The organism is Pedobacter terrae (assembly GCF_036946585.1).
In the GTDB taxonomy this organism is placed as follows: Bacteria; Bacteroidota; Bacteroidia; order Sphingobacteriales; family Sphingobacteriaceae; genus Pedobacter; species Pedobacter terrae_C.
This window is the reverse complement of sequence record NZ_JAQIIV010000003.1, coordinates 403,700-461,370: the sequence shown is the minus strand read 5'-3', so window position 1 is coordinate 461,370 and position 57,671 is coordinate 403,700. Positions and strand designations below refer to the sequence as shown.

The window sequence follows — 57,671 nt, the reverse complement described above, 5'->3', positions numbered from 1 at the left end:
TGATCATTTATCAGCCTTACTTCAAGATTCATCTTTTTCGTACCTAATAACTTTGCTGATAAAGAAAAATCGTACGTTTCGCCTTTTTTTAGTGCTATTCCATCAAAACCGCTATTCAGGATGGATGCCCCGGCAACAGGAATGTCCAAAACTGCATAGTGCGGATTATTGGGATGAATTGGCGAAACCGAATCTATTTTCATGCTTGCACGATCGCCCTTCAATGTCCAGGCATAACTGTTGTTCCAGCTTTTATCGTTATATTCCTTATCACGCGGGTGATATTCAAAATCCCGGTTTTGAATCAACTCTGCGTACAATCCTCCATCAGCTGCATAATTTAAATCTTCAAAAAATACACCTGTTAGCATATTGCTGATCGCTTTTGCTTTACGGGGTTGGAAAGTTATTTTAGCCTCCACATTTTTGAGGCCTGCAAAACGTTGTGCATCATCTTTAGTCGTTTCTCTATCCTGTTTATATTTATAATCTTTTAGTTCATATGCTTTCTTCAAACCCAAAATAACTTTCCATGGTAAACGGTGTACCTGGCCATTACCCGCATTAGGTAGGTTAACTGATGTACTCCCATTCAGATAAGCTGAAGCAGTGACTTCTTTTACAGGGCTATAATGGCTTAAATCATTGGTTTTGGTTTGGAAATATTTTCCATTAGCATCTGCATAGGTTACGGTATATTCATCAAGTTTAGGGTTATAGGCAATAATTGGGCGTAAAACATTTTTACCTTGATTTACATAAGGATAGTTCTGCGGATTCCAGTTGACCAGATCTACCGAACTTGAGGTGGCAAACTGTAATGTGCGGTTGTTCAGGCTCCAGATGCATACCCAAAGGCCGTTTTTGCCCTGGATAAGAAAAGGCGTTATCATTTTTTTTTCGCTTCCCCATCGGCCATAGTCACTTTTTAAAAAGGTATAATCATTTCCTATTGGCGTCCAGTTCTGTTTATCTAAACTCCAGGCAAACCGGAGTCCGTTTGCATTGTAAGCAAATAAATAGGCAGAATCGGGTTCGTTGGCAATTTTTTTATTTGTCGCCCATACATTGGCGGCTAATAAGATCAGTACAGCAAGAAGCCAAAATTTTCTTTTCATTTTCTGTTAAAATTTAATTTTTAAATTCCATTTATCGGCTAACTTCTGTGCCTCTCTTTTAGTGAGGTGTACTACTGCGCCATGTTTTGGCGAAGAAAAGTTTGTTGATTTCATTATACCTTCGTTAAAGCGGCCCAGGTTTTTAAAATTCACAAAATCAGTAGTTTCACTAAAACCGAAATTGTGGGGATAAATACCATAGATATCATAAATCAATATCCACTTATCTTCTCCGATACGCTTGTAAACGGTAGGGGCTTCACATTCCTTCGATTCTGGATCGTACCATTGATCATCGTACTGATAATCTTTATTAATGGTTGATGAAATAGCTTGTTTAATGCCCGCGGTGCCATCATGTGGAACATAGAACATATGGAAACTTTTGCCCACTTTCGTAATATCCGCATCGATATAGGAAACGTCTTTTGGATATTGAAAAAGTAATTGTGGTGTGTTTTCCAGCTTGGTAAAGGACTTATCCATATAAGCATAATAGAGTTTGTTTTTTCCATTTGCAAATCGCATGGTAAAGTAAATCATCAGTTTCTTTTCCTTTTCATCATAAATTAATTCTGGTGCCCAGGCGCAGCCAATATCTGCTAATTCTGGAAAAGATTGGTCGATGCGTAATACCTGATGCGACCAGTTGATCAGATCGCGCGATTTCATCAATACCAGGCCACGGTTATTCCCCCATCCATAGCCTTTGCCATCGCGTTCCCATTCACTTGTTCGGTAACCGGCCTTTTGTCCATAAATGTGCAGATCGGTAAGTGCCATATAAAATAAACCGTCAGGTCCACGGCAAATATATGGATCACGAATGCCCTTTTGTTCTGCAATGCTATCACCAGCAATTACTGGCTTCGCATTATTTACATCGGTAAAGCTATAACCGTCTTTACTAATTGCCATGTAAAGCCCATGTGTGTCATCCTTGAAATACACCATAAGATAAGCCGCCATATCTTTTTCGCGAGGTAATTTCCTTTCATACTGTGCATCTGCGCTTAAGGAAAAAAGTGTCAGCAGCAAAACTATTCCAGTTTTATAAAGGGTAGTCATATTTATTATAATTTTTTCTAATTTAAATAATAATCGTCTTTATAACGATTATTATTTAAACAACTTATGCAGAAATAATTGCGTGAACGGCTATTCATCCTGAAACAAAAAGAAAAACATAGGCTTATGACCAGCTCATTTTGTCTACATTACCATTATGATATGCAAGTAAATTACAAAAGAAAGAAACGGTAAGGCCGTCTAAGATTGTGCGTAACATAACGCCTGCTACCAATATGAAAAAAACCTTTCCAAAATGGAAGGGTTTTTTTATGCCTGCATACGGATGAGATAAATGATTTTTGTTTAACCTTTTGTTTGTCAAATGCTTATATGATTGATCTCTTTTGTGGTATAAGAGTTGGCTACTGGTCTGTAAAAACATTACAATCATGACAATATTAATTTTTTTAATCCTGGTGCTGCTCTGCTGGGCTACCTACAAATCAATAAACTGGTTCGAAAAAATCTAACACTATGACCGCATTATTTATGATCGCCATCGCCGTATTTATCTATATGATTTACGTGCTGATCAAACCCGAAAAATTTTAACCCTTACCTCCTGAATGGAGTATTTAACAAATTAAGAAATGAATACTGAATTAACAGGCATTATTGCCACATTTCTACTCACTTTGGTTATCGCCATACCTTTAGGTAAATACCTGGCCAGGGTTTTTGCAGGAGAAAAAGTCTGGACAGATTTTTTAAAACCATTGGAAAGAGGTATTTACAAGCTTTCCGGAATCAATATTAAAGAACAGATGAACTGGAAACAGCAGTTAAAAGCACTGCTTACCATTAATATTCTATGGTTATTTTATGGGTTTTTTGTACTTATTTTTCAGGATAAGCTTCCATTCAATCCGGATGGAAATCCTGGGATGACACCTGACCTTGCTTTTAACACTATTATCAGCTTTGTTGCCAACTGTAATCTCCAGCACTATTCGGGCGAGAGTGGCGTTAGTTACCTTACTCAACAATACGTGCTGATGTTTCTCCAGTTTGTAAGTGCGGCAACAGGTATTGCAGCTGCGGTTGTTCTTTTTAAAGCATTTAGAGACAAAACAACAAGCGAGCTTGGCAATTTCTGGGAATTTTTTGTGAAATCCATTACCCGTTTATTATTGCCATTATCTTTTGTAATGGCCCTAATCTTAACTTTTAATGGTACACCTGCCAGTTATGAGGGTAAAGATAAATTTATTTCTATGCAAGGCGATACCGTTAACGTTTCGAGAGGGCCAGCCGCTCAAATGATTGCGATTAAACATTTAGGTACCAATGGTGGAGGTTACTTTGGCGCCAATTCGGCACATCCTTTTGAAAACCCAAGCTATTTTACCAATATGGTGGAAGTAATTGCACAAACCATTATTCCTTTAGCAATGATTATTGCTTTTGGTTATTTCATCAGAAGGAAAAAATTAGCCTGGACCATTTTTGGGGTAATGACCATTGGTTTGTTCATTTTGCTCTTACCTACCTTAAGTTCAGAGCTGGGCGGAAATCCCGCCCTGGCCAAAATGGGTATCGCTCAAACTACTGGCGCCATGGAAGGTAAAGAGGTGCGTTTCGGTCCTGCAGCTACAGCTTATTGGAGTACATTAACTACCGTAATTTCTACCGGATCAGTAAATGGTATGCACGATAGTACCATGCCTTTAACCGGCTTATGGCAATTGTTGGCCATGATGATCAATTCATTCTACGGAGGTTGTGGTGTTGGTTTATTGAATTACTTTGTTTATCTGATTGTTGCCGTATTTATTTCCGGGCTCATGGTAGGCAGAACGCCTGAATTTCTAGGCCACAAGGTAGAAGCAAGAGAAATCAAGATTGCGGCTATCATCACTTTGTTAAGCCCGTTTTTGATTCTGGCCGGAACAGCCATTGCAAGCTACATCTTTACCAATCATGGCAATGCATCATGGGCGGTTCAGCCTAAAAACTGGCTCAATAATCCTGGTTTCCACGGATTTTCTGAAATGTTATATGAAATGACTTCATCAAATGCCAACAATGGTTCGGGATTTGAAGGATTGGGCGATAACAATATGTTCTGGAATCTATCTACTGGTATTATAATCTTCCTGGGCCGTTTCTTACCCATTATCGGACCGGTTGCTATCGCTGGATTACTAGGTGCTAAAAAATTCATCCCTGAATCGGCCGGTACGCTTAAAACAGATACCAAAACCTTTGCACTGATGACTTTTGCGGTGATCATCGTTTTAAATGCACTTTCTTATTTCCCTGCCCTGGCTTTAGGCCCGTTGGCAGAATACTTTACTCACTAAAAATGGAAAAGGTAAGATGGATGACGGAAAATGGATATTTAACTCCTACATCATCCATCACACATCTTCCATCATACATCAATAATAATATGAAACCCAACAATAAATTGTTCGAACCTGCCTTAGTGCAGACCGCGCTAAAACAATCATTAATCAAGCTAGATCCAAGGGCAATGGTGCGGAACCCGGTCATGTTTACCGTAGAAATTGGAACGCTGATCATGGCTTATGTTACGGTATATGCTTTCAGCCATGACGGACAAGGATCGCCTTTATACAATTTCTTTATCTTTTTGGTTTTATTGCTTACCGTTCTGTTTGCAAACTTCGCTGAAGCCATTGCAGAGGCGAGAGGAAAGGCACAAGCCGACAGCCTTCGTAAAACCCGGGAAGAAACACCTGCAAAAGTGCTTTTAGCTAATGGTACGATCGAAATCCGTTCATCCAACCAGTTAAAAAAAGGCGATGTGTTTATTTGCGAAGCAGGTGATACGATTCCTACTGATGGAGAGATTATCGAAGGTATTGCTACTATCGACGAATCGGCCATTACTGGTGAGTCTGCACCGGTAATCCGCGAATCTGGAGGCGATAAGTCTTCAGTAACCGGCGGAACAAAAGTTTTATCTGATGAGATTAAAGTTCAGGTAAGTACAGCTCCGGGAGAAAGTTTTTTAGATAAGATGATTGCTTTGGTTGAAGGTGCATCCCGTCAGAAAACACCAAATGAGATTGCTTTAACTATTCTCTTGGCCAGTTTTACCCTGGTATTCATTATTGTATGCGTAACCTTGAAACCTTTCGCTGATTACGCCAATACACCGATCACCATTGCCGCATTGATTTCCCTTTTTGTATGTTTAATTCCAACCACTATCGGCGGACTTTTATCTGCCATTGGTATCGCAGGGATGGACAGGGCGTTAAGGGCAAACGTAATTACCAAATCGGGTAAAGCGGTGGAAACTGCAGGTGATATAGATGTATTACTGTTAGATAAAACAGGAACCATTACCATTGGTAACCGTAAAGCCACCAATTTTTATCCCACTGCGGGCGTAAACATTAAAGCTTTTACTGATGCATGTGTATTCAGCTCTTTGGCAGATGAAACGCCAGAAGGAAAATCGATCATCGAACTGGCCGCTGAGCAGGGTGTTAAATCTGCCGGAACACCAAAAGGATCTGTATTTATCAAATTTACTGCTGAAACCCGTTCGAGCGGATTGGATACTGTAGAGGGTAAAAGAATCAGAAAAGGTGCTTTTGATTCGATCAGGAATATGGTTCAAAAAGCTGGAAACCATTTCCCTTCTGATATTGAAGACCATGTAAAAACCATCGCTACCAACGGCGGAACACCTTTAGTGGTGGCTGAGAATGAAAAAGCCCTTGGCGTAATCGAATTACAGGATATTATTAAACCCGGGATTAGCGAACGTTTTGAGCGCTTAAGGAAAATGGGCGTAAAAACAGTGATGGTAACTGGAGATAACCCGTTGACGGCTAAATATATTGCGGAGAAAGCAGGTGTAGATGATTTTATTGCCGAGGCTAAACCTGAGGATAAAATGAATTACATTAAAGATGAACAAACCCTTGGTAAGCTGGTAGCGATGATGGGTGATGGTACCAATGATGCGCCTGCTTTGGCACAAGCTGATGTGGGTGTAGCCATGAACAGTGGAACACAGGCCGCAAAAGAGGCCGGTAACATGGTTGATTTGGATAATGACCCTACCAAGCTGATTGAGATTGTAGAAATCGGTAAACAATTGCTGATTACCCGCGGTACATTAACCACTTTTTCCATCGCGAATGATGTGGCCAAATATTTTGCCATTGTTCCGGCCTTATTTATCGCTTCAATTCCTGCGCTACAAAGCCTGAACATTATGGGTCTGCATTCGCCAGAATCAGCGATTATGTCGGCTGTTATTTTTAACGCCATTATTATCCCGATCCTGATTCCGTTGGCCCTAAAAGGCGTGGCTTACAAACCAATCGGTGCAACTGCCTTATTACGCAGAAATCTATTTATATATGGTATTGGTGGTGTAGTGGCTCCGTTTATAGGGATCAAAATAATTGATTTATTGGTTGGCTTATTTGTATAATGTCATTCTGAGCGCAGCGAAGAATCTTAGTGCAGGCGCTTTAAGATCCCGAATTAATTCGGGATGACGAATGAAGTAAGAATTTTAAAAAGAAAACAAAATGAAAAAGTATATCATTCAATCTATCCGCTTAACATTAGTTTTATTGGTCTTGTTATGCGTAATATATCCCATCAGTGTAGCCTTTATTGGTAAAATGTCTAAAGGAAATGGTGGCGGAGAAAAAATCACCAAAAATGGTAAAACGGTAGGCTATGCATTGTTAGGTCAGTCGTTTACCAAACCGGAATATTTCTGGGGAAGACCATCAGCCGTAGCCTATAATGCAGCAGGTTCTGCAGGTTCTAACAAAGGGCCGTCTAATCCAGATTATTTAAAAGAAGTGCAATCGCGTGTTGATACTTTATTGAAATACAATCCGGGTATTAAAAAGTCGGATATCCCTGCCGATATGGTCACCGCATCAGGAAGCGGACTTGATCCAAATATTTCAGAGCAAGGTGCGGCTATCCAGGTAAACAGGGTTGCTGCAGCCCGCAAAATCGATGTTGGAAAAGTGAAAGAACTCGTGGCCATGAATACGCTTAAACCGTTTATGGGTTTATTTGGACCTTCATCAGTAAATGTGCTGAAGTTAAATCTTGCTCTTGATGCGCTTTAATTTAAGTTTTTTCTTCCAAAGTCGTCATTGCGAAACCAATTTTTCATTGGTTGAAGCAATCTTTATTGAAAGCTTATGATAGCAGAAAGATTGCCAGCCTGTTGCCGGCAGGCTTCGTCATTCTTCCTCGCAATGACGGCCGCGGGGGAGTATTAACAAAAACAATATCCTAAAAAACAATAACAATGTATTTGGCTCAAACATACAAAAGGCCTCATGCTTTGCCCAATAAAAACAATCAGATAAAATGAAAAAAATACTATTACTTGCCGCTACACTTACTGCAGGATTTATTGCAAAAGCACAGGAAGAACCCAAAATTAAAGTAGCGGGTTACCTTGAAGCCTATTACGGGTACGATTTTAATAAACCTGCAGACCATAACCGTCCTGGTTTCATTTATTCCCATAACCGCACAAATGAAGTAAACCTGAACCTGGGTTTTATCAAAGCCGCGTATGATAGCGGAATCATCAGGGCTAATTTAGCGGTAATGGCCGGAACTTATGCCAATACCAACCTGGTTGCCGAGCCAGGGGTTTTGAAAAATATCTTTGAGGCCAATGCTGGTGTAAAGTTATCCAAAACAGAAAACCTTTGGATCGATGCCGGAATCTTTTCTTCGCACATCGGTTTCGAAAGTGCAGTTTCTAAAGATTGCTGGGTGCTGACCAGAAATATTGCTTCAGAAAACACGCCCTATTACGAATCAGGTGCAAAAATTACTTATGGAACAAAAGACGGTAAATTTACGGCTATTGCATTGTATTTAAACGGATGGCAACGCATTACCCGCCAAAATGGAAATAACAAACCTGCCGGCGGACTCCAGCTTACCTGGAAACCGACAGATAAAATTACGTTAAACTACAGTAATTATCTTGGAACGGAAGGTGCTGATTCGGTTAGGGTTAATCGGTTTTACCACAATGTATATGGAATTTTTCAGCTAACCGATAAATTTGGTGTAACCCTCGGATTTGATTACGGCACGCAACAAAAACAAAAAGGCAGCAGTGATAAAAACGAAGTCATTTCTCCGGTAGCTATTGCACAATATAAGTTTGCCCCAAAATGGGCCGTTGCCGGCAGGTTTGAATATTATGAAGATCAAAACGGAATTTTTATTGCTACTGGCACACCACAAGGTTTTAAAACCAAAGGTTATTCTTTGAATCTTGATTATTCGCCAATAGCCAACGCTGTTGTAAGGTTGGAAGGAAAGGCCTACGATAGCAAAGACAAAATTTTTGCAAGAGAAGGTGCTGAGGTTAATGGCAATGCAAGTTTAACGGCTAGTATCGCAGTATCGTTTTAGCATACCAAAGCGTTCGTCATTCCCAACTTGATTGGGAATCTTAATGCAAATACATGGCGCATTAAGATTCCCGCCTGCGCGGGAATGACGACCATTTTTAAAGTGAAATTAATTTCTATAACAATTTCTTGATAAAATAATGCATCCCTATATAGAAATCATATTCAGCTTTTTTTTAGCGTTCCTGGGGATATCAATGATGCGAAAATTGAATGTTAAAAAGAAATACAAAAGTTGCGAAAAGGAGAAGTTATACTACAGAAAAATATTTTAAACTGCTTTGTAACAAGATCTCTTTTAGGTTTATAATCTTATTATTTACGTTGGTTATGATGGTTGCGATTACGATATTCATAGAAAAAGGAATAATGAATATTACCTGGTAGATCATGGAAGGAGAACAAAGAGAAGAATCGGTCAGACACTTTTTAGATCTGGTTAAAAAATCCAGGCGTGGAAAGCTCAAAATCTATATTGGTATGAGTGCTGGTGTCGGCAAAACTTATCGTATGCTTCAGGAATCGCATGCCTTGCTGCGGAATGGGGTAGATATTTGTATTGGTTATGTGGAGACCCACAAAAGGTCAGAAACAGAAGCACTTGTGGCTGGCCTGCCGTTTATTCCGCGGCGAAAAATCTTTTATCGGGGCAAAGAAATAGAGGAAATGGACTTGAACGGGATTTTGAACCATCATCCCGAAATTGTGATTGTGGATGAACTTGCCCATACCAATGCCGAAGGCAGTAAAAATACCAAACGCTGGCAAGATGTTTTCGATCTGCTCGAAGCAGGGATCAGTGTCATTTCTGCAGTAAATATCCAGCACCTGGAAAGTATTAATGAAGAAATCGAGCAAATTACAGGCATAGCCATTACCGAACGGATCCCGGATAAGATACTGGAGATTGCCGACGAAATCGTAAACATTGATCTTACAGCCGACGAATTGGTTACCCGCCTTAAAGAAGGCAAAATCTACGATCAATCAAAAATTGAAAGGGCATTAGGTAACTTTTTTCAATCTGATAAAATTCTTCAGCTGCGAGAGTTGGCCTTAAAAGAAGTAGTGCATCAGGTAGAGCGTAAAATCCAGACCGAAATTCCCAAATCAATTAAACTTAGGCCAGAGCGTTTTTTGGCCTGTATTTCTTCTAATGCTGAAACTGCAGGAGTAGTGATCCGGAAAACCGCCAGACTGGCTTCGTATTACCGATCACCATGGATGGTGCTATATGTGCAAAGCGATAGTGAAAGCCTGGAACGCATTAAATTGGATAAACAACGTCATTTGATCAACCATTTTAAACTCGCTACAGAAATGGGTGCCGAAGTGATTAAAATAAAGAGTAACGCCATTACTAAAACCATCATTGACATCGCTTCCGAAAAGGAAATTACCACAATATGTATCGGCAAACCCCATCTTAATATTTTTCAAGTAATTTTACGTACAGCGGTTTTTAATGAATTGTTAAAAAATTTGGCCTTAAGGGATATTGATCTGGTTGTTTTATCATGAAAAAGCATACTCCGTATCTTAAGATTAGCTTTTGAAACCGGTATTTTCGTTAATAATGATCAAGTTCAGGGTTTTCTCAAATTTATCAAAACTATATGCCTTCAATGGGGTTGAAATAATAGGACCTATGAAAAGCGATATGGAAAAAAATGATACGAAAACACGTTTAATTAATGAGATTACCACTACAGGTTTACAAAGTGCAGCAAAGAAATTAGGCGCGCCGGCAAGTAAAAGACAGATCAGAAAAGGTGTTTCCAAAAACATCAGTTTAATAGATGAACTGTTGCGTATTGTTTTGATCAAAAATAAAGATGCATCAAAAAAAGTGCAGCGCAATATTGAGTTTGTTGGTCTTGGTGTAATCGCTGCACATACTTTTTACAGGGGTTTTAAAAAGAAAAAACCTTTATTGATTTGTGAAGGCATTTTTTTAACGGCAGCACTCGGTGGTGTATTGTTGGCTACGCAAAATAAAGCTGTAAAAAACAAATTACTTAGTAACCCGTAGCGTTTCTTTTGTTTAAACATCACCGTATTAATGATGTTTTATTTCGGCAGAAATTAACTTGCCGTCCTTACCTGGCTGTTTAATTAAGCATATTTCGATGAAAATTTTTTGCCGGAAAATTCTTCAGTTTGTCTTAACCCAAAGCGAGTTTAATTTTATCGTAAACATGATTTAAAAATCAAAAAATGGATTTACAGTTAAAGCATAAAACAGCTTTTATAAGCGGCTCTACAGCAGGTATCGGATTTGCAATTGCTGAAAGTTTATTAAAAGAAGGTGTAAAAGTTATCATCAATGGTCGATCGCAAAACAGCGTAGATGAAGCAGTAAAATCACTTCAAGGAATTGCCGGAAGCGACTTCATTTCAGGCATTGCAGCCGATTTTTCTAAAGCTGCTGAGGTAATTAACCTGATTAATAAATTACCGGAGATAGATATACTGATTAATAATGCAGGCATTTTTGAACCTAAAGCATTTGAAGACATCAGTGATGAAGATTGGTTTAGGTTTTTCGAAGTCAATGTGATGAGCGGCATCAGATTATCACGGGAACTTTTCCCTAAAATGTTAAAGAAAAACTGGGGCAGGATTATTTTTATTTCCAGCGAGTCGGCAGTATTTATCCCGGATGAAATGATCCACTATGGCATGACAAAAACTGCGCAGCTGGCAGTTAGCCGTGGCTTGGCAGAATTAAGTAAAGGTACCGAGGTAACCGTTAATTCAATTTTGCCCGGACCAACCAAATCAAAAGGCGTTGGCAGTTTTATTGAAGATTTAGCCAAAAAAGGAAATATCAGCATAGCTGAGGTCGAAGCGGATTTCTTTAAAAACATGCGGCCAACTTCATTACTGCAACGTTTTCTTGATGTTAGTGAAATTGCAAATGCAGTTAGTTTTTATGTGAGTCCGCTGGCTTCAGGCACCAATGGGGCTGCCATCAGGGTAGAGGGCGGTTTGGTGAGATCAATATTATAGTGTGTTATGGGTGCTTTTTGTAGTAAAAAGTGGGTCGATAAGCGAAGTTACTATTTTGGTTTTGAAATAATGGTAATATAAGTAGAATACCGGCCAGTGTTTACGAAAAAACTGCTTCAGGCTGGGCCTCTCTATAAGAATTTTTTCATTTATTAAAGCTACATTTGGATCACCAATTGATCTTATTGTTTATCCAGTAATGAAGGAGAGTTTCATTAAACTGAATAGAGAATGTTTTCACTAAAGGCTATTGTCTCTTAATCGGATTTAAAGCTTAAAAAAAATATTAATGTCACAGCAACTAGAGGTTTGGCAAAGAGGGCCGCTGCCCGGAATTATTCCAATGTTACAGCCTGTGGCACATGCCTTATTACAGGCAAGAGAAGAGGTTAATGATTATATGATTGATTTCCCAATCGAACTGCTTTGGCAGCGCCCCGCCGGAATGGCATCTACAGGGTTTCACCTTCAACATTTAAGTGGGGTACTCGATCGGGTATTTACTTATGCCAGGGCAGAGGGTCTTTCTGAATCTCAGTTTGCTCAGTTGGCAGAAGAGGGCAAAAATTCTGCAGAGGGATATACCGTAGCAGATCTTGTTAACCGTTTCAATAAGCAGGTAGATCTGGCCTTAGTGCAAATTAAGAACACAAATGAATCAATATTGTCCGATTATAGGGGTGTAGGGCGTGCAGGACTCCCTTCAACGGTTATTGGCCTGTTGTTCCATGCAGCAGAGCATACGATGCGCCATGTTGGACAATTGATGGTTACCGTAGCCGTAGTAAAGAATAATAAATAAATTTAATCTGCTGATATTTTGTAATGTCATTGCTACTTTCGTAAAAGATAATTTCCACTGCCATAGGGTTGTCACCAGACTTGCTAAATTTGCTGCCTGGTTGAATAATTTTGGGCTAAATGTTCCATGATTATTTTATTAATTCCGCTAATATGGAGAACGAAATAAAAGACATCGAAACTACTTGTCCGGCTGGCATTGAAGATTGGCGAAACTGGTTAATGGCTCATCATGAGCTTAAATCGTCGGTTTGGCTTGTTTATGGGAAGAAGGGTTCAGGTTTGCCGAGCATTAGCTGGAGTGCGGCCTTAGATCAGGCACTTTGTTTCGGCTGGATAGACAGTATAAAAAAATCTATTGATAAAGATACGTTTATGCAGTTCTTCTGTAAACGAAAACCCAACAGCGGCTGGTCGAAAATCAATAAAGAAAAGGTGAAACGCCTTTTAGCAGAAAAACTGATGCATAAGGCAGGTTTAGCAGCCATTAAAATAGCCAAGCAAAATGGATCATGGGCAGTTTTGGATGCTGTAGAATCACTTAAAATACCCAAAGATTTAGCTACAGCACTTAAAGATAAGAAGGCGGCGAGGACTTTTTTTCTTAGCCTGAATAAGTCGGTAAAAAAAGCTATTCTTCAATGGATTTTGTTAGCCAAAAAAGCAGAAACCAGGCAAAACAGAGTGCTGGAGCTTGTAAAATCTTTATCCGAAAACCTGCTACCAAAGCCATTTCTCCGTTAAGGGCAAGTAAGCTGTTTTATACATACCGAAATTTTAAAATGGACATTACCAAAAGATTTGACCGGATATTACAGATTTTTTTTCTATTGCAGTCTAAATCTGTAGTCACTACTGATGAATTACAAAAGCGTTTCGAAATTAGTTTAAGAACAATTTACAGGGATTTAAAAGCCCTGGAGATGGCGGGCATTCCGATTGTGAATGAATCCGGATCCGGTTACTCCATTATGGAGGGTTTTAGGCTACAGCCGTCCAGATTTAGTCAGGAAGAAATTCTGAGTTTAATGGTTGCCGAAAAAGTGATGCAAAAACATGAAACCGAACTTGTTAAAAGACATTTTGAAGCAGCATTGATTAAGATAAAAAGTTCATTCCAGGTGCATCAGAAAAGAGATTTTTTGCATTTAGAAGATACCATACATCTTAAAAATAACTTAACATCCAATGATTACCTGCCTAACATTATCGATGTATTGCTCAATAGCATTTTAAAGAAAAAGATAACTCACATCGATTACCTCAAAATTAGTGATGTTCATGCGGTTGGCAGATCAGTAGAATCCATAGGTATATTTTACGAACATGGTTTTTGGTATCTTTTAGCCTATTGCCATTTAAGGAAAGATTACCGCAATTTTAGGTTAGACAGGATTAAAAAAGTTTTGGTACTGGAAGAAAACTTCACCATTTCGCACCCGCCAATTCATGAGTTCCGTAATAAAGGCATGTCTGAAACCCGAACGAAAATCGAAATCAGGGTAGACCGGAAGTACGCAAATTTTTTATACTGGGACCGCCAGATTTTCGGCTTTACAGGAGAGGAAATTTTAGAAGATTTTGTTTTGATGTATTTCGACTGTTCCCTTCCTGTTGTTTCTTTTGTACGCTGGTTTATTAAATTTGTTGATATAGCTGAAATTATAGAACCAGCCCATTTAAATAATGAGCTGGTAGAGATCATGGAATCGGGCTTAAAAAGAATTAAAGATAAAGACGCTGTATCATGTAATAAGCAATAACCTTTTTTATTAATACCGATCCCAGAAAAATGGAGGCTCAATACCTAATGCTCTTAAATAAACGAAGCCCTGTCCACGGTGATGTATTTCGTTATCGATAAAATATAAAAGGTGGCTAATGATGGTAAACTCATACATTCCAAATAAATTAAGGGTTTCATGAAGTTGATCCTCATTGATTTGATTAAAGTATTCTACGATTTTTGTAGTATCCTCATCCCATTTCGTTAAGAGCTCTTCTTTGGTGTGCAATGGAAGGTCATGGCTAAAAGTGCCTGTTTCTCCGGTAACCATCTCTTTTAAACCAGGTACATCAATCGATATTAACTCTTTAATTAATGCTGAAAAAGGCCTCATTCCACCAACTGAAAATTCGAATAATTCTTTCTCAGGGAATTTTTCAATAGTTTTTCGGGTTAGTTTTCTGTGGCCTAACCAGTGTTGTAGTAATTCGCTTTTTGTAATCATAACTGCTGACATTTTGTTCTAATTATTTAATAGAACAAAACTAAAACCAGCCTATGACAACAGTTTGTCAGTCGAAAAACAGTGATTTATTTTTTATTAAATTTTTTTTTAGTTTTCTAAATATTGAAAGCTAAATTAATATTTACCGATCATCAATAAATTGCAAAGAAACATGCGTTCATTAATGTGCTTAGCGCTCCGCAATTACAGCGGTTGATAGATTTTGCGTTTGATTGATATGCTTCCGGTACATATTTCCCCAGTCAGACATGGCATCTAACATCGTTTTCATGGTGCGGCCTAAGTCGGTTAAACGGTATTCCACTCTTGGCGGTACTTCCGGAAAAACCACGCGGGTAATAATCTGATCTTTCTCCAGTTCCCTTAGCTGAGCCACCAACATCCGTTCTGATATGCCAACAATGTCTTTTTTAAGTTCGCTATAACGCATGGTGCCATAAGAAAGACGACATAATATTGCCGGTTTCCAGCGACCGCCAATGACCGCCAGCGATGAAGACATGCCACAACTGTCGATCATCATTTTTTCATTCAAGGCATTGGTCGAAGTTTCTTTTCTCATTTTTTACTTTTTTGTTAGTACCTCACAATTTGCTGCTTACCTGCTAATGTAGCGGATCTCTTTTACATTAGCAGAATATTTAGTAATACATATGAAAAAATTTACAGATAAAATTGCGCTGGTAACAGGAGGAAGCCGGGGCATAGGTGCAGCGATTGTAAAAAGACTGGCTGCGGAAGGTGCAAAAGTGATATTTACTTATGCCCATTCAGCGGAGAAGGCTTTTGGGGTAGTGGCTGAGGTTGAAGCAGCAGGCGGACTCGCTGTTGCTTTAAAAGCAAGCAGTACAATACCTGCCGAAGTGACGGGAGCTGTAACTAAAACCATTACAGATTTCGGACGCATTGATGTGCTGATTAACAATGCCGGCATTTATATCGGCAAAGCTTTTGAAGAACATACAGTCGAGGATTATAACGAAATTATGGCCGTTAATGTACAGGCGGTTTTTGTGGCTGCGCTGGCTGCAGTAAAAGGCATGCCTGAAGGTGGACGCATCATTACCATCGGCAGTAATATGGGCGATAACGCTATTGGTCCTGAAACTACTCTATACACCATGAGCAAATCGGCACTGCAGGGTTTAACGCGCGGTTTAGCACGCGATCTTGGTTCCCGTAAAATTACGGTCAACCTGGTTCAGCCCGGACCGATCAATACCGATATGAATCCTGCTGATGCGCCGTTGGCTGATTTTTTGAGGACCCGCATGGCCCTGCCAGATTATGGTACAGCAGAAGACATTGCCGCATTTGTAAGCTTTATTGCCGGCGAAGAAGCCAGATACATCACCGGTTCTTTTTTAACAATTGATGGTGGGTTGAATGCCTAAGGCTATCGATAAATCATGCTTTGGTCGGGATTATAAAACCTGACCAAAGTTTATCTGTTAATCACTATCTTTTGTTCAGGCGTTCGGAGTTATGCACATCCATGATCTACCCCTGACTATTAAAGCCGCCTGGTATGGTTCTGGGTATTATCAAAAATCGCCGGTTTAAACTAACGTTTACTTCTAAATCATTACTTGGCTTAAGCTTTTGTCAGCTCGATTCGATATAAGAGCGGTCTGTCTGTTCTTCTGCTCAATTTTGTAGCAGGTTATCCATGCTGTTGGTCAATTCGCTATTATCTTTATTGCAAGCCCCTTTCTTTCAAAAGGTTTTCCAATTCACTGTTATCATATTTAGAATTATTGACCAATTTATAGATGAAAAACAAAGGGATAAGCGTTAAGAAGCCCAAAGTATTTTTTGCCACGCTAAAAAATATAACGCCAGCCAGAAAGCCAATTAACAGTGCATTCATAATGGCTGCTGATTTCTTTTTCTTCGCTTCTTGCAACAGTTCTTCGTCCGTTAATTCAGATAGTTTTTTTGGTTCCATTGTAGGTTGATTAGCATTTTTTAGTTGATGATTCCAGTCAATACGCCAAATATAAACAATTGAAGCACTAGGCTAAAGAATTTTGTTTTTAAAACTATACAGCCAGGTCGCGAAAAAACACGTGACTTGGGGGAACTGTATCTGATGCTGTGGTTTTTGATAAGAAATTCATATCATGATAACTCGGGTTTACGCAAACTTTTTCTGCAACCATTTGCGCACCGGTTCATCATACCATTTTAAGACGGCATAAGCCAAAACGATACTACCAACTAAAATAAGTAAGGCATAAGGCCAGGCCTGTACTATGGTAGTGCCTTTATGATTGCTGATCCAGGCGACATAAAAATAGACCAATGGATAATGGACCAGATAAAGCGGATAAGATATCTCACCCAAAAATTTGCATATTCTGTGTTCCGATTTTGTTTGCAATATGCCGCTGGCACCAATATATACAATAAATGGAAAAACAATGATAATGCATACAGATTCATAAATCCCATTCATCCAAAGATATTCAGCTCCGCCGATGCGCGGCATGTAAAGTACCAGCGCCACTAAAAGGCTACACCATAAAAGGGCATTTTTAATTTGGCTGGGCTTAGCAATGCGCGAAAGTAACAAACCTGCAAAGAAAGGGTATATTGTCCGGGTAATTCCAATGCGTACCTGTTCTGCATTGAGTGTCCAGCCACCACTAACATCTCCATAAGTAATCGCCAGGTGGGCCAATGCAATGGCCGCGATAACTACCAATATACTTAATGCTGTTTTAGAAAATTTTCTGATCCATACTGCATAAAGAATATTGGCAATGTATTCAAAAAATAACGACCAGCCTACACTATTCATGGGGTGCATTTCTTGCCAGCCGCGAATATCAAGTGATAGTGGTATAGGTAAGATGGTATAACCAATAAGCAGTACTAAGAGCATTTTCCAAAGCGGTACAGTATGAATGAGTGGCCATATGGTAGAATCTGTAAAATAAAATCCAACAGCGCCAAGGGTCATTCCCAAAATGACCATGGGATGCAGGCGAATGATGCGGCGTTTGAAAAAACCATTTATACTCATTTTGTTCCATCGGTCATCATAAGCATAGCCCATTACAAAACCTGATAACAAGAAGAAAAAATCTACAGCCAGGTAACCGTGGTTAACCAGAATATCGAGGTGGCCAGTGCCGAGTGGTTCGGTTAAGTGAAAAGTAACCACAATTATAGCGGCAACACCACGGAGGCCATCTAATATTGGGTAATGTGGCTTGGTAGCTAAATTGGTACTGGGGTTAATATTCATTTAGTGGCTTGAAAAAATGCAAGCCATAAAAATAACCAACATTCCTTACCACGCGACTTTCCATCTATAATGATACGTAACGTATCAAGTCTACCTGTGGTGATCATTTTTAACTTTCAAAAAAGGATAGTGATTTAATAAAAACCGTATTTATAAATTAAAAACTTAAATCATTACATTTGCCCTTGGTGAAAAACTTTGTATTCCTTTTTTCTCTTTATCTTATCCTTCTGGGCCTAATGCCCTGCCAGGATAGGGAAGATATGGTTTCAAAGTCTCAAACAAAAAGTACTGTGCAAAGCGGTAAGGCAAAAGCTGAACATGCACATGGAGAATCCTGCCCCCCAATCTGTAGTTGTGCCTGCTGTTCAGTCGGTCAGCACTTCCCTTCAGAAAAGTTAACAAACTTTACTATTCCGGTATTGCGGAAACCATACCCGGTTTTCCAATGCTCGGCATTGAAAAAACAACCCATCGATATTTGGCAGCCGCCTAAACTCGTTTAATCAATTTATCTTATTGCTGTCCACGAATGGGGCAGTTTCTCACCTGCAGATTTTGCACCATAAAGTGCAACAATAGCCTGCTATTTATTGATTTTTGATTTAAACAACAATGCTGAACAGAATAATACAATTCTCTATCAGGCAAAAACTGCTGGTGGGAATTATGATGCTGGCACTTATCGCCTGGGGCATCTACTCCCTTAGGCAACTCCCTATAGATGCCCTTCCGGATATTACCAATAACCAGGTACAGATTATTACCTCCTCGCCGAGCAATGGTGCAGAAGATATTGAGCGTTTTGTAACTTATCCGGTAGAACAGACCATGGCCACTATTCCTGGAATAGAAGAAGTCCGTTCCTTTAGCAGGTTCGGTCTTTCCGTTGTAACGGTGGTGTTTAAGGAAAATGTAGAAATTTATTGGGCCCGCCAACAGGTGAGCGAAAGGCTTATCGAGGTAGATAGGGCTATCCCAAAAGGCATTGGCACACCTGAAATTGCACCATTAACCACCGGACTTGGGGAAATTTATCAATATGTTATACATCCGAAAAAAGGATATGAAAAAAAATATGATGCCACCGAGCTCCGTACCCTTCAAGATTGGATTGTTCGCCGCCAGCTTCTGGGGGTGGAGGGTATAGCAGAGGTGAGCAGCTTTGGTGGTTACCTTAAGCAGTATGAGATTGCCATTGATCCCGATAAGCTCAGAAGTATGGACATCGCCATTAGCGACATTTTTAGGGCGCTTGAAAAAAATAACCAGAACACAGGTGGATCGTATATTGATAAGAAACCTAATGCCTATTTTATCAGGAGCGAGGGTTTGATCAATAATATAAACGATATTGAGAATATCGTTGTACGGACCAATGAAAACAGTATTCCCGTGCTGATCCGAAATGTTGCCGAGGTGAGGATCGGGGCCGCCACCAGATATGGTGCCATGACCAGGAACGACCAAGGTGAGGTAGTAGGCGCGGTAGTAATGATGTTGAAGGGCGCCAATTCATCAAAGGTTATCGAAAACGTAAAAAACCGGATGGATCAGATTGCAAAAAATTTGCCGGAAGGGGTAGTTATAGAGCCGTTCCTTGATCGTACTAAGTTGGTAAACAGTGCCATTGGTACAGTAACCAAAAACCTGGCAGAAGGCGCATTAATTGTAATTTTTGTTTTGGTTCTGCTTTTAGGGAATTTTCGTGCCGGATTGATTGTGGCTTCGGTTATTCCGCTTGCTATGCTTTTTGCCATCTGCCTGATGAACCTTTTTGGCGTCAGCGGAAACCTGATGAGCCTTGGTGCCATCGACTTTGGACTCATTGTAGATGGGGCAGTAATCATTGTGGAGGCATCTCTCCACCATCTGAGCATGCGAAAAAACAAAAACAGGTTAAGCCAGCAGGAAATGGATACAGAGATTTTCGAATCTGCATCTAAAATCCGTAATAGCGCTGCTTTTGGCGAAATTATTATTCTGATTGTTTACCTCCCGATTCTAGCCCTGGTTGGTATTGAAGGCAAAATGTTCAGACCAATGGCGCAAACGGTGGCTTTTGCTATCCTGGGTGCTTTTATCTTATCGTTAACTTACGTACCGATGATGAGTGCGCTTTTTCTAAGCAAAACCATCAGCACGAAAAGAAACGTTTCAGACAGGATCATGTCTTTTTTTCAAGGCGTATATACACCGATGCTCAACTTTGCTTTGCGGGCAAGAATGGTAGTTGTGGGTATTGCGGTTGCATTATTTGTGCTTGGCCTGATCATTTTCAATTACCTGGGCGCCGAATTTATTCCTACATTGGAAGAGGGCGACTTTGCAGTTGAAACCAGGGTACTTACCGGAAGCAGCTTATCACAAACTACTGAAGCGGCTACACGTGCGGCAAAGGTATTAAAAGCAAATTTTCCGGAGGTAAAAGAGGTCATCGGAAAGATTGGCTCAAGCGAAATTCCTACTGACCCGATGCCGGTAGAAGCCTGTGACCTGATAATCATCCTAAAGGATAAGGGCGATTGGACAAGTGCTTCAACCAGAGACGAACTGGCAGAAAAAATGCAGGCCAAGCTTGAACAGTATATCTCCGGGGTTACTTTCGGCTTCCAGCAGCCCATCCAAATGCGTTTTAATGAACTGATGACCGGCGCAAGGCAGGATGTGGTGATCAAGATTTATGGAGAAGATTTTTCGAAGCTAAGTACTTACGCAGCTCAGATCGGTGCTATAGCCAGGAAGATAGAAGGGGCACAAGACATTTATGTAGAACAGGCTTCAGGACTTCCACAGGTCATCATCAAATTCCATAGAGAAAAGATTGCGCAGTTCGGGTTGAATATTGAGGATGTAAATACCGCAATTCGCTCTGGATTTGCAGGAGAAGTGGCTGGTCTGGTATTCGAAGGCGAAAAAAGGTTCGATATGGTGGTTCGCCTGGAAAAAGAAAACCGGCAGTCGCTTGAAGATGTGAAAAATCTGTTTGTAACGGCACCCAATGGTAATCAGATCCCGCTGGAACAATTGGCCGACATCCAGTATAGGGAAGGCCCGAACCAGATCCAGCGCGATGATGCAAAGCGGCGCATTATAGTTGGTTTTAATGTGCGGGGGAGAGATGTGGAAAGTATCGTCAAGGAAATTCAGCAAAAGATTGATGCCGAAGTTAAATTTTCACCAGGGTATTATCCAACTTTTGGCGGCACTTTTGAGAACCTGCAGGCAGCCAACAAAAGATTAAGTGTTGCCGTGCCGCTGGCCTTATTGCTTATCTTATTGTTGCTTTATCTTACTTTTTCATCCATCAAACATGCACTTTTAATTTTTACCGCAATCCCGTTATCGGCTATTGGAGGTGTGTTAGCCCTTTGGGCCCGGGATATGCCGTTTAGCATCTCCGCTGGTATAGGTTTTATTGCGCTATTTGGCGTTGCGGTACTTAATGGTATTGTCCTCATCAGTGAATTTAACAGGTTAAAAAAAGAAGGAATGAAAGATATGCCCGAAATTATCAGAACAGGAACTTCGGTTAGACTGCGTCCGGTTATTATGACAGCGCTTGTAGCCTCTTTAGGCTTTCTTCCGATGGCCCTCTCTGGCGGAAGTGGTGCCGAAGTGCAGCGTCCGCTGGCTACAGTTGTTATTGGCGGATTAATCTCCGCAACATTGCTAACCCTATTGGTGCTCCCGGTGCTTTATATCTGGGTAGAAGAAATGCGAAGCAAAAAGGTAAAAATAGTGCCTGTAGCAGGTACTATAGTATTATTTATCGCAGCTTTTGGATTGCAGCCCGCTAAAGCCCAAACGGCATTAACCCTTAAGCAGTTAATATCTTCAGCCCTGCAAAACAACCGGACAATCAACGGGGCCAACCTTGGTGTAGAACTGCAGCAGACACTTAGGAAAGGTGCCTTCGAAATGCCTAAAACAGAAGTATCTATGCTTTACGGGCAATACAATAGTCTGGTTAAAAACGACAACAACATTACTGTTTCGCAAAGCATTCCCTTCCCAACGCTTTTCGCTGCAAATGCGGCATTAAGTAATGAACGCATCAAAGCAGGCCAGTTGCAGGTCGCTTCCAGTAAACACGAACTTGTTTTTCAGGTAAAAACGGTTTACACCAGTCTTCAGTATCTATATTCAAAGGAGAAACTACTGCATGAGCAAGATAGTATTTACAGGGGTTTTGTAAAATCGGCCTCGCTAAAGTACAAAACAGGTGAGGGTAACCTGCTTGAAAAGGTTGCTGCCGAAACACAGCTTAAAGATGTACAAAGCCTACTCGATCAGAATAGTGCTGATATCGAAATTTACAGGGCGCAGCTGGCTACGCTTCTTGGTCAGGTTCGCTTACCCTTAATTGCGGATAAGTTTTTAGGAGAAACACCCGAAATTGCTATCGGAGATACTGCGCTTCTGTATGAAAACCCAACGATTGCCTATTTCAGGCAGCAGATTGTAATTGCCGAAAAACAGCGCAAAGTAGAACTGGCCAAAGCCTTTCCTGATTTTACCTTGGGCTATTTCAACCAGTCGCTAACCGGTTTTCAAAACGTTAATGGTAACGAAGTTTTTTTTGGTCGTGACAAACGTTTTCAGGGCTTTCAGATAGGGCTTTCCGTTCCCTTGTTTTATAAAGCCTATGCAATAAAGGCAAAGGCCGCATCGATTAATAAGGATATGGCTTCCAACGATCTGGAACTCCAGCAGCAAAAGCTTACAGGTCAATACCAGCAGGCTTTGAGCGAATACCTGAAAAACAGGAAACGGTACGACTATTTTGTCACTTCGGCTTTAGCCAATGCAGCCTTAATATTAAAAAACAGCCGTATTGCTTACCAGAACGGAGAGATAGGTTATTCGGAATACCTGTTAAACCTAAAACAGGCAAATGGCATTTATGAGGGGCGGCTGGTGGCCCTGCTCCAATTAAGCCAAAGTATTAATCAGTTGGAATTTTTAACCGGTAATAACAAATCATTTTAAGCATAAATATCATGAAATCGCTATATAAGTATTTTATCCTGGCTTCCTTTCTGTTTTATTTGGCTGGATGTAGCCGTCCCAGTGCAGAAAAGGAACCCAGAAAAGAAACCGTTCACGAAAAGAGTGATATCGTAACACTCACCCCAGAGCAGCAGAAGTTATCAGAGATTACCCTTGGTGAAATCGAGCGGAAAGAATTAAGCGGAACGACCAAAGTAAACGGCATGCTTGATCTGCCACCCCAAAGCCTGGTATCTATTTCTACGCCGCTGGAAGGGATTTTGAAAAGTACAGATATGTTGCAGGGAAAACATGTAGCCAAAGGGGCGCTCGTAGCGGTGATGCAAAATCCGGAATTTATTCAGATGCAACAGGATTATCTGGATTATAGAAGTCAACTGCAATTCCTGAAGGAGGAGTTAAACCGCCAGGAAGAACTGGCAAAAGAAAACGTGAATTCTAAAAAAGCATTACAGAAAGCAAGAAGCGAATACCAGAGTGTAAGCGCAAGATTATTGGGCCAACGTTCTAAACTTTCCATCATGAATGTGAATTTTTCAGCGCTGGAGAAAGGACAGATTCAGAAGTCTTTTAACCTGTATACACCAATTGCCGGTTATGTTATTCAGGTGAATACCAATATAGGTGCTTTTGCCAGTACAACCGATGTGTTATTTAAAATCGCCGATACGGAACACTTACATGCAGAGCTTACCGTGTTTGAAAAAGATGTACCCAAACTCAAATTGGGGCAGAAAGTTCGCTTTGTACTGGCCAATGAGGAAAAAGAACGTATGGCTACGGTTTACCTCATCGGCAGGGAAATTAGTAAAGAGCGTACCGTGCAAATCCACTGCCACCTGGATCAGGAAGATACACAATTGCTTCCTGGCATGTATCTTAAAGCCTATGTAGAAAGTGGTATGAACAAGGTTGAAGCACTACCCGATGCCGCAATTGTCGAATTTGAAGGCAAAAAGTTCGTATTTATAGATCAGCTTGCTGAAAAGGGCAATAAAAATTACCGGTACAGGATGATGGAAGTAAAAACAGGTGTGGCTGAGAATGGTTACACCCAGGTTTCTTTTGCCAAACAAATTAATGGAGCAAAAGTAGTGGTAAAGGGCGCTTACGACTTATTAAGCAAAGTGAAAAATGCCGAAGGAGAGGGGGAGGGACATTAAACGAGAGCCAAAAAAGTCTTTGTTATTACGTTATTGTTTATTGAATTTGTTTGTAATTGAGTCTGGAGACTCAAGACTATTCATACTCCTTGGAGACGCTTTGCTTAACGCTACGGAGAGGTGGCATACTAAAGTTGAATAATGGTTTTTGCTTATAGCTGATCCGACGTAAGCCGTTTTTTAAAAGAGATCTTCATCTATTTGCAAACATTTACTCTGTTTATGTTTACAATTTCTTTAATATCATACTTTTGAAATAGCCCGATTAATTTATTTGTTCCATTCTCTAAAGTATACTCAAGTTCTTATTTATAAATTGGTATTGCCGAATAAAAATGAACTTCTTTCTCATTTGTCTCAATGTAAGTAAAGTCGCTGGGAAGTGTAATCGATTCAAGTAAAATTATGCTATCGAACTTATGGTTAACTTTATTCGTTTTATCTAAAGGTATGGTATGGCCATAACCAAACCAGGTATTGTTTAAATGTGGGTATTTAGAAAGTTGCTTCAACGTTCTAATGGGCCAATAATTGTTCTCATTTGCAAAGTCATCGTAGTTAAGATTCCAATCGGGCGGTAATAACATTGTTATTTCGGCGAATTTTAAATCGTCAAGCTCGTGAGGTACCGCCATCGGCAGTGCGCTCATTCCACAGGTGAGTAATAGATTATAATTTCTGTTCTCAGCTGGTTTCACAATAAAAACGTCTGAATGGACAATTTCGGATTCCTTTTCATGTAGTACCAAAATTTCCGCAGAGTCAAAGAATTGATCAAGGTGTTCGTCGATTATTTCAACTGAATCTGGTATGTTGTTATGGTCTGTCATAATAGGCTGTTAAAATTTAAATGTATACAGCATCTAAATTGTCAAAATTAATCAATCAGGGCGAATTTTATTTGATTAATAAATAGGGAAGCAAGGATAAGACTTGCACTAAAATGAAGTTATAAGTATCGTTTACTAGCAACTGTATATACGAACAGCATCCCAATCATTTTTTGAACGAGATTGCCAATTAATTGAACGAATAAACAAAATCCCTTAACCTGACTATAGCCACTTTTGTAAACAATAATTACATACTCAACAAAAAGATTATGGTACTATCAGGTTTAGGCATTTTTCATACCGTCATCGGTATTTTAGCCATTGTAGCGGCAATCATTTCATTTGTACGCTTTGGCAAAATTGATTTAACGCAGCTCAGCGGTAAGATATACTTTTATACGACTATTGTTACGGCTTTAACTGCATTGGGAATCTCCAAACGTGGGGGCTTTAATCCCGGGCATATTTTTTCGGTGTTCATTTTTATTTTAGTGATGGTGGCTTTTTGGCTTTCGGTAAAGCGAAGTAATAATAATAAGGCCCGCTATACGGAGAATTTTTTACTCTCTTTCAGTTTCTTTCTGTCACTCGTGCCTACCGTGAACGAAACCTTTACCCGAATTCCCCTTGGCCATCCACTGGCTAAAAACCCTGCTGATCCTGTAATTGCTAAAACATTACTGGTGCTCTTAATCGCATTTATAGCAGGTGCCATCTATCAATACATTAAACAACGAAATACGTTTAAAATACGGTAATGCAAAACTGATGATTTTCGGATAAAGGGTCTTTTATACGTCAGATTAGCTAATGCATGCAAGCAGAAAAGCAAACATGCATTAGTTTTTCTATTTTTATAGCGGAAGGTTTTTATTATGATCATTGACCATAAAAAATACGAATTGTTTGGCAAGTCTATGATGCAAAACATCAAGATAAAGGCACCCTTTACCTTCGAATTTCCTATATCAGATAATGCTTGCTTTTTGTACATGTTACAGGGCGAAATGCATTATCACCGTGATGGAGATCGGATTAACATACCGCATAAACATGCTTTGTTTTTAAATTGTATCCAGGCCAGCAAAACCATCAGTAACCTCAATAACGCCGGTGTTAACGAAATCATGGTTGTAAATTTTCATCCTGATATTTTAAAACGAATTTATGATCGCGAAATGCCGGTAATATTACAATCCTCCATGGTTTCTAACAAAAGTGTGGAGCTGTTAGATAGCAATTTTTTAATCGAAAAATATATCGAAGGGCTGTTGTTTTATTTTCAGCATCCGGCATTGGTTAATGACGATATACTAATTCTAAAACTGAAAGAAATTATCCTGCTCCTGGCGCAAACCCCCAATGCCCAGGCAATACAAACCATATTTGCCCAGCTATTTTCACCCACTGCCTACACATTTAAGCAAATTGTTGAGGCTAACCTGTTTGCCCAGATCAGCATTAACGAGTTGGCTCAGTTGCATAATTTAAGTGTTTCTTCTTTTAAACGCGAATTTGCCAGGCATTATAACAGTACTCCTGCCAATTATATCAAAGCGAAACGACTCGAAAAGGCTGCAGAATTGCTGCTTATTTCAAACGAAAGAATTAAAGACATTGCTTATAATTGCGGCTTTAACGACCTGGCTAATTTTACCAAAAGCTTTGGCGGTAAGTATCAATGTACACCAAGTGAGTTCCGGTCGAGGTAGCGGAATTATACATTCGCGGATAGTTGGAGGTGGTATGACCTAAGGGCAAAGCATCCTTAAATCATATCCTGAAAACTAAATGTAACCGATCTGTGTTACCTATCATAAAGTAAATCAATTCATTAAGTGAGAAAATGTGTAATCACATCTATTGTTTAATGCTTTTACTGGATAAGGTATGTAACTAAACGAGCCATTATGAATACCAGAAGAGACTTTCTACAAAAAATGGGCGCATCAGCATTGATGTTGCAATTAAGTTCAATATCGGCATTTGCTGACGCTCCTGACCTAATCGAGCAGCCTTACGAGGGTAGGGTACTTAGAGTAGCCATTATGGGTTTAGGTGGGTATGGCATTCGGGTAGCAGAGGCGATGAAAGCTTGTACCAAAGCAAAGCTGGTTGGTGTAATTAGCGGTACGCCTTCAAAGGTTAAGGATTGGCAAGCAAAATATAGCATCCCTGAAACAAATTGTTACCACTATGATAATTTCGACCAGGTGAAAAATAATCCGGATATAGATGCCATTTATGTAACTACGCCAAATGCCCTTCACCATGATCAGGTTATCCGTATCGCAAAAGCCGGAAAACATGCTATCTGTGAAAAACCGATGGCCCTAAATGCTAAAGAAGGTCAGGAAATGATTGAAGCCTGTAAAAAGGCAAATGTGAAATTACTGGTTGGTTATAGAATGCATTTTGAACCCCGTACGCTCGAGGTGATCCGAATGCGAAGTGCGGGTGACTTCGGCAAAATCATGTTTTTCCAGGGACAATGTGGTTTTAAAATAGGCGATCCCACGCAGTGGCGGTTAAACAAAGCACTTGCAGGAGGTGGATCAATGATGGATATCGGAATCTATGCAATTAACGGTGCAAGGTATATGGTAGGCGAAGAGCCGATTTGGGTAACTGCTCAGGAAACCAAAACCGACCCGGGAAAGTTTAAAGAAGGGGTGGATGAAACGATACAATTTCAATTGGGTTTCCCTAGCGGTGCGGTAGCGTCTTGTTTATCGAGCTATAACATCAACCACCTGGATAGATTTTTTATGAGTGGCGACAAGGGGTTTGCAGAAATGCAGCCTTCCACTGGTTATGGGCCAATCAAGGGCAGAACACACCGGGGTGAACTCACGCAGCCGGTAACCACGCATCAAACCGTACAGATGGATGAAATGGCCACTATTATTTTTGAAGATAAGAAGCCTGTAGTTCCTGTAAATGGTGAGGAGGGTTTAAAAGATCTTAAAATTATTGATGCCATTTATGAAGCCGTAAAAACGGGGAAAAAGATCAGGTTAGCAGTTGGCTAACAGAGTTTTGAAACGGATTTAACAAGATCCCTTTGAAATAATTTCAACATCTGGTTATTACAGCCGCATCACACTAGCCTTGGCAGAAGGCAAACTTCTATAGGAAATGTTACTTAGATAGCCACCATATGCAAAGTTTGGCAAATAATTATTAGTGTTTGTGAAACAATAACAGGTATTCTGGTTGCTACCCATTACCTTTGCACCTATTATCCTATTGTGCTAACCATGAAGTGGATCACCAGAGAGAGACCAAAAATTGACCGGATAGCTTGTCCGTGGCTGATCAAAAGATTTATCGATCCTGATGCAGAAATCATCTATGTGCCCTTTGAGCAGGTTTTAGTTTTGGCTGATGAGATCGGTGCTATTCCCTTCGATCTACCTGGGGTAGAATACAGCCATTTTGAAGACCGCTGTACATTTGATTATTTTTTAAAAAAACACCAGCTCAGGGATGAAGCACTTGACCGTATGGCAGCAATTATCCGTGGTGCCGATACGGACCGGCTTGATTTTGCACCGCAGGCAGCCGGGCTTTCTGCTATTTTTCTGGGGCTTTCCAGAAATATAACCAATGACCAGGAACTGCTTGAACTTGGTATGAAGGTTTATGATGGATTGTATACCTGGGCCAGGCACCTCCACAACCAGCGGCATACGCAATCGCCTGTTGAACAGCTATTGCTTGAAGTATACCATAAGTATTTAAAATCAAGTGAAAAAAAGGCGCCTGAATGGACCAGGGAGCTGCGCGACATGATTCAGGACCAGCTGGATACCAATATGAGCATGAGCCTGCAGCAAGCATCCGATTCTCTTGAGATTAGTCCTGCATACCTTTCCCGCGAATTTTCGAGGTATTTTGATAACCTGTCTTTTGGTGATTACATCCGTAAGATGCGTATCGATAAGGCAATCAGTCTGATGGAAACGGTAGCTTATTCACTCACTGAAATTGCTTACCTCACCGGTTTTTCAGATCAAAGCCATTTCAACCGGATTTTCAAGAAACAAACCGGCCAGAACCCCTCAGCTTTCAGAAAAAACCTTCTCAAAGGTAAAAAGAATACAAAATAGTTAATTCCGTACAATTTCCAGGCTTTTTCATTGGCTAATATTGTGGCATACAAACCACATAAAAACAATGGAGCATCAAAAGAAGGCGAATAAAAATATTGCCTACTCCCTTAAACAAATCGCATTCTATTTTCTAAAACTCGGCACCTGGGGGTTCGGAGGGCCGGTGGCGTTGGTAGGCTATATGCAACGCGACCTGGTGGAGGATAAAAAGTGGATCAGCGAAGAAGAATATAAAGAGGGACTGGCATTGGCTCAACTAGCACCTGGCCCGCTAGCAGCACAACTGGGTATTTATATCGGTTTTGTGCATTATGGTTTTTTAGGAGCAACACTAAGCGGACTTGCCTTTGTGCTCCCGTCGTTCATAATGGTGCTTATCCTAGGAATGGTGTACCAACTCTACGGCGGACTGGCCTGGATGCAGGCCGTTTTTTATGGTGTTGGAGCGGCAGTAATTGGAATTATTGCAGTAAGTGCCTATAAGTTAACCATTAAATCTATTAGTAAACTTGAGTTTTCCGCAATGCGTTCAAAATGGCTCCTCTGGATATTTTATGTTTTGGGCATAGTGGTTACTGTAATCACTGAAAGAGAAGAAATTGTGCTCTTTTTGGCTTGTGGCCTGCTTTATATGGTAATCAAGGCACCTCCTAAATGGTTAAAGAAATCTTCATCACTTTCTGCAGGTATTTTTATAAGCACGGGATTCTGGAATTATGACACTAAGACATTGCAGGAGATCGGCTGGTTTTTTGCCAAGGCTGGTGCGTTTGTTTTCGGGAGCGGCCTTGCTATTGTACCGTTTCTGCACGGTGGGGTGGTAAAGGAATTTGGCTGGCTCACCGAACATCAGTTTGTAGATTCGGTAGCCGTAGCCATGATCACGCCCGGACCAGTGGTTATCACTGTTGGTTTTATTGGTTACCTGGTTGCAGGCTTTCCCGGTGCATGTGTAGCAGCAGTAGCCACATTTCTGCCCTGCTACCTTTTTACCGTGGCTCTTGCTCCATCATTTAAAAAGATTGCCCGGAACGTCAGTATTAAAGCTTTTGTAGAAGGTATAACTGCGGCAGTGATCGGTGCGCTCGTAGGATCGGTAATTGTAATCGGCTTGCGTTCAGTTACCGATATCGCAACAGCTGCTATTGCTATCGGTGCCGTACTTGCACTTATTTATATCAAAAAGATACAGGAACCCTATATCGTAGGTGTAGCTGCACTAATCGGTTTAATCATTAAATTTATATAAACAAGTTATCATGTTAAAAACAAATACCAATTTAATCATTCGCACGCTTCTGGTAACGGCTTGCATTATTGTCTCATCAATGCTTTCTGCAAATGCACAGCAACCTTCACCATATCCCAAAGTAACAGGCTACGTGGCCGTACTCAATCCGATAGGCAGCTGGAGCAAGCATGGCTTTACCGACAATTTTTCAACAGTATATACCATAGGTTTCCCCTTTGGAATAAACATCTTGAAAAGTGAACATTTTGGTGTAAGTTTTGAATTGGTGCCATTCATCCATACATCGCATGGCATTTCAAAAGTAAATTCAGTGCTCTTCCACCCCGGTGCGATGTTTCGCTTCAGCCATGGTTTCACCTTTATTGCCAGGGCAGCTTTTGAAACCAGTGGCAGATTTGGTTTTACGCCAGTTGTTAACCAGGTTTTATTGAAGGGAAAGAATATGAATTTATATGCAGCCCTTCCGGTTCCGTTCCGGTTCGGTAACGGGCAACCAGCATCTTTAGGCGGAGGGCTACAGGTAGGCATCGGGTTTTAACGCTTTAGCTACGGCAAGTCAATATAGATAAATCCTAATTTAAATTGGTAAGGCGATTAATTTCTCAGCACTGGCAACATTAATAAACTTCCAATACACGGCACCAAAGCATGATATAGAAATTTAGTTGATTGTCATGATAGTTGAAGTGAAAGAATACAGATCATGTGCCTTAAAGTAAAAAAGCGGCACAGGCCGCTTTTTTTATTTTTGAATAATGATATGGTACCTGGCTTTGGTAGTTGTTGAACTATCAAACCAGATGGTATAAATTTTTCCGGCTTGTAACTCCGAACCTGCAATAGTTGTGGTTTCCAATGATCCAGTGATGTTGATATTTAAGCTGGTATTGGCATCGATCGTTTGATAAGCAGAGGCCGTTTTAAAAGCCAAAGCGGAAATTAGGTTGGCGCCGGTAGAAGTAGTTACATTAATGGTACTGCTTAACATTGGTGCAACATTGATAAAACGAACTTTTGCTTTGCCGCTTACAGTATTATCATCATTGCCATAGCTGTTAATGGCCAGGCTACCATCGGCTTGTTTTACCAAAAAAGCAGTTTGCGAAGAATTTTCACTTGCATTTACATTTGCAGATGCGGTTACCGTTGCAGATCCTGAATTTTTAAAGGCAATGGTTTTACTCCCTGCTGCGGTAGAGATATCCGTTACGGTATTGGAATAGGCTATAGCTGATGCACTCACTTTAGCATCATTGATATAGGCATCTTGCGCTGCAGATCCCTCTACGGTATTCACAAAAGATATCCGGGCACTAGCATTTGAATCATTGTTGTTATCTTTCTTGCATGATGAAATCGAAAGAACCACCGCTGCGGCTACCGCAAACCTGGCGAATAAAGAATTAGTTTTAAGTTTCATGATATATTTAATTATGTTCTCTCCAGCATTCCAAAAAAAATGCCTTGATGTTAATTATTATAATTAGTTAATATTTAACTAATTGATAATTAATATTTTATAATTTTTACAGCATACTTTTAAGTTGTATTCTTGTCATGAAAATGTATAAAACACAAGTCGATATGTAACATTTTTAGTACGAATTTTAACAGATTCGATTTCAGTAAGTCATTGTTAGGTTATTACCAATTTCTAAAGGTGCACGTCATTTAATACTTTCCCGGTCTTTCGACTGCAAAAATTTGGTCGGTTAATTTATAACTGTCAACATTTTGTTACTATTAAATTGATTTGTTATTTTAGCTATAGCCAGATAGCCCACCTATGATCAAGCTGACCCATCAACACTTCAAGTTAAGGAAGTACTATGCCAAGGAAATCCTTGGTTTTATCTTTATTCTATTTGCTATTTTCTTTTTCCGCCACCAGAAGCATGAGCTCCTCCAACTTGGCGTAATACTCCGTTCGTCAAATACACTTATGGTTATAATGGGCACTATCCTAACCATAGTTTATTGTCTTTGCCATGCCATCATGTATCGTTATAGCTTTAAAACCGTTGATGCCAGCATTAGCATGGGCAAGGGCTTAAAACTTTTTCTTAAAAGGAATTTCGTTAGTGTGTTTCTCCCTGGTGGAGGAGTTACCTCTTTGGCTTTTTTCTCGGGTGAGATCGAAAAGAGCGGCGTAAGCCGCACTCGGATCAGTTTAGCCTCATACATCTATGGTCTTGTGGGTATTTTTACTGTATTTATGGTTACCATACCCGTAATGATTTATCTGCTGCTCACCAAACAACAGCTTAATGGCGATTTGTTTGCTTTTGGTGCACTTAGCCTAACCATTATTTTGCTGGTAGGCTTAAGTATTTCCCTGATCAGAAAAGGCTGGGCATATAGAAAACTTATCCGTTTTAGGCCCGATACCGAACTTATTTTAGAAGAAATCGCTGCAAGTAATTTTTCTTCTGTTGCGTTGATCAAAACCATATCAATCTCCTTAATTATCGAATTTGTCGGTATTGCGCACCTTGTTATTGCCATAAAAGCATTGGGTATTTCGGGGCATCTGGACGCAGCTGTTGTAGGCTATGTAATTGCTACACTATTTCTCGTGATCTCACCTTTTTTAAAAGGGCTTGGTGCGGTAGAGCTCAGTCTGGTACTTGTGTTAAAACGCTATGGATTGGATACTACGCAGGCTGCAGCAATTACCTTTCTTTATCGTTTGTTTGAATTTTGGTTACCATTGTTTTTTGGTGCGCTTAGTTTTATTTTAAATAAAAGAAATATTGTGTTGCGCATTTGGCCTGCATTAATGCTTCTTGCTTTGGGTATAGTTGACATTATATCTGTACTTACCCCGGCACTTAAAGGACGTTTGGAAATACTCGCAAATTTTTTGCCGGTTGAGGCTTTAAGGTTATCAAACGGATTGGTATTATTAATCGGTATACTGCAACTTATTACCGCTGCATTTTTGTTAAAAGGGATGAGAAGCGCCTGGAACATTGCTGTTTTGCTCTGCATACTGGCCATTGGTGGAAATATGATAAAAGGCCTTGATTATGAAGAGGCCACTTTAGCGCTTACCGTATTGGCGGTGTTGCTGCTTACCCGGAAACAATATTATGTAAAAGCAAACCGTAACCTGCAGAATTTTAGTCTGGGCATTGCACTCACCATCTTTGCCGCTGTGACTATTTATGGTATAGTTGGATTTTATTTCCTCGACAAAAGGCATTTCGGTATTGATTTTTCTTTGGAAAATGCCATCCGCAGCACTTTTGATAATTTTATATTGCTCAATTATGGTGGACTGGTTGCCAAAACCCATTTTGCCAGTCTGTTTTTAAATTCCATACGTTTGCTCGGTGCCGGATCGATTCTGCTCATCGTTTATGGTTCCATTAAACCCTATCTCTTTGAAAATCGGGTAGAGGAAGAAGAACTGGAAGAGGCGAAGCAACTGTTGGGAAAATATGGGCGCTCGGCTGTTGATTATTTTAAAACCTATAACGATAAGCTTTTCTTTTTTCCGGAAAATCGCGATGGTTTTATCGCTTACCGTGCTTCGGGCGATTTTGCTATCGCTTTAGAAGGACCAGTGTGTGCAGATCAAGAAGATATCAAGCTGGGCATTCTCCGGGAGTTTGAACAGTTTTGTTTCCAGAATGGACTTAAAGCAGCTTATTACCGAGTTGACGGTAAAGAGATTGGCCTGTATGAAAAACTGGGAAGGAAAAATATCATCATTGGCCAGGAAGCCATAGTAGATCTTGCTAGTTTCAGTTTGGAAGGTGGTGCGAGAAAATCGTTGAGAAATGCCTTAAGCAGTATTCAGAAAAAGGGTTTTGTGATTAAAACCTACTCTCCTCCGGTAAAGTCAGGTATTTTGCAGAAAGTTAGACAAGTGAGCGATGATTGGCTGATCAGCTTTGAGCGGGAGGAAATGGTTTTTTCTCAAGGCAGGTTTGATGAAAATGAACTCAAAAATCAGCCGCTTTTATCTTTGGAGAATGAGGATGAAAAGATTGTCGCGTTTTTAAATATTATTCCAGATTATGTACCTGGTGAGCTCACGTATGATTTAATCCGTAAGACAACAGATGCACCTGGTGGAAATATGGATGCACTCATTGTCGAACTTATTGCCTATGGTAAAGCCAATGGATACAAGTCTTTAAATATGGGGATGGCACCACTTTCTGGCATTGATAAAGGTCGGGATCTTCCGGAACAGGCTGTAAAGTTTGCCTATGAAAAGCTTCGCATGTTCAGCCACTATCATGGTCTTCGCGATTTTAAGCAGAAGTTTTCTCCTGTGTGGGAAGACCGGTTTTTAGTTTATGATACCCATTTTGATCTCTTAAGGCTTCCATCAGTATTAAATGCCGTAATGAAGGCTGATTAATCTTTTCATGATGAAAAAATATAATTTATTGTCAAAGTGTATTCGCAGGCAAATCCCTTTATATACAACTGTGGTATTGTTGCTGATTTTAACTTCTCCTAAAGTTATGGCAGTACCTCCTCCTGACATGCTTTCGTACGCCGGATTTGGAGAGCTCAGGCTATATAAGGCAGAGAAAGCGGTAGAAAATGTGATCATCTGCATTTCTGGTGATGGCGGATGGAACGCAGGCATTGAAGGGATTGCTTTACACTTAAAAGACGAACATACGCTTTTAATCGGGGTAGATATCAGGCCGGTTTTCCGTTCAATGAATAAAAGTGCAGTTTCCTGTTTGTATCCTGCTGCAGATTTTGAGCGGATGAGCCAGTTTGTTCAAAAGAATCTGGGTTATAAAACCTATAATGTTCCAATACTTTTAGGCTATTCTTCAGGGGCTACACTGGTATATGGTCTGTTGGCCCAGGCACCGCAAAATACTTTCAAGGCCGGAATTGTGCTCGGATTTTGTCCTGATATCAATATTAAAAAACCTTTATGTAAGGGTTCTGGTGAATTCACGGTTGTGAAACGGAAGGATGCAAAGGGTTATGATATCGGTGCTGCGGGCAATCTTTCTGCACCGCTTATTTCGCTTCAGGGAGAAAATGACAAAATCTGCAATTATGCCTCAACAACCACTTTTTTAAAGAAGGTGGGCAATGCGAAAGTTATACCGCTCCCAGGCGTAGGGCATGGTTATGGAAATGAGAAAAACTGGGTTCCCCAGCTTATGTCTGCATTTAAGGAAATTGTCCAGAATCAGGATAAGGGTATTCCGGTTGGAGCCATGCGAAAGTTAGATCTTCCTCTTCACCTTACAGAAGCCAAAACAACCGGTGGCGATTATATGGTCATATTTATCTCCGGAGATGGAGGCTGGACCGGTTATGATCAGCAGACAGTAGATGCTTTTGCTGAACGGGGTGCCCCGGTTGCAGGACTTGATGCATTAAAGTACTTCTGGGAAAAGAAAAGTGCATCGCAGCTTGCTGAAGATATAACCAAAATAATAGAAACCTATGCCGGGCAGTGGAAAAAGCAAAAAATTATTTTGGTAGGGTATTCTTTTGGAGCGGATGTAATGAGTTTTGCTTACAACAGACTGCCTGAAAACCTGCGACGAAATGTATTGGCTATGGGCTTGCTTTCGCCATCAAAAGATACCGACTTTGAGATCCATGTTTCGGATTTGTTAAGTTTTGGCAATAATGATAATGGATTTTCTGTACCTGCAGAAATCAACCGTGTAGAAGGTACAAAAGTTGTCTGCTTTTTTGGTAAAGAGGAGACTGACCTTCCTGTGAAAGCAATTTCAACGCAGAAAGCGAAGATTGTTTACCTTCAGGGCGGACACCATTATGTAAACAGCTTTGGTATCATTGCAACTGCGCTTATACCTTGATTGTTGTAGATCATTTTAGTGATAATTATCTTTCGTGGGTTTGATCCTGTAATGCTGATCTGGTTGCCAGGGGCAAAGCGTGGTCAGATTATCTTCGATGAGTTTGGCTTAAGGCACCGTTTTTCTCATATCTTTTCGCTACAATTCACCATTAAGGTATGAAATAAAATAGTTCAGCAGTAAGCGGCTAATATTGATGATCGAACTGATGTTCTAAATGATAATCTTAAATTTAAGTCTAAATATTTTTCACATGCAAATCAAATATATCATCGGTTTACTTTATTGTAGTGTCCTGGCCACTTCGTGTGCGTCAGTGGTTAAGCAACGTCAAGCCGCTAAATTAAATAGTTTAACCAACAGTTATTGCGAGCCAACAATTTCTTATGCACAACCATTCGATTCCTGGGCAGATCTTAAAGAGGCTAAAGAACAGAAAGTTAAAATGTCTGCACATGATCAGATTATTTGTAGTATACTGGGAATAGAATATTATATCGCTGCTTTAAAGGCAATCCAAACCGATGGGAACAGGTATAGTAATGGACAGGGATCTGAATATAAACAAATCATTACACAACGAATCATCCTCGCCCAAACACAGCTTAATGCTGTCGCTGCGGAATTGGATTGTGAGGGCGAGCGCGCGGATATGGCTGGTAACTATCTTGATGAATTAAATTCAAAACGCAATACCCGGCTCACGGTCACCTCGGTAATTTCAGGTGCATTAACTACCGTTGCAACCGCACTCATCAAGAAAAACAGTGTCCAAAATACTGTCGCAATATCCGGGGGATTGTTGAGTGCGGGTTTAGGTGCGCTGACCATAAACCCAAAGGGAAGGCAGATCGCCTATCATCATCCACGTAATCTGCTTCGTGATATTTGGCAAGAGCATAACCGAAGCGATGACTTTCCGGTATTTGTTTGGAGAATGTTGCAGGAAAAGGCGCTAAGTAACACCGGGCAAGTTACCCTCGCCAATAGTATTAAAAACAGATGGACACAATTTGAACTGGATGGGAAAGCTAACGATCAGGGTGCACAACTTTTATTTGGAGATGGCGGCATGTACAGGGCTGATGAACTACACGCCAGATCAGCCATGCTCAACCAGCTGCAATCAACCATACGTTCCCTCAATCAGGACCTGGCAAGCGTTGTAGCGATGGTATCGGTTCTTTAATTGTGAAACAAATAGTAATCCTTTACAATATAAATCGCCTAAGCAATGTTTATCAGCGTAGAGGGGTTAGCCCAGAATGTATTTTATATCTCCTACGTGTATAGGATGATCGATATACGATATAAAAAGCCATAAATCATTGGTAAACTTGGTCATTCCCTGCTCTGGAATTAATTTGCGAGTTGGCTCTTATAGAGGGTTAACTGCTCCCTCAGCTTGTTAATTGCTGCTTTTACGTGCTCAAAGCAAAGTACTATATTTGCCTGACCTACCTTATTAAGCGAAAGTTGTTCTATTTCGATTAGGTCTTCAATAATATCTTCTCTACCCAGATAGCTAAACGAAGTCTTCATTTTGTGTACAAGAAATGCGATTTTATCCCAGTTTCTTGATGCAATTGCATCGCCTATTTCCTCCATTAATTGTGGCATGCGCGAATTGAAAAGGTCAATTGTTGTAACAATAAATTTTGTATTAGTTCCTGAAATTTTTTCGAGATAGGAAAGATTTAATGGTTTATCGACATTGTTAGAATTGCACATATCCAAATCTTATATTATAGTTTAATATTTCTAATCTAGTGTTATTGATATTTTGATTAAATATGGCAGGATATACCATAAATCTAATGCAGCGAGCTGTGTAACTTATATGAAACAATGTAACAAAAATATTGTTTAAAATGCTTAATATCACTAAGAAATGATAAATATACTGGTAGTCGACGATCATTTGAATAATGTTAATATGTTAACATCTGCGCTAAAGCGAGACGATATTGTATGCTATGGTACCACTCTTCCAAAAAAGGGTTGGCAAATGTGTATTGATCATTCAATTGATATCGCACTGATAGATGTGAATATGCCAGAACTATCAGGTTTTGAACTGCTCCAAGCTATAAAAAATAATCCATTAACACGAAGGGTAATGGTGATATTAATTACCGGTTACTCCATGGATACCAATGATGTGGTAAAGGGTTTAACGCTTGGCGCTGTCGATTACCTTTTTAAGCCACTTGATTTACATGTTACTATCGCAAAAGTTGATTCCATAACAAAGTTAATTCTTCAACAAAGGGAAATCAATAATAAAAATCATCAGCTGGAACAGTATAAAAAAGAACTACTGGAGATGGTATCCATTGCAGAAAAAAGTAAACTGGCAAAAGAAAACTTTCTGGCCAATATGAGCCACGAAATACGCACCCCTCTAAATGCTATTTTGGGTCTGATACACATTTTTGAAGCTACTAAATTAGACGCTGAACAATCCAAGCTCTTAAGAATGTTAACTTACTCGTCTAAGCTTCTACTCCAACTAGTTAACGACATACTGGATATATCCAAAATTGATGCAGGAAAGGTAAAAATCAACAAAGTAGAAACTGATTTGAGCAGGCTGGTTAATGATATATGTGAGCTAACACGGCCACTGGCAGAAAGCAAGAACCTTGCTTTATCATTTACTGTTGATAAAAACATACCAGATGTTGTAATGGCAGATACATTAAGGCTCAATCAGATTTTGATTAACTTAATCAACAATGCCATAAAATTTACGGAATACGGCGGTGTTAATGTTAAGGTAACCATCTCCGAAGTTAGAGAATCGCAGATTTTATTGAGTTTTTCTATTTCTGACACGGGGATTGGCATACCGAGTGAATTAATTGGCCAGATTTTTAACCGATATGAACGACTGGAATCGCCCATGGCCGATAAATTTGGATCTACCGGTTTAGGCTTGCCAATTGTTAAAAAACTGGTTGAACTTAAAGGTGGTACCCTAAATGTAGAAAGCAGCGTAGGGGTGGGTACAACCTTTACCTTTACCAACTGGTATAAAGTTAACAGCGAAACTGAAGTTTCAAAAGTACCGGAAACTAAAGAGCGGGCTCGTAAATCTTTCCGCAATATTTCTTTATTACTTGCTGATGATGACGAAATCAATCGATTTGTGACTACACAGATATTATCAGAATGGAATATTCAGGTTGATGAAGCTGAAAACGGACTGGATGCTTATGTTAAGGCCAAATCAAAACAGTATGACGTAATACTAATGGATATCAATATGCCTGTGATGAACGGTATAGAAACTACACGAAAAATAAGAAATGAATTATCTGAATACAATAGACATATACCGATCATAGCATTCTCTGCATTTATCAAGGAGGAAGACAGGCTAGCCGGGAAAGATGTCGGAATAGATGCCTATATCCTAAAGCCAATTGAACCAGAAAGCTTATATTCACAATTACAGGAGCTGCTGAATAGGAATCACTTATAACAGCAGTTCAAATGTAATCATGGCCAAAGGCAATAATACGAAACAAATGTATGACTGATTTATTTGACAATGAATTAAGGCTTGAAGATATTGATGATCGCTTGTATACTCAAAACGACATCAACGGAAATGCGGTTTACTTTTTGGATAGGGAATTTAAATTGCCTTTTACAGGGGTGTTATTGGTGAAGTTTAACAACAGGCTTGAATCTGAAGCACAGTATCAGAATGGACGCAAGAATGGTATCGAAAATGTTTACAATTCAGCTGGAATTTTAGAACAGACGAGTGAATATAGGGGAAACGTAATTTTCGGTGTTTCGAAAGAATTTGATGCAGAAGGGATTGTGATGATTTCGAGTATCGTTTACAACAACGATTACCTCAGGACTGTCGAAATGGTGAAAGGCAAAATTGGGGAGACGCAAACATACAATGGAAAATATGGTGAAGGTTTACCCGCATATCTGCAAAATCTCATTAAACTATCAAATGAAGATCTGTTTCATTACTCTTTTAAAAGTCAAAATCCATATTTGAATTTGTAGCTTATCAGCACATTATTTAAGCACTTAATGGTCCGTCTAATGATAATTTGAACTGCTTCCATCGCAATGTATTAATGAAGTAAAACATTTTGCGAAGCACCTGATGATCCTGATTTTAACCAATCGGAACTAACTTCTTTTATTAATAATCTATAACTCGTACCGGTGTTAACCGCCCCATAAGTAGAAGATACCATTGTAAATTCGACTTTGCAACCGCTACCCAAAAGCTTAAACATTCAAATTGTGTTTTTGCTCGCCAACAATCTTTAAAATCAAATTTTTGCCATATGACAAATGTTTTGATTTCTAAATAGGCAACCTTTGCAGGATTAATAAAAGGATAGAGAAATGAAAACAGTATTGATTACCGGCGCATCATCTGGTATTGGAAAAGCAACCGCAATTTTTTTGGCGCAACAGGGGTATAAGGTCTACGCCGCTGCGCGCAGGTTAGAAAAAATGGAAGCGTTAAAAAACTTCGGTATTAAACCCTTATTTTTGGATGTTGCGAATGAAGATAGCCTGGTGGTTTGCGTAGAACAAATTCTGACAGAAGCAGGTCGAATCGATATTTTGATTAACAATGCTGGTTTAGGCTATTATGCCGCATTGGAAGACATGCCAATGTCTGATGCAAAATACCAATTCGATGTGAACGTGTTCTCTGCAGCCCGCCTGATGCAATTGGTTTTGCCAGGGATGCGTGCAAACAAATATGGGAAGATCGTCAATATCTCTTCAGTTGGAGGCAAAGTGACCTTGCCGATGGGTGCGTGGTACCATGCAAGTAAATTCGCCATTGAGGGATTAAGTGATGCGCTCCGCAAAGAAGTTAAACCGTTTGGCATTGATGTTATTGTGATCGAGCCGGGCGGAACAAAGTCTGAAATGACAGGCCTGGGAGCTCAATACCTCAACCAGATCTCGGGCAAAACGGCATATGGCCATTTGGCAAAAGGAGTGAGTAAAATGTATGCGGCGACGGAGAAAAATGCATCAGATCCGATAGTGATTGCCAAACTCATTAAAAAAGGCATCGAGGCCAAATGTCCGAAAACGAGATATGCGGGAGCTTCAGGCGCCAAATTGATGTTGTTTTTGAAATCAATACTATCAGACAGGGCATTCGACAAATTAATCATGAGCCTGATGAAATAATAATAATATGGAAACGGTAATAAACTATCTGTTGCAATTTGGAAACCTGAACCCTCAACAGATTGACTTCCTCACGAAAAAAGGAAAAGCATTGACTCTTAATAAGGAGGATTATTTTTCAGAGGCAGGAAGGATTGCCAAACAGGTTGGTTTTATTCTGGAAGGGATCCTCAGGGTTTGTTACTATGATAACAAGGGCAACGACGTGACCAAATATTTCATCGATGAAAATCATTTTGTGGTAGATCTAGACAGCTTTGACAACAAAATCCCTTCTTCAGGTTATGTGCAGGCCGTTAGCAACTGTAAACTCATTATTTTTTCCAAACGTGATTGGGAAGACATTGCCGATACCATAGTAGGCTGGGAGCGTATCATCAACAAAATCATCAAAAAATCGCTGATCCAAAAAATAGAACGCCGCAGTCCACTGGTTGCTGAAGATGCCACTACCCGTTATCTGGCCTTTATGGAAACCTACCCACAACTGGTCAATCGCATCCCGCTTTCCTACCTGGCCTCTTACCTGGGGGTTACACAATCATCGCTAAGCCGGATAAGAAGAAGCATTAGCTACAAATAGGTTTGCGATGGTGAAAGTCTCTGTTTTCCTTAGGCCATTTTGCAGCCAATGTACATTAGGTGAAGAATTGATTTGCCTTAATAGAATGGAAGTATATGTCTCTAAAACCATTTCAAAAACTAATTTTATTCCAAAGTCCTCTTATCGGTTATAAGGAAAACCGTAAGTATGCTACTCGGTTCTGGTTTAGATTTGTAATTACTTGAATTACTTAATATAAAACTTTATGGAAAACATTGAAGCAATTAAACCTGGACCTAAGCCTAACAAGCAAGATGGTACTCCAGACAAAAGGCACCGGGTAACACCTGAAACCAAACCTAAGCACCCAGATCTAAAACCACATAAACATAGGCCTGGAGAATCAAGGTGATAATTTAACGGAAGGGTTTTTTATTTTGTCTAAATGACCAGCCAGTTCTGATGCCTCGCTAAGGCTAAGAATAAAATAATGATCAATACATCTGAAACAAAAAAAGCCCATCTTTCGATGAGCTTTTGATCAGTAGCGGGGAGCAGGATCGAACTGCCGACCTCAGGGTTATGAATCCTGCGCTCTAACCATCTGAGCTACCCCGCCGGGCTTCCTATTTACCGATAATTGTAAAAACGGATGTGGTTATTTTTAAGAGCTGCAAATATAGGATAAATATACATTCAATTAAAAAGAAATTTGAAAAATAGTTTAAGGTGTTCGTAATCAGTAAAATTGATTGTTTTCTGGCTGCTTTAATCTCTGACTTTGGCGCTTATGGGAATCTATTTCTTGCAAAATTAAGCTGCGGTGCGTACAGGTTTCTGCGGAGCGGTCGGTTAAAAATCATTTCTGGTGGTTGGCAATCGGAAATATATTATGGTATCGCCATACAATATAGATGGTTTCGGATATTGACTACCCCTTAAAGTGAGCAAGTTAGCTCTTGCGTAGCTATATCTGCACCAGTTATTTCCCAATTCTTTACCTTTTAGGTAATAAATTAGGTAACGCCAGGGTAAAGAATAGGTAAGCAAAGGGTAAAGATGGGGTTAACTTGGTGTACAGAACAGGTAAACAAAGGGTAAAGAATGGGTAAAGAAATTTGGTGTTTCTTATACAGCCAGTTAACCAATTAATCAGTCCTATATCTTTATTCAATTCTTAACAGATTTCAATAATTCCCGTCTTTCTTAACCATGTGAAGCATATAAGGATCATATAGTGCAATCGATGTAATGGCTACACACTAATAAATTAATGACCAATAAACTAATGACCAATAAACCAATGCACCACCTGGAAGCAATAAAAATTATATTGTTGCAGATATAGAATAAATTACCTTTCTTTAGCAAAATAATATTAAAAATTGTCCGGAAAAATTATCCTGGTAGTGTACTAGCATGGCAGAAAAGAAAAAATTTACACTAGAGTACGAAGTTAGATCGTCACCAAGAATATTGTATAGTTTTATAAGTGAGCCAAACGGCTTATCGCAATGGTTTGCGGACGATGTGAATTTTCGCGATCAGGTATATACCTTCACCTGGGATGATGAACAGCAAAAAGCAAAATTGATTGCCGTGAAGGAAAATAAACTGGTTAAATTTAAGTGGCTGGACGATGAACCTCAATGTTATTTTGAAATGGAAATTGTGCAGGACGAATTGACCAATGATGTAGCCCTCTCGATTACCGATTTTACCACCGACGAGCTTTTAGCAGAGAAAAAATTAATCTGGGACAACCAGATCGATTACCTGATTAGCGTTTTGGGTGCGTAATATTATCTTCGTATTGTTTACCTTTGTAAGGTGAAAAAAATACATCTTCTATTAATAAAAGCATTTGTGAAGCCATTCATAGCAACATTTTTTGTTATGATGTTTATTCTATTGATGTTTTTTCTGTTTAAATGGATTGATGATTTAATTGGAAAAGGTTTTGAATGGTATACCATTCTGGAGCTGATGTATTATGCCTCAGCTGCCAACGTATCCATGGCGCTTCCACTTTCGGTGTTGCTTTCTTCCATCATGACTTTCGGTACGCTGGGTGAGAATTATGAGCTGGTGGCGATCAAATCAGCAGGTATTTCGCTGCAAAAAGCCATGCGCCCCTTACTGGTGGTCATCTTGATGCTCACGGTAGCCTCTTTCTTTTTTGCCAACTACATGCTGCCAAAAGCCAACCTCAAATTTGGGTCGCTTTTGTACGATATTAGAAATAAAAAGCTTTCATTTTTAATCAAACCAGGGGTTTTTAATAATGAAATTCCAGGATATGCCATCCGTGTGGATTCGAAAGAAGAAGACGGTACGCTACATAATATCATGATTTACGATCACCGTGAAAATAATGGTATTCCTAAGGTAATCCTGGCCAGAGAGGGCAAAATGAACAAAACCGCCGATGGTAAATTTTTAGTGCTCAACCTCAAAAATGGTGTACAATATGAAGAGCAGGCGGCCAAAAATGGCATGTACAACCCAAGGCAGATTTTTACAAGAAACCGTTTTAGAGAAACTTCGCCACGTTTCGATATGTCATCTTTTGATGCCAGTACCACTGATCCCAACGCTTTTGGAAACAGTACGCCCATGCTAAACCTGAAGGGGATTGTAAAGAAGCGCGACTCGCTTACTAAGCAGTTGGATACAATGAAAATGCGTACTGTAGCTACCCTTACCAGTAATTTTAAACAGTTTAATGTCACTAAAGGTTACACTAGCGTAAAAGCTGTTCCAAAAGTAATTGATGATGTCATCTTAAAAAGTATTCCGAACGGATCGCGGAAAATGGCCCTGGAGACTGCAAACAATACGATTGCCAACATCATGCAGCAAGTACCTAACTGGGGACCGCGCCAAACCGATTTAACCGGCGAAATCATTTTTACCACAGTAGAGTATCAGCGTAAATTTACGTTGGCAGCATCCTGCATTCTGTTGTTTTTTATTGGTGCACCATTAGGGGCCATCATCAGAAAAGGGGGGATGGGGTTACCTGTAGTAGTGGCGATCTGTTTTTTCCTGGTGTACCATATCATTACTACAGTGGCCGAAAAATCTGCACGTGAAGGCAATTTGAACCCAATATTTGGGATGTGGATTGCAGTGATTGTACTTTCGCCGTTGGCCGCCTTTTTAACCTATAAAGCCACAGTAGATTCGGCCTTGTTCGATATTGATTACTATAAACAACTCTTTCTGCGGTTTTTCAAAAAGAAGGAAAAATAGGCTGCTTTTCCTTTACTTACAGATGATATTTTAATCCAAATATTGCTCAATAAGGTTGTACATTTGTACGGGTTATTGCTTGTAGTATAAAACCGCTTTAGTGCGCCTTGTACACCATTGCCCCATAATGCTTATAAAATGCAAACAAAATTAAACACAATAGAAGAGGCCATCGCAGATATAAAAGCTGGTAAAGTAATTATTGTTGTAGATGATGAGAATAGAGAGAACGAGGGCGATTTTTTAACTGCAGCTGAAAATGCAACGCCTGAGATCATCAACTTTATGGCCACTTATGGACGTGGTTTAATCTGCGCACCTTTAACTGAAGAACGTTGCAAGGAGTTAAACCTTAACCTGATGGTGGGCAAGAATACGGCAGCGTACGAAACCAATTTTACCGTTTCGGTAGATCTGGTTGGTCATGGTTGCACTACGGGGATTTCGGCGAGCGACCGCTCTAAAACGATGCTGGCTCTCGTTAATCCAAAAACCGACCCTGAAGAGTTGGGCAGACCTGGACATATTTTTCCTTTAATAGCCAAAGATGGTGGTGTCATCCGCCGTGCCGGACATACAGAAGCTGCGGTAGATCTGGCACGATTGGCCGGTATGAAACCTGCAGGTTTATTGGTGGAGATTTTAAAAGAAGACGGCGAAATGGCCAGACTTCCGGATTTATTTAAAATTGCCGAGCAGCATCAGCTAAAAATCATATCGATTGAGGATTTGATTGCCTATAGGTTAAATATAGACAGCTTGATCAAACAAGAGGTTAGCATCGATTTGCCTACCGCTTGGGGTAATTTTAAAATGACTGCTTATACACAGCTGGATAATAATGCTACACATCTAGCCATTTCTAAAGGGGAATGGGATGCGGATGAACCTATTTTGGCACGCGTACACAGTTCTTGTGTAACCGGGGATATTTTTGGGTCTTGCCGTTGCGATTGCGGTCCGCAGTTGCATAAAGCTTTAGAAATGATCGAGAAAGAAGGTAAAGGTATTGTGGTGTATATGAATCAGGAAGGTAGAGGTATTGGACTGATTAATAAATTGCGTTCTTATAACTTACAGGATGCTGGTTTCGATACCGTTGAAGCCAATATCAAGCTGGGTTTTAAAGGCGATGAACGCGATTATGGTGTAGGTGCACAAATATTGCGATCGGAAGGAGTAACAAAAATGCGTTTAATGACCAATAACCCAACCAAAAGGGCAGGTTTAATTGGTTATGGCCTGGAAGTGGTAGAAAACATTCCAATTGAAATTGCAAGCAACATACATAATGAACGTTATTTAACCACTAAACGAGATAAAATGGGCCATTCGATCATGAAAGGATAATTGAGTTTGGAGTTGAGGGTTTGGAGTTTTCCTGGCCTAAGCCTAAATGTCCAATAATAATAAAAGCCAATATTGAACCTCAGTTCGGTGTTGGCTTTTTTAGTTAATGTCTTTAAAAGGTGAATTAAGTGTTGATTAGTTTAATCGGTTCGTCCCTCATGCAATCGTCCTTTCGACCGGAGAGAAACGGAGTGGAGAAATCTAATCAGTACGTTTTGCAATCATCAACTTATTAAGTAATGAAGCAGTTCTTCAGGTAAAGATTCTTCATTTCATTCAGAATGACAGCGTCTAAAACTAATTATCATCCTGAACGCAGTGAAGGATCTTTATATACTGGGAAATTAGCATTTTGGAAGTAAAACTATTATTGATGAACAAAGCCCTAATAAACCAATGACCAATGAACTAAGGCAGCCAAACTTTACCTCCGCTGATTCCCCTTACTTTGATTAATGATAATATCTTTATTAAGAGATTTATTCGTTTTAACAGGACTTTGTTTTCTTTTCAGGTTTCGGCGGTAAGCACCGGAAATTTTCTGGATAAATTCCTTAAACGTATCAAACTGTTGAGTATAAACCAAACCGAATGAGGTGACATTTGCCGTTGGACTAATCCCGCTATTTAAGAATATACTTTGTTGAGTAGGTGGTTTATTCGCCGCTTTCACAGTCAAACTTCCATCTTTTTTGATCAGGAAAAGTGCCTCAACCTCTCTACCCACATTATTCCCGTTGGAGAAATCAATCACTGTAAAATCATTCGAACTGGTTCGGTCTACAATACCTGCATTGATAATTAAACGATCGTTAAAAAATTTAAAAGATGCATTGGCTTCGCTTAAGGAACGCACGTTCAGATCGACAAAGTTGAGGTTTAACGAAGAAAGTACGTTGTTGAACTGATTAAACACCAATTCGGTGGCGGTACTGGTAGCCGTTGAACTCAACTGATTGCCAATGGACTGCCCACCGTTTCCAGGGGCAAAACTTCTCCTGATAATTAAACTGAATGCCTGCAGGTTCAAATTGTTCGGATCACTAAAATAGGTCTGCAGTTCTTCTTTAATCGAAGGTTGTGCAGGGAAATCGATATCAAGCTTAATATCTGGTTTTAAGAGTAAACCTGTCAAACCCATCTCCACTTCTGTATTTACCCTTTGGTTGGCGTTACTGCTGGCATCGCGGTTTGCCGCTTTGTATAGGTCATTTAAACTTGCCCTCAAAGCATATACCGCTTTTAAGTTAATCTGCGCTGCGGTAGGGTTACCCGTCCAGCGGATGGTTCCGCCTTGTCTGATTTCGAATTTTTTGTTGATGATTTCCTGTGCGGTAAAATCGAAACTTCCTGTCTCAATGATATAATCGCCGGACATTTCAAAATCGCCAACACTATTGATGTTTAAGCTCAGCTCGGCATTACCCTTGCCACTTAAATTGCCCAAAGTTGTGTAGATGTTTGCTGTGGTATTCGGGTCTATCGTTAATTTAAAACTTAAGGTTAAACCTTCAAAGTTGGTTTTTTTCTTGACCACAACCGCCGAATCACGGCTCACAAAATTGATGAAGTCTTTATCCGATACAGTTTCAGAACTGTTTAAAGGCAGGTTAAACACGGTTCCCTTTTCCGTTTTTGCCTTAATATCGATCTTCATGTTATCGGTAGGGCCGGTAAAAGTAAATACCCCAGTGCCATATGCACGGCCATAGTAGATGGAATTATCTTTCGCCGTGGTATTTAAGGCCATAAAACTGTTCGCATTTATCTTAACGTTCAGTGTAGGATTGTCAATATTGTTTAAGTCTACGCTACCGTTTGCAGTGGCCTCGTGGTCTTCCAAATCTTTAAGTACAAAATCCTCGAGTTTAATTACACTGTTGTTCACTTCAACCTTATCGGTAATTACATAAGTGGTTTTAAGGTAATTTACCATAAGTTGCCCCCGATCCAGGGATAAGGTCCCATTAATTTCCGGTTTTTCTAACTGGCCTTTTACCGTTAAATCAGCGGAGACGTTTCCCTTCAGATTAGATACCAGTTTTTTAACAAATGGCTCCAATACGGTAAGCTTACTGTCGTCCATTTTTACGGCAAGGTCTATTTCCTTTTCTTTTAGATCAAGGTTTCCGGTCAGCTTAAAATTCTCAGAATTGTCGGCTACAATACGGGTAAATACGTTCAGTTTTTGGCTTTCATTACTGTAAGATGACGTATCTGTTAAGGTACCCAAATAGATATCGTTAAAGTTTAATGAATCAACCTTGAGATCATCGTTTACCCTAAGTGTTTTCAATACACCAAATAAGTCCGTCTTCCCATTAACATTTCCCGCCAGTTTAACGCCAAAACCTTTGGTAAACGGGTTAAGGGTTTTTAAGCTAAAATCTTTAAATCCAACACTGATCAAATCCTTTGGATCTTCTGATATTAATCCATCTATCGTAACCTGCTGTTTTCCATTGGTTAAATCAAAGTTACTGATCTCGGTTTTACCATTATTGAACACAATGCGTACTTTTTCCTGGATCCGCCATTCTTCATTGTTGATTTTGAGGATAGACGGTAATACGCTTAACCTGGCCGCAGTGTCCTGATTTTTGGTAAATTCTACCAATCCGTTTAAGTCGAGCTGATTATCTTCATCGTTGTTAGACATTTTAACGTTGAAGGCCAGACTGTCATTCCGCAGGATATTGGAAATGTTCACGTCTTTAATAAACAGACTGTCATTAAGCTGCACCCGATCGGAAGTTACAATCAGTTGAAGTTGTTGTGTGGTGGTATTTTCGTCGAGGATGATATTGTTGACTACTATGCCATTGTATTTTAATTTCTTCACAAAACCATTTAGCGTGGCGGTGTTATTGCGAGAATCAAAATCGCCCGTTAAGGTAGCGCCTTCTTCCAATTCTAAACCTGGCGCCAATATTTGAGCAAGCGGTTCAAACTTTTTAATCTGCAGGTTAAACTGAAAAATCTGCTTGTTGTATCTAATGATGTCGGCCTTTAAAGATGGGATATACGTTTTGGCGATCGCCTTGTAATAAGAAGCAATCGAATTTAGGTCATATTCACCTTTAATGCTGGCATCAAAAATATCGGAGCGGATATCGAGTACACGGTTAGCACCTGTTCCATTGGCCATTAACTGCACAGAATCTATACTATAAACTCCTTTAGGGTTTTGCAACCTGATCTCCTGGATTAATAATTTGCCCGAGATATTGTTTAGGTTGGTGCCCGAAAAATTGGTGGTAAATTTGGCGTCCACCATTAAAGAGTCTTTTAATAGTTTTAAGGCTTTTAAACGGGCTTTTGAAATGGTCGCATTGAAATTAAATACCGGTAGTTTAGGGTTCAGGTTAACGCCCCCGTCAAATACCAGTTTGACGTTCCTGTCGTTAATGCTCAGCTTGCCGTCGAAATATTTTTTATCAAATGTGCCGTCAATCTTGACGTTACGGTACCTGTATTTGTTAAAGTCGATGTAAGTTACATCGCCATTTATTTTTTCGGTTAAATCTTTTAGTTCCGTTCCACGTCCTTTTACATATAAAGAGGAAGTGATCCGGCCAAGACTCTTCTCATCTAACAGATTACCGATATTGAAATCGTATGTTTTCACGTTTCCGGTATACGATGGAACATCTTTTTTATCGATTTTCATGTTCACGTCCGAAACAACGCGGCCCAATTTAGTTTTAAATTCGCCATAGGCAATAAAGTCATTCTGAAAACCTGTAAAACTTCCATTGAAGTTGATGTTGCCAAATTTCTTTACAATTACCGGCACAATTTTCTTTTTGCTGTTGGTAATACCGGCCAACACTTCATCCAGATCGGTTTTGTTTGTACCAGCCATCTCGATGTTTAGATCCATAAAGGTCTCTTTCCATTTTGGTAGCCCCTTTAAAATAAAATCGCCTTTAATGTGAGTGGCTTTTCCTGTTCTTAAAGATAGTTTTTTGGCTTTAAGGTTATTCACTAAGCCCGTAATCTGACCATCAACATCCAGGTCGAGTTTCATTGTACTCATTTCAGGCGCAAAAAATGCAACGTCCCTTGAGGTAATGTGGCTATCTTTGAAGATGGCCTTCATCCGCACATTATCTACATAATGGTTAAAATCTCTAAAGCTTTTAAACCGCATCTGGTAATAGTTGGTTAAGCGGCTCTGATTGGTTTCGAGCAAGAGGTTTTTCAGCTCGATGGCATTACTGTCTACCGTGGTTTGAGCCGTTAAATTTTTGAGGTAAAATCCGCTATGCTCTTTAAAAGTCAGGTTTTTGATGTTGGTTTTTAGCAAATGGTTCTTGGTATCCAATCCTTCAAAAATTCCACTTAGCTCTTTAACGTTTACATTATCGAAGTTCACACTTTTCCCCTGAATGGTATCTTTCGCATTATAGTTGATATACCTGAATGCAAACTTGTTTAAAATAAGACGGCCCAGACTAACCTCATAGGGCTTGCTTTTCTTTTTCTTTACCTTAGGTTTACCAGAATCGAAGTAGTTGATGATGAAATCGAGGTTAGAAGACTTATCTTTGAAATCCTTTAGGAAAAATTGTCCGTTATTAATTTGAACGGTATTGATATCGATAATCTTTTTATCAATGGATAATCGGTTAATATCAACCATAAATTGCGGCGTGCTTAACAAAGTGTCTTTTTGTAAATCCAATACCAATAAATCTTCGAGTACAATAGATTTAAAGGGTTTGATGTAAAGACTCTTGATTGATATGGTAGTATTAAGCTCTTTAGACAGGTATGCAGCAGCCCGCTGTGCAAAATAGGTTTGAACAGGCTTAAATTGTAGTGAGAAAATAAGAAGCGCAAGCAGCAAGATTATTGATGCAATTACCCAAAGGAGTATTTTAAATAGTTTTTTAATAATTTTGCAGCTTAAATATTAAATAATTTGTCTGTTATACTTGCTATCGAATCCTCTTGCGATGATACATCCGTTGCTATTTGTAACAACGGCAAAATTACTGCCAATGTTATTGCAAACCAAACAATTCATCAAAATTATGGTGGTGTTATACCTGAATTAGCTTCAAGGGTACATCAGCAAAATATTGTTCCTGCAGTACAACAAGCTTTAATTGACGCCAACGTTACAAAACAGGACATAAATGCTGTTGCTTTTACACGTGGTCCCGGCCTTTTAGGATCGTTATTGGTTGGTGTTTCTTTTGCCAAATCTTTTGCATTAGCTTTAAATATACCGTTAATTTCTGTTAATCATATGCATGCGCATATCCTCGCGCATTTTATTGATGATCCTAAGCCGAGTTTTCCTTTTATCTGTTTAACCGTCTCAGGCGGGCATACTCAAATTGTGCTGGTAAAGGATTATTTTGATATGGAAATTATTGGGGAAACCCTGGATGACGCTGCTGGTGAAGCTTTTGATAAAACCGCTAAGTTACTGGCTTTGCCTTACCCTGGTGGACCACTGATTGATAAGCATGCACAAAATGGAAATCCTTTGGCCTTTAAGTTCGCCGAACCACAAATTGCTGATCTGAATTTTAGCTTTAGTGGTTTTAAAACCTCCATTCTGTATTTCATCAGGAAAAAGGAGCAGGAGAACACTAATTTTATTGCCGAAAATTTAGCTGATATTTGTGCTTCTGTTCAACATAGTATTGTACAGATTCTGCTCAATAAATTAAAAAAAGCAGCAAAACAATACGGAATTAAGGAAATCGCTATTGCGGGAGGTGTTTCGGCAAACTCTGGTTTACGGAATGGCCTGCAACAAACCGCAGATGAATTGGGATGGAAGATTTACATTCCAGCGTTTCAATACTGTACAGATAATGCGGGCATGATTGCCATTGCGGGTTACCACAAGTACCTGAAACAAGATTTTGTAGGGCAGGATGTTTCGCCAATGGCTAGGATGGAGTTTTAATATTGGTTCATTGGTCATTGGTTCATTAGTCAATAGGTTATGATTAATTGCCTAACAACTCCATATTATTGACCGATTCATCAGTTATCCTTTCGCTCGTTATTGCGGAAAGGCTTTTTTGGCCAATAGCCTGTCCGACTTTTCGGGGAGGTAGTCTTAAAACGATAACTGTTTATAGGCTGATGTAAAGGACGCCATGATGATTAATGCTACAGATAGATCCTGAAATAAATTCAGGATGACGCCTGCATACGGGATTGGAATGAATTAACACCTTAACTTCCGACTTCGGACACCTGACTTCGGACCAATAAAAATTATTAAATTAAATACACATATGACTGGAGCATCGTTAATATTTTGGATTGTTTGTGCGGTACCTTTAATCGGCCTGTTATACTGGTTGATCAGAAAAGATAAAAACAAACTTAAAGGAAGCTGGGGTGTAATTATCCTGGGTGCCTTACTTATTGCTGCACTTTTGGTTATTGTTTATGTAACCAAAGATTTCAGCGCTATCTTTAGCCAGAATAATTAAAGTTTTCTAATTCTTATTTAGACCTATTCTTATTAACGTCTATTTTCTATCTTTGCGAAAATTAAAGATAGATGAAAAAACTTATACTGATTGTTACCATCCTGATGTGCAATCTTCTTTTGGTGCATGGCCAAAGCGTGAAGGTTGAAGGACATATCAGGGATAAAAGAAGTGAAATTCCGTATACAACCATTTCTTTACCTGACCAGAAAATCCAGGCTGATAGCAAAGGTTATTATACCTTTTATATCAAAAGTGGCATTCCATTTCATATTCAGTTAAATGCAATTGGCTATAAAATAGCTACACAACAAATTGGGGCAGTAAAGGCCGATACTGTTATCAATTTTACATTGGAAGCATTACCCAATACATTAGACGATGTGTTAATTTCGATCTCCAGAAAGCCCGAAAACATTAAGAACGTTACCACTTCAGTCAGCATAGTAAATAAGAAAACACTGGAAAAGGAAATTGCCATTACCCCCGATTTAAGTACGATATTGGCTAATCAGGTGCCTGGTTTTGCGCCTACGGCACAAACCGGGAATAATGTGGGACAAAATTTGCGGGGCCGCCCCATGCTGGTGATGATAGATGGTGTTTCGCAATCCTCGCCGTTAAGAAATGCAGAAGTAGATTTGAGATCTATAGATCCATCAGTGCTCGAACGCATAGAAGTGGTTAAAGGGGCTACCGCCATTTATGGCAATGGTGCTGCCGGAGGTTTGGTAAATTACATTACCATGGTTCCGGATACAGCGGCCAGGTTTGCAGGTAAAACCCAGCTTAATTTAAGCGGATCATTGGTTAAGATGAAAAACTCCGAAGGAGGTAGAATCAACCAGCTATTTTATGGGAAACTGGGCAGATTTGATTATGTGGTAAGTGGCATGTACGAACAAACCGGTGAATATAAAGATGCAAAAGGTGATGTGGTAGGACCCAACTATAGTTTAGGCGAGACAGATACTTATAATGCTTTTGCCAAATTTGGTTATGTACCTGTAAAAAATCAACGTATTCAACTTAGCTATAATACCTACAGCAGTTTACAGAATAGTAATTTTACTTTAGTAAATGGTAATCTGGCGACAGGCCAGAAAGCAACAGGGGTACTTGGTAAGCCATTAGGAATTCCTACCGGGGTTGATTATAATCACAATTTAAATCTATCATATAAAATTGATAGTACTTTTTTACATTCGAGTTTACATGCGGATCTTTATTACGAAACCCGTAAGGACGTATTCTATGTTTCTTTAGGCCGTTTTGATGGAGGTGATGGCCAGTCGCTTGCCAAAAACGATAAAAGGGGAGCGCGGTTATTTTTGGAAACACCAATACTGAGGCTTAATTTTTTGAAAATGAATCTGGCTTATGGTGCAGATTTCATGAAAGATAAAACTGCACAGCCGCTGGTTGATGGTAGGGTATGGGTGCCTACAATGGATATGACTAATATCGCACCTTTTGCGCAGGCAGATTTCAATATCTTAAACAAGCTTGTATTTAAAACGGGTTTGCGTTATGAAAATGTAAATATAGCCGTTGATGACTACCGTACCTTAAGAACTACAGGCGCAAACAATACCACCATTACTCCATCTTTTGATGTAGGCGGAGGGAGTTTGAAATACAATACCTACCTTTTTAATGCAGGTTTGAGGTATAATCAGTTTAATGTATTCAGCCCTTTTATAAGTTTCTCTCAGGGATTTTCTGTCATGGATATTGGATTGGCTTTACGCGACGCAAAAGTGAATAGCATCGATAAGATCAGTACAGATGCAGTAAAGGTTAATAATTATGAGGCTGGCTTTGAGAGTAAAATTGCGGGATTAACATTTTCCGCATCGGGTTACATCAGTACATCCAAGTTAGGTATTGAAGTAGTTTATGATCCTGCTACAGGCCTGTTTAATACAGCTAGAAACCCTGAAAAAATTTACGGTTTTGAATTAGCTGCCGATTACCACTTGTTTGATCAGTTAGGATTATCGGCAAGTTATAGTTATACTGAAGGTAAGCGCGACATTGACAAAAATGGAAAGTTTAACGATCCGGTTGACATGTATCTGAATGGTCGCCGGATTTCAGCACCAAAAGTTACGGCTTCGGTTACCTACAGCCCATTAAAGGTTTTGGATTTGACCTTGAATTATACTGGTATCAATTCGCGCAACAGATTTGAAAAAAATGCGAACGGCATCTACAATGGAAATGAGGGGGCGGTGAAAGCTTATCATCTGTTCAGTTTTGCAGGGATTTATCAGGTGAAGAAGAACACGAAACTTACCTTAGGGGTAGACAATATATTTAACCAGGATTATTTTCCGGCCAGAGCACAATGGTTTATGCAGCCAGGTTTTTATTCGAAAGGACGAGGTACTTCGGTAAACTTTGGCATTTCGGTTAGTTATTAGCGAGATGCTAAGATAAAAAAGCGTCCCGATTTAACACCGGGACGCTTTTTTATCTTCAGGCTGAATTGATCAGGCTTATTTTTCGGCCAGATGTTCACCGGTTACTTCTGCTTTAATCTTGGTTTCCAGCTCTTCTGCAAGTTCAGGATTGTCGCTCAATAACTGTTTTACAGCATCCCTACCCTGGCCCAGCTTGGTATCTCCATAAGAGAACCATGAACCTGCTTTTTTGATGATACCAAAATCAACACCTAAGTCGATAATTTCACCATTTTTGGAAATACCTTCACCAAACATCACATCAAATTCTGCAATACGGAAAGGCGGAGCCACTTTATTTTTAACAATTTTTACTTTAACACGGTTACCAGAAACTTCGTCAGAATCTTTGATTTGTGAAATACGACGGATATCCAAACGTACAGACGCATAAAATTTCAAAGCATTACCACCAGTTGTGGTTTCAGGGTTACCGAACATTACACCAATTTTATCACGCAACTGGTTGATGAAAATACAGCAACAGCCGGTTTTAGAAATTGTTCCGGTTAATTTACGTAAGGCCTGACTCATTAAACGGGCATGTAAACCCATTTTACTGTCGCCCATTTCGCCTTCAATTTCACTTTTAGGAACCAATGCCGCAACAGAGTCAATTACGATTACATCTATAGCACCCGAGCGGATAAGGTTATCGGCAATTTCCAATGCCTGCTCACCGTTATCGGGTTGAGAGATTAACAGGTTATCAGTATCTACGCCTAATTTTTTGGCATAAAACTGATCGAAAGCATGCTCTGCATCGATAAAAGCAGCAATACCGCCTTTTTTCTGCGCTTCGGCAATGATGTGTGTAGCTAACGTTGTTTTACCAGAAGATTCTGGTCCATAAATTTCAATGATACGTCCTTTTGGAATACCACCAATCCCTAAAGCAATATCCAGACTGATCGATCCGGTAGAAATGTAATCTATCGGTTCAACAGCAGTATCGCCAAGTTTCATGATGGTACCTTTACCATAAGATTTCTCTAGTTTATCTAAAGTAAGTTGTAGGGCTTTTAATTTATCTGGATTTGCAGTGCTCATTTCTTTTTTCATTGATTTCGTAAATATAATTGATTATCGGCTAATATGCTAAATGTTTGCTATTTATAATGCTAAAATATTTAGCTAATGTAAGGCTTTTTTGGCTAATGTCAATAGTAAATAAAAAATATTTTTAGGCTTTTAATTTATTCCTTTCGTTTTGGGCGGTTAAGCGTTCGAAATACCTGCACATGTAGGTGATTTCGCAGACATCACATTTGGGGTTTCGGGCTACGCAAACGTAGCGTCCATGCAAAATAAGCCAGTGATGTGCAATGTGGATGTCGTGTTCAGGTAGGTTTTTAACCAGATCCTTTTCAACTGCCAATGGCGTTTTGCCATTGGTTAAACCCAGGCGGTTGGCTACGCGGAAAACATGGGTATCAACCGCCATTGCCGGTGCATTGTAAATCACCGATGCAATTACATTAGCTGTTTTGCGTCCAACTCCAGGCATTTTTTGCAGGTCGTTAACTTCCGATGGTACTACATCATTAAATTCATTAAGTAGCATGTTGGCCATGCCTACCAGGTGTTTCGCCTTGTTGTTGGGGTAGCTGATGCTTCTGATATAATCAAAAACAATATCGGGAGTAGCTTCAGCCAATGCTTTAGCATTCGGAAAGCGTTGAAAAAGAGCAGGAGTTACCATATTCACCCTTTTGTCGGTGCATTGTGCAGAAAGGATTACCGCTACTAAAAGCTGGTAAGGATTATTATAATGTAACTCGGTTTCAGCATCAGGCTGCTTGGCCGAAAAATGTTCTACAAAAAGTTTGTAGCGTTCTTTTTTAAGCATGTGCAAATATAGGTTAAAGGCGGAGATGTAAGATGGAAAATATATGTCGAGCTTCATTCAATAGTGAGTTGATGCTTCAAAAAAAACAAACTAAGGCGCTCTTTGTAATCATGATTAGCCGATTTCGCTCAGCAACTTATCACATTCGGCAAAAGCATTGTATAAATACTTATTGCGATGTTTTTCTCCCTGGCCGCTAAAAGAAACAGATTTCATAATCAGGCCCTGCATCCATTGTTTGGTTTGTTTACAATAGGCCTGGTCTTCGGTTCTTAGATAATTAAAAGTGTTAAATCTGTTATAGCAGGTCATGCTGTCTTTAAAATCAACCAGATAAGCAATGCTGCCCAATACGTCACAACTATACCAATTAAAGGTGTGATGTGGATCGATGGTTTTTTTGCTGCTAATGGCATACATATTCATATCGGTGAGGCAATACCTT

Annotated in this window: 46 protein-coding genes and 1 tRNA gene (2 of these 47 running past the window's edge); 33 read left to right on the top strand and 14 right to left on the bottom strand. The window is 39.7% G+C overall.

Going from position 1 to position 57,671, the window contains the following annotated elements; translation table 11 throughout:
* Together PGN18_RS06910 and PGN18_RS06905 are read right to left on the bottom strand one after the other, a co-directional pair.
* Positions 1–1,118 carry the beginning of an alpha-L-arabinofuranosidase C-terminal domain-containing protein gene (locus PGN18_RS06910; protein WP_335318690.1) on the bottom strand. 1,459 nt of this gene lie to the left of the window's left edge, so the window shows 1,118 of its 2,577 coding nt (coding positions 1–1,118); the start codon lies at positions 1,116–1,118; its stop codon lies beyond the left edge, outside the window.
* A 6-nt stretch (positions 1,119–1,124) separates the two neighbouring features.
* Positions 1,125–2,186: a glycoside hydrolase family 43 protein gene (locus tag PGN18_RS06905; protein ID WP_335318689.1), complete on the bottom strand. Its 1,062-nt coding sequence runs from the start codon at positions 2,184–2,186 to the stop codon at positions 1,125–1,127.
* Positions 2,187–2,663: 477 nt separating this feature from the next.
* On the opposite strand from PGN18_RS06905, the gene PGN18_RS22355 reads away from it, so the two are divergent.
* From PGN18_RS22355 to PGN18_RS06855, 11 genes are all read left to right on the top strand, one after another.
* Positions 2,664–2,741, top strand: a complete 78-nt coding sequence (locus tag PGN18_RS22355) for a potassium-transporting ATPase subunit F (RefSeq protein ID WP_205058966.1) — start codon at positions 2,664–2,666, stop codon at positions 2,739–2,741.
* 38 nt (positions 2,742–2,779) lie between these two features.
* Positions 2,780–4,492: a potassium-transporting ATPase subunit KdpA gene (kdpA, locus tag PGN18_RS06900; protein ID WP_335318688.1), complete on the top strand. Its 1,713-nt coding sequence runs from the start codon at positions 2,780–2,782 to the stop codon at positions 4,490–4,492.
* Between the two features lie 89 nt (positions 4,493–4,581).
* Positions 4,582–6,609: a potassium-transporting ATPase subunit KdpB gene (kdpB, locus tag PGN18_RS06895; protein ID WP_335318747.1), complete on the top strand. Its 2,028-nt coding sequence runs from the start codon at positions 4,582–4,584 to the stop codon at positions 6,607–6,609.
* Between the two features lie 100 nt (positions 6,610–6,709).
* Positions 6,710–7,270, top strand: a complete 561-nt coding sequence (locus PGN18_RS06890; RefSeq protein WP_335318687.1) for a K(+)-transporting ATPase subunit C — start codon at positions 6,710–6,712, stop codon at positions 7,268–7,270.
* Positions 7,271–7,517: 247 nt separating this feature from the next.
* Positions 7,518–8,588 (top strand): porin, encoded by a 1,071-nt coding sequence (locus PGN18_RS06885; RefSeq protein ID WP_335318686.1) that lies wholly within the window; start codon positions 7,518–7,520, stop codon positions 8,586–8,588.
* Between the two features lie 389 nt (positions 8,589–8,977).
* Positions 8,978–10,108, top strand: a complete 1,131-nt coding sequence (locus PGN18_RS06880; RefSeq protein WP_335318685.1) for a sensor protein KdpD — start codon at positions 8,978–8,980, stop codon at positions 10,106–10,108.
* A 127-nt stretch (positions 10,109–10,235) separates the two neighbouring features.
* Positions 10,236–10,619 (top strand): hypothetical protein, encoded by a 384-nt coding sequence (locus tag PGN18_RS06875; RefSeq protein ID WP_335318684.1) that lies wholly within the window; start codon positions 10,236–10,238, stop codon positions 10,617–10,619.
* A 185-nt stretch (positions 10,620–10,804) separates the two neighbouring features.
* On the top strand, positions 10,805–11,599 hold the full coding sequence (locus PGN18_RS06870; RefSeq protein ID WP_335318683.1) for an SDR family NAD(P)-dependent oxidoreductase: 795 nt from the start codon (positions 10,805–10,807) through the stop codon (positions 11,597–11,599).
* 289 nt (positions 11,600–11,888) lie between these two features.
* Positions 11,889–12,401 carry a DinB family protein gene (locus tag PGN18_RS06865; protein WP_335318682.1) on the top strand — a complete coding sequence of 171 codons (513 nt, stop codon included), beginning with the start codon at positions 11,889–11,891 and terminating at the stop codon, positions 12,399–12,401.
* Positions 12,402–12,553: 152 nt separating this feature from the next.
* Positions 12,554–13,144: a YdeI/OmpD-associated family protein gene (locus PGN18_RS06860; protein WP_335318681.1), complete on the top strand. Its 591-nt coding sequence runs from the start codon at positions 12,554–12,556 to the stop codon at positions 13,142–13,144.
* Positions 13,145–13,182: 38 nt separating this feature from the next.
* Positions 13,183–14,163, top strand: coding sequence for a helix-turn-helix transcriptional regulator (locus PGN18_RS06855; protein WP_335318680.1), 981 nt, complete (start codon positions 13,183–13,185; stop codon positions 14,161–14,163).
* Positions 14,164–14,172: 9 nt separating this feature from the next.
* Here the strand turns inward: PGN18_RS06855 and PGN18_RS06850 are convergent, their stop codons facing one another.
* Together PGN18_RS06850 and PGN18_RS06845 are read right to left on the bottom strand one after the other, a co-directional pair.
* Positions 14,173–14,643, bottom strand: coding sequence for a DinB family protein (locus tag PGN18_RS06850; RefSeq protein ID WP_335318679.1), 471 nt, complete (start codon positions 14,641–14,643; stop codon positions 14,173–14,175).
* A 178-nt stretch (positions 14,644–14,821) separates the two neighbouring features.
* A complete protein-coding gene (locus tag PGN18_RS06845) occupies positions 14,822–15,214 on the bottom strand; it encodes a winged helix-turn-helix transcriptional regulator (RefSeq protein WP_335318678.1) in 393 nt (130 codons plus the stop codon).
* A gap of 91 nt (positions 15,215–15,305) precedes the next feature.
* Between PGN18_RS06845 and PGN18_RS06840 the strand changes: the two genes are divergently transcribed.
* Positions 15,306–16,046, top strand: coding sequence for an SDR family NAD(P)-dependent oxidoreductase (locus tag PGN18_RS06840; RefSeq protein WP_335318677.1), 741 nt, complete (start codon positions 15,306–15,308; stop codon positions 16,044–16,046).
* Between the two features lie 302 nt (positions 16,047–16,348).
* On the opposite strand, the gene PGN18_RS06835 is transcribed toward PGN18_RS06840, so the two are convergent.
* Both PGN18_RS06835 and PGN18_RS06830 read right to left on the bottom strand, forming a co-directional pair.
* Entirely contained in the window at positions 16,349–16,600 is a 252-nt protein-coding gene (locus tag PGN18_RS06835) for a hypothetical protein (protein WP_335318676.1), read from the bottom strand.
* Between the two features lie 189 nt (positions 16,601–16,789).
* Positions 16,790–17,905 (bottom strand): acyltransferase family protein, encoded by a 1,116-nt coding sequence (locus PGN18_RS06830; protein ID WP_335318675.1) that lies wholly within the window; start codon positions 17,903–17,905, stop codon positions 16,790–16,792.
* Between the two features lie 615 nt (positions 17,906–18,520).
* Between PGN18_RS06830 and PGN18_RS06825 the strand changes: the two genes are divergently transcribed.
* Together PGN18_RS06825 and PGN18_RS06820 are read left to right on the top strand one after the other, a co-directional pair.
* On the top strand, positions 18,521–22,897 hold the full coding sequence (locus tag PGN18_RS06825; protein WP_335318674.1) for a CusA/CzcA family heavy metal efflux RND transporter: 4,377 nt from the start codon (positions 18,521–18,523) through the stop codon (positions 22,895–22,897).
* Between the two features lie 11 nt (positions 22,898–22,908).
* Entirely contained in the window at positions 22,909–24,081 is a 1,173-nt protein-coding gene (locus tag PGN18_RS06820) for an efflux RND transporter periplasmic adaptor subunit (protein ID WP_335318673.1), read from the top strand.
* A 305-nt stretch (positions 24,082–24,386) separates the two neighbouring features.
* Here the strand turns inward: PGN18_RS06820 and PGN18_RS06815 are convergent, their stop codons facing one another.
* Positions 24,387–24,911, bottom strand: a complete 525-nt coding sequence (locus PGN18_RS06815; RefSeq protein WP_335318672.1) for a suppressor of fused domain protein — start codon at positions 24,909–24,911, stop codon at positions 24,387–24,389.
* 272 nt (positions 24,912–25,183) lie between these two features.
* Here PGN18_RS06815 and PGN18_RS06810 point away from each other — a divergent pair, with 272 nt between their 5' ends.
* The 6 genes from PGN18_RS06810 (at position 25,184) to PGN18_RS06785 (ending at position 30,819) form a co-directional block, all read left to right on the top strand.
* Entirely contained in the window at positions 25,184–25,672 is a 489-nt protein-coding gene (locus PGN18_RS06810) for a hypothetical protein (protein WP_335318671.1), read from the top strand.
* A 117-nt stretch (positions 25,673–25,789) separates the two neighbouring features.
* On the top strand, positions 25,790–26,626 hold the full coding sequence (locus tag PGN18_RS06805) for a helix-turn-helix transcriptional regulator (RefSeq protein WP_335318670.1): 837 nt from the start codon (positions 25,790–25,792) through the stop codon (positions 26,624–26,626).
* Between the two features lie 198 nt (positions 26,627–26,824).
* The gene (locus PGN18_RS06800; protein ID WP_335318669.1) at positions 26,825–27,946 is read left to right on the top strand and encodes a Gfo/Idh/MocA family protein; all 1,122 of its coding nucleotides are present in this window, start codon (positions 26,825–26,827) and stop codon (positions 27,944–27,946) included.
* Positions 27,947–28,174: 228 nt separating this feature from the next.
* Positions 28,175–29,026, top strand: coding sequence for a chromate resistance protein ChrB domain-containing protein (locus PGN18_RS06795; protein ID WP_335318668.1), 852 nt, complete (start codon positions 28,175–28,177; stop codon positions 29,024–29,026).
* Between the two features lie 67 nt (positions 29,027–29,093).
* Complete coding sequence (locus PGN18_RS06790; RefSeq protein WP_335318667.1) at positions 29,094–30,278, top strand: chromate transporter; 1,185 nt, start codon at positions 29,094–29,096, stop codon at positions 30,276–30,278.
* Between the two features lie 10 nt (positions 30,279–30,288).
* Positions 30,289–30,819, top strand: a complete 531-nt coding sequence (locus tag PGN18_RS06785; RefSeq protein WP_335318666.1) for a hypothetical protein — start codon at positions 30,289–30,291, stop codon at positions 30,817–30,819.
* A 204-nt stretch (positions 30,820–31,023) separates the two neighbouring features.
* Here the strand turns inward: PGN18_RS06785 and PGN18_RS06780 are convergent, their stop codons facing one another.
* Complete coding sequence (locus tag PGN18_RS06780) at positions 31,024–31,701, bottom strand: DUF4397 domain-containing protein (protein WP_335318665.1); 678 nt, start codon at positions 31,699–31,701, stop codon at positions 31,024–31,026.
* Between the two features lie 366 nt (positions 31,702–32,067).
* Between PGN18_RS06780 and PGN18_RS06775 the strand changes: the two genes are divergently transcribed.
* The 3 genes from PGN18_RS06775 (at position 32,068) to PGN18_RS06765 (ending at position 37,289) form a co-directional block, all read left to right on the top strand.
* Entirely contained in the window at positions 32,068–34,656 is a 2,589-nt protein-coding gene (locus PGN18_RS06775) for a phosphatidylglycerol lysyltransferase domain-containing protein (protein WP_335318663.1), read from the top strand.
* Between the two features lie 28 nt (positions 34,657–34,684).
* Complete coding sequence (locus PGN18_RS06770; RefSeq protein WP_335318662.1) at positions 34,685–36,100, top strand: AcvB/VirJ family lysyl-phosphatidylglycerol hydrolase; 1,416 nt, start codon at positions 34,685–34,687, stop codon at positions 36,098–36,100.
* Between the two features lie 253 nt (positions 36,101–36,353).
* Entirely contained in the window at positions 36,354–37,289 is a 936-nt protein-coding gene (locus tag PGN18_RS06765) for a hypothetical protein (RefSeq protein WP_335318661.1), read from the top strand.
* A 170-nt stretch (positions 37,290–37,459) separates the two neighbouring features.
* On the opposite strand, the gene PGN18_RS06760 is transcribed toward PGN18_RS06765, so the two are convergent.
* Complete coding sequence (locus PGN18_RS06760; RefSeq protein ID WP_335318660.1) at positions 37,460–37,831, bottom strand: Hpt domain-containing protein; 372 nt, start codon at positions 37,829–37,831, stop codon at positions 37,460–37,462.
* A 160-nt stretch (positions 37,832–37,991) separates the two neighbouring features.
* Between PGN18_RS06760 and PGN18_RS06755 the strand changes: the two genes are divergently transcribed.
* The 4 genes from PGN18_RS06755 to PGN18_RS06740 all read left to right on the top strand — a co-directional run bounded on the left by PGN18_RS06755 (position 37,992) and on the right by PGN18_RS06740 (position 41,879).
* Positions 37,992–39,587: a response regulator gene (locus PGN18_RS06755; protein ID WP_335318659.1), complete on the top strand. Its 1,596-nt coding sequence runs from the start codon at positions 37,992–37,994 to the stop codon at positions 39,585–39,587.
* Positions 39,588–39,637: 50 nt separating this feature from the next.
* Positions 39,638–40,135 (top strand): hypothetical protein, encoded by a 498-nt coding sequence (locus PGN18_RS06750; RefSeq protein ID WP_335318658.1) that lies wholly within the window; start codon positions 39,638–39,640, stop codon positions 40,133–40,135.
* A gap of 351 nt (positions 40,136–40,486) precedes the next feature.
* Positions 40,487–41,296 (top strand): oxidoreductase, encoded by an 810-nt coding sequence (locus PGN18_RS06745; protein ID WP_335318657.1) that lies wholly within the window; start codon positions 40,487–40,489, stop codon positions 41,294–41,296.
* A 7-nt stretch (positions 41,297–41,303) separates the two neighbouring features.
* Complete coding sequence (locus PGN18_RS06740; RefSeq protein ID WP_335318656.1) at positions 41,304–41,879, top strand: Crp/Fnr family transcriptional regulator; 576 nt, start codon at positions 41,304–41,306, stop codon at positions 41,877–41,879.
* 506 nt (positions 41,880–42,385) lie between these two features.
* Here PGN18_RS06740 and PGN18_RS06735 read toward each other — a convergent pair.
* Positions 42,386–42,459: transfer RNA gene (locus PGN18_RS06735), tRNA-Met, on the bottom strand.
* 800 nt (positions 42,460–43,259) lie between these two features.
* Between PGN18_RS06735 and PGN18_RS06730 the strand changes: the two genes are divergently transcribed.
* The 3 genes from PGN18_RS06730 (at position 43,260) to PGN18_RS06720 (ending at position 46,445) form a co-directional block, all read left to right on the top strand.
* Positions 43,260–43,640: an START-like domain-containing protein gene (locus PGN18_RS06730; RefSeq protein WP_293785658.1), complete on the top strand. Its 381-nt coding sequence runs from the start codon at positions 43,260–43,262 to the stop codon at positions 43,638–43,640.
* Positions 43,641–43,670: 30 nt separating this feature from the next.
* Complete coding sequence (locus PGN18_RS06725; protein WP_335318655.1) at positions 43,671–45,095, top strand: LptF/LptG family permease; 1,425 nt, start codon at positions 43,671–43,673, stop codon at positions 45,093–45,095.
* Positions 45,096–45,233: 138 nt separating this feature from the next.
* The gene (locus PGN18_RS06720) at positions 45,234–46,445 is read left to right on the top strand and encodes a bifunctional 3,4-dihydroxy-2-butanone-4-phosphate synthase/GTP cyclohydrolase II (RefSeq protein WP_335318653.1); all 1,212 of its coding nucleotides are present in this window, start codon (positions 45,234–45,236) and stop codon (positions 46,443–46,445) included.
* A gap of 424 nt (positions 46,446–46,869) precedes the next feature.
* Here PGN18_RS06720 and PGN18_RS06715 read toward each other — a convergent pair whose 3' ends face one another.
* A complete protein-coding gene (locus tag PGN18_RS06715) occupies positions 46,870–51,297 on the bottom strand; it encodes a translocation/assembly module TamB domain-containing protein (RefSeq protein ID WP_335318652.1) in 4,428 nt (1,475 codons plus the stop codon).
* Between the two features lie 75 nt (positions 51,298–51,372).
* On the opposite strand from PGN18_RS06715, the gene tsaD reads away from it, so the two are divergent.
* From tsaD to PGN18_RS06700, 3 genes are all read left to right on the top strand, one after another.
* Entirely contained in the window at positions 51,373–52,374 is a 1,002-nt protein-coding gene (tsaD, locus tag PGN18_RS06710; RefSeq protein WP_335318650.1) for a tRNA (adenosine(37)-N6)-threonylcarbamoyltransferase complex transferase subunit TsaD, read from the top strand.
* Between the two features lie 337 nt (positions 52,375–52,711).
* The gene (locus PGN18_RS06705; RefSeq protein WP_335318649.1) at positions 52,712–52,912 is read left to right on the top strand and encodes a hypothetical protein; all 201 of its coding nucleotides are present in this window, start codon (positions 52,712–52,714) and stop codon (positions 52,910–52,912) included.
* 71 nt (positions 52,913–52,983) lie between these two features.
* The gene (locus PGN18_RS06700) at positions 52,984–55,338 is read left to right on the top strand and encodes a TonB-dependent receptor (RefSeq protein ID WP_335318648.1); all 2,355 of its coding nucleotides are present in this window, start codon (positions 52,984–52,986) and stop codon (positions 55,336–55,338) included.
* Positions 55,339–55,413: 75 nt separating this feature from the next.
* On the opposite strand, the gene recA is transcribed toward PGN18_RS06700, so the two are convergent.
* The 3 genes from recA to PGN18_RS06685 form a co-directional block, all read right to left on the bottom strand.
* Positions 55,414–56,427: a recombinase RecA gene (recA, locus tag PGN18_RS06695; RefSeq protein ID WP_335318746.1), complete on the bottom strand. Its 1,014-nt coding sequence runs from the start codon at positions 56,425–56,427 to the stop codon at positions 55,414–55,416.
* A 133-nt stretch (positions 56,428–56,560) separates the two neighbouring features.
* The gene (gene nth / locus PGN18_RS06690; protein WP_335318745.1) at positions 56,561–57,226 is read right to left on the bottom strand and encodes an endonuclease III; all 666 of its coding nucleotides are present in this window, start codon (positions 57,224–57,226) and stop codon (positions 56,561–56,563) included.
* A gap of 114 nt (positions 57,227–57,340) precedes the next feature.
* Positions 57,341–57,671, bottom strand: the final stretch of a protein-coding gene (locus PGN18_RS06685; RefSeq protein WP_335318647.1) for a hypothetical protein. It continues 623 nt past the right edge of the window; the window shows 331 of its 954 coding nt (coding positions 624–954); the start codon falls outside the window, past its right edge; the stop codon is at positions 57,341–57,343.

Bases quoted from the DNA above. Each gene is read 5' to 3' on its own strand.
- PGN18_RS06780 (WP_335318665.1), bottom strand. From the start codon at position 31,701: ATGAAACTTAAAACTAATTCTTTATTCGCCAGGTTTGCGGTAGCCGCA.
- PGN18_RS06750 (WP_335318658.1), top strand. From the start codon at position 39,638: ATGACTGATTTATTTGACAATGAATTAAGGCTTGAAGATATTGATGAT.
- PGN18_RS06835 (WP_335318676.1), bottom strand. From the start codon at position 16,600: ATGGAACCAAAAAAACTATCTGAATTAACGGACGAAGAACTGTTGCAA.
- PGN18_RS06840 (WP_335318677.1), top strand. From the start codon at position 15,306: ATGAAAAAATTTACAGATAAAATTGCGCTGGTAACAGGAGGAAGCCGG.
- PGN18_RS06875 (WP_335318684.1), top strand. From the start codon at position 10,236: ATGAAAAGCGATATGGAAAAAAATGATACGAAAACACGTTTAATTAAT.
- kdpA (WP_335318688.1), top strand. From the start codon at position 2,780: ATGAATACTGAATTAACAGGCATTATTGCCACATTTCTACTCACTTTG.
- PGN18_RS06860 (WP_335318681.1), top strand. From the start codon at position 12,554: ATGGAGAACGAAATAAAAGACATCGAAACTACTTGTCCGGCTGGCATT.
- PGN18_RS06745 (WP_335318657.1), top strand. From the start codon at position 40,487: ATGAAAACAGTATTGATTACCGGCGCATCATCTGGTATTGGAAAAGCA.
- nth (WP_335318745.1), bottom strand. From the start codon at position 57,226: ATGCTTAAAAAAGAACGCTACAAACTTTTTGTAGAACATTTTTCGGCC.
- PGN18_RS06790 (WP_335318667.1), top strand. From the start codon at position 29,094: ATGGAGCATCAAAAGAAGGCGAATAAAAATATTGCCTACTCCCTTAAA.
- PGN18_RS06870 (WP_335318683.1), top strand. From the start codon at position 10,805: ATGGATTTACAGTTAAAGCATAAAACAGCTTTTATAAGCGGCTCTACA.
- PGN18_RS06785 (WP_335318666.1), top strand. From the start codon at position 30,289: ATGTTAAAAACAAATACCAATTTAATCATTCGCACGCTTCTGGTAACG.
- PGN18_RS06850 (WP_335318679.1), bottom strand. From the start codon at position 14,643: ATGTCAGCAGTTATGATTACAAAAAGCGAATTACTACAACACTGGTTA.
- PGN18_RS22355 (WP_205058966.1), top strand. From the start codon at position 2,664: ATGACCGCATTATTTATGATCGCCATCGCCGTATTTATCTATATGATT.
- PGN18_RS06760 (WP_335318660.1), bottom strand. From the start codon at position 37,831: ATGTGCAATTCTAACAATGTCGATAAACCATTAAATCTTTCCTATCTC.
- PGN18_RS06765 (WP_335318661.1), top strand. From the start codon at position 36,354: ATGCAAATCAAATATATCATCGGTTTACTTTATTGTAGTGTCCTGGCC.
- recA (WP_335318746.1), bottom strand. From the start codon at position 56,427: ATGAGCACTGCAAATCCAGATAAATTAAAAGCCCTACAACTTACTTTA.
- PGN18_RS06795 (WP_335318668.1), top strand. From the start codon at position 28,175: ATGAAGTGGATCACCAGAGAGAGACCAAAAATTGACCGGATAGCTTGT.
- PGN18_RS06820 (WP_335318673.1), top strand. From the start codon at position 22,909: ATGAAATCGCTATATAAGTATTTTATCCTGGCTTCCTTTCTGTTTTAT.
- PGN18_RS06800 (WP_335318669.1), top strand. From the start codon at position 26,825: ATGAATACCAGAAGAGACTTTCTACAAAAAATGGGCGCATCAGCATTG.
- PGN18_RS06845 (WP_335318678.1), bottom strand. From the start codon at position 15,214: ATGAGAAAAGAAACTTCGACCAATGCCTTGAATGAAAAAATGATGATC.
- PGN18_RS06865 (WP_335318682.1), top strand. From the start codon at position 11,889: ATGTCACAGCAACTAGAGGTTTGGCAAAGAGGGCCGCTGCCCGGAATT.
- PGN18_RS06805 (WP_335318670.1), top strand. From the start codon at position 25,790: ATGATCATTGACCATAAAAAATACGAATTGTTTGGCAAGTCTATGATG.
- PGN18_RS06905 (WP_335318689.1), bottom strand. From the start codon at position 2,186: ATGACTACCCTTTATAAAACTGGAATAGTTTTGCTGCTGACACTTTTT.
- PGN18_RS06885 (WP_335318686.1), top strand. From the start codon at position 7,518: ATGAAAAAAATACTATTACTTGCCGCTACACTTACTGCAGGATTTATT.
- PGN18_RS06830 (WP_335318675.1), bottom strand. From the start codon at position 17,905: ATGAATATTAACCCCAGTACCAATTTAGCTACCAAGCCACATTACCCA.
- PGN18_RS06755 (WP_335318659.1), top strand. From the start codon at position 37,992: ATGATAAATATACTGGTAGTCGACGATCATTTGAATAATGTTAATATG.
- PGN18_RS06700 (WP_335318648.1), top strand. From the start codon at position 52,984: ATGAAAAAACTTATACTGATTGTTACCATCCTGATGTGCAATCTTCTT.
- PGN18_RS06740 (WP_335318656.1), top strand. From the start codon at position 41,304: ATGGAAACGGTAATAAACTATCTGTTGCAATTTGGAAACCTGAACCCT.
- PGN18_RS06705 (WP_335318649.1), top strand. From the start codon at position 52,712: ATGACTGGAGCATCGTTAATATTTTGGATTGTTTGTGCGGTACCTTTA.
- PGN18_RS06825 (WP_335318674.1), top strand. From the start codon at position 18,521: ATGCTGAACAGAATAATACAATTCTCTATCAGGCAAAAACTGCTGGTG.
- PGN18_RS06855 (WP_335318680.1), top strand. From the start codon at position 13,183: ATGGACATTACCAAAAGATTTGACCGGATATTACAGATTTTTTTTCTA.
- PGN18_RS06880 (WP_335318685.1), top strand. From the start codon at position 8,978: ATGGAAGGAGAACAAAGAGAAGAATCGGTCAGACACTTTTTAGATCTG.
- PGN18_RS06720 (WP_335318653.1), top strand. From the start codon at position 45,234: ATGCAAACAAAATTAAACACAATAGAAGAGGCCATCGCAGATATAAAA.
- PGN18_RS06775 (WP_335318663.1), top strand. From the start codon at position 32,068: ATGATCAAGCTGACCCATCAACACTTCAAGTTAAGGAAGTACTATGCC.
- PGN18_RS06890 (WP_335318687.1), top strand. From the start codon at position 6,710: ATGAAAAAGTATATCATTCAATCTATCCGCTTAACATTAGTTTTATTG.
- PGN18_RS06730 (WP_293785658.1), top strand. From the start codon at position 43,260: ATGGCAGAAAAGAAAAAATTTACACTAGAGTACGAAGTTAGATCGTCA.
- PGN18_RS06815 (WP_335318672.1), bottom strand. From the start codon at position 24,911: ATGACAGACCATAACAACATACCAGATTCAGTTGAAATAATCGACGAA.
- kdpB (WP_335318747.1), top strand. From the start codon at position 4,582: ATGAAACCCAACAATAAATTGTTCGAACCTGCCTTAGTGCAGACCGCG.
- PGN18_RS06810 (WP_335318671.1), top strand. From the start codon at position 25,184: ATGGTACTATCAGGTTTAGGCATTTTTCATACCGTCATCGGTATTTTA.